The organism is Plantactinospora sp. BC1 (assembly GCF_003030345.1).
Taxonomy (GTDB): domain Bacteria; phylum Actinomycetota; class Actinomycetes; order Mycobacteriales; family Micromonosporaceae; genus Plantactinospora.
Window position 1 is genome coordinate 1,208,677 of sequence record NZ_CP028158.1, and the last position, 57,671, is coordinate 1,266,347.

37 protein-coding genes (1 of these 37 running past the window's edge) are annotated in these 57,671 nt (G+C 72.7%); 23 read left to right on the forward strand and 14 right to left on the reverse strand.

Features of this window, described 5'->3' with window-relative positions:
* Positions 1-250 precede the first annotated feature (250 nt).
* From C6361_RS05025 to C6361_RS05040, 4 genes are read left to right on the forward strand one after another with little or no spacing between them, the layout of a single operon-like run.
* Positions 251-1,609: an extracellular solute-binding protein gene (locus C6361_RS05025; protein WP_107266922.1), complete on the forward strand. Its 1,359-nt coding sequence runs from the start codon at positions 251-253 to the stop codon at positions 1,607-1,609.
* 25 nt (positions 1,610-1,634) lie between these two features.
* Positions 1,635-2,579 (forward strand): carbohydrate ABC transporter permease, encoded by a 945-nt coding sequence (locus C6361_RS05030; protein ID WP_234359329.1) that lies wholly within the window; start codon positions 1,635-1,637, stop codon positions 2,577-2,579.
* A 2-nt stretch (positions 2,580-2,581) separates the two neighbouring features.
* Entirely contained in the window at positions 2,582-3,481 is a 900-nt protein-coding gene (locus C6361_RS05035; protein ID WP_107256012.1) for a carbohydrate ABC transporter permease, read from the forward strand.
* Between the two features lie 34 nt (positions 3,482-3,515).
* Positions 3,516-5,036 (forward strand): alpha-N-arabinofuranosidase, encoded by a 1,521-nt coding sequence (locus C6361_RS05040; RefSeq protein ID WP_107266923.1) that lies wholly within the window; start codon positions 3,516-3,518, stop codon positions 5,034-5,036.
* Positions 5,037-5,484: 448 nt separating this feature from the next.
* On the opposite strand, the gene C6361_RS05045 is transcribed toward C6361_RS05040, so the two are convergent.
* From C6361_RS05045 to C6361_RS05055, 3 genes are all read right to left on the reverse strand, one after another.
* Positions 5,485-5,727: an MbtH family protein gene (locus C6361_RS05045; protein WP_107266924.1), complete on the reverse strand. Its 243-nt coding sequence runs from the start codon at positions 5,725-5,727 to the stop codon at positions 5,485-5,487.
* Positions 5,724-23,006, reverse strand: a complete 17,283-nt coding sequence (locus C6361_RS05050) for a non-ribosomal peptide synthetase (protein ID WP_107266925.1) — start codon at positions 23,004-23,006, stop codon at positions 5,724-5,726. Before C6361_RS05050 ends, C6361_RS05045 begins: the two co-directional genes overlap by 4 nt.
* Before the next feature lie 72 nt (positions 23,007-23,078).
* Complete coding sequence (locus C6361_RS05055) at positions 23,079-24,104, reverse strand: iron-siderophore ABC transporter substrate-binding protein (RefSeq protein WP_107256015.1); 1,026 nt, start codon at positions 24,102-24,104, stop codon at positions 23,079-23,081.
* A 290-nt stretch (positions 24,105-24,394) separates the two neighbouring features.
* Here C6361_RS05055 and C6361_RS05060 point away from each other — a divergent pair, with 290 nt between their 5' ends.
* Genes C6361_RS05060 through C6361_RS05070 form a run of 3 tightly spaced genes read left to right on the forward strand, consistent with a single transcriptional unit; the run spans position 24,395 to position 27,417 of the window.
* On the forward strand, positions 24,395-25,465 hold the full coding sequence (locus tag C6361_RS05060) for a FecCD family ABC transporter permease (protein ID WP_369931313.1): 1,071 nt from the start codon (positions 24,395-24,397) through the stop codon (positions 25,463-25,465).
* 4 nt (positions 25,466-25,469) lie between these two features.
* Positions 25,470-26,534: an iron chelate uptake ABC transporter family permease subunit gene (locus tag C6361_RS05065; protein ID WP_107266926.1), complete on the forward strand. Its 1,065-nt coding sequence runs from the start codon at positions 25,470-25,472 to the stop codon at positions 26,532-26,534.
* Positions 26,535-26,553: 19 nt separating this feature from the next.
* Positions 26,554-27,417 (forward strand): ABC transporter ATP-binding protein, encoded by an 864-nt coding sequence (locus C6361_RS05070; RefSeq protein ID WP_369931407.1) that lies wholly within the window; start codon positions 26,554-26,556, stop codon positions 27,415-27,417.
* Positions 27,418-27,487: 70 nt separating this feature from the next.
* On the opposite strand, the gene C6361_RS05075 is transcribed toward C6361_RS05070, so the two are convergent.
* The 4 genes from C6361_RS05075 to C6361_RS05090 all read right to left on the reverse strand — a co-directional run bounded on the left by C6361_RS05075 (position 27,488) and on the right by C6361_RS05090 (position 32,818).
* Positions 27,488-29,659 (reverse strand): hypothetical protein, encoded by a 2,172-nt coding sequence (locus C6361_RS05075; protein ID WP_107266927.1) that lies wholly within the window; start codon positions 29,657-29,659, stop codon positions 27,488-27,490.
* Positions 29,656-30,945, reverse strand: coding sequence for an ABC transporter substrate-binding protein (locus tag C6361_RS05080; protein WP_107266928.1), 1,290 nt, complete (start codon positions 30,943-30,945; stop codon positions 29,656-29,658). Before C6361_RS05080 ends, C6361_RS05075 begins: the two co-directional genes overlap by 4 nt.
* Before the next feature lie 84 nt (positions 30,946-31,029).
* Positions 31,030-31,905 carry a carbohydrate ABC transporter permease gene (locus C6361_RS05085; RefSeq protein ID WP_234359330.1) on the reverse strand — a complete coding sequence of 292 codons (876 nt, stop codon included), beginning with the start codon at positions 31,903-31,905 and terminating at the stop codon, positions 31,030-31,032.
* Positions 31,898-32,818: a carbohydrate ABC transporter permease gene (locus tag C6361_RS05090; protein WP_107266929.1), complete on the reverse strand. Its 921-nt coding sequence runs from the start codon at positions 32,816-32,818 to the stop codon at positions 31,898-31,900. The genes C6361_RS05085 and C6361_RS05090 overlap by 8 nt, the downstream gene beginning before the upstream one ends.
* Before the next feature lie 334 nt (positions 32,819-33,152).
* On the opposite strand from C6361_RS05090, the gene C6361_RS05095 reads away from it, so the two are divergent.
* Complete coding sequence (locus C6361_RS05095) at positions 33,153-34,247, forward strand: LacI family DNA-binding transcriptional regulator (protein ID WP_107266930.1); 1,095 nt, start codon at positions 33,153-33,155, stop codon at positions 34,245-34,247.
* 11 nt (positions 34,248-34,258) lie between these two features.
* The gene (locus C6361_RS05100; protein ID WP_107266931.1) at positions 34,259-35,653 is read left to right on the forward strand and encodes a glycoside hydrolase family 5 protein; all 1,395 of its coding nucleotides are present in this window, start codon (positions 34,259-34,261) and stop codon (positions 35,651-35,653) included.
* Positions 35,654-35,681: 28 nt separating this feature from the next.
* On the opposite strand, the gene C6361_RS05105 is transcribed toward C6361_RS05100, so the two are convergent.
* Both C6361_RS05105 and C6361_RS05110 read right to left on the reverse strand, forming a co-directional pair.
* Positions 35,682-36,446 carry a restriction endonuclease gene (locus tag C6361_RS05105; RefSeq protein WP_107266932.1) on the reverse strand — a complete coding sequence of 255 codons (765 nt, stop codon included), beginning with the start codon at positions 36,444-36,446 and terminating at the stop codon, positions 35,682-35,684.
* Between the two features lie 73 nt (positions 36,447-36,519).
* The gene (locus C6361_RS05110) at positions 36,520-36,627 is read right to left on the reverse strand and encodes a DivIVA domain-containing protein (protein WP_107266933.1); all 108 of its coding nucleotides are present in this window, start codon (positions 36,625-36,627) and stop codon (positions 36,520-36,522) included.
* 191 nt (positions 36,628-36,818) lie between these two features.
* On the opposite strand from C6361_RS05110, the gene C6361_RS05115 reads away from it, so the two are divergent.
* Positions 36,819-37,238, forward strand: a complete 420-nt coding sequence (locus tag C6361_RS05115; protein WP_107266934.1) for a CU044_2847 family protein — start codon at positions 36,819-36,821, stop codon at positions 37,236-37,238.
* A gap of 73 nt (positions 37,239-37,311) precedes the next feature.
* Here C6361_RS05115 and mptB read toward each other — a convergent pair whose 3' ends face one another.
* Together mptB and C6361_RS05125 are read right to left on the reverse strand one after the other, a co-directional pair.
* A complete protein-coding gene (mptB, locus tag C6361_RS05120; RefSeq protein WP_107266935.1) occupies positions 37,312-39,003 on the reverse strand; it encodes a polyprenol phosphomannose-dependent alpha 1,6 mannosyltransferase MptB in 1,692 nt (563 codons plus the stop codon).
* A 160-nt stretch (positions 39,004-39,163) separates the two neighbouring features.
* Positions 39,164-40,516, reverse strand: coding sequence for a lysine N(6)-hydroxylase/L-ornithine N(5)-oxygenase family protein (locus tag C6361_RS05125; protein WP_107266936.1), 1,353 nt, complete (start codon positions 40,514-40,516; stop codon positions 39,164-39,166).
* A gap of 198 nt (positions 40,517-40,714) precedes the next feature.
* Here C6361_RS05125 and C6361_RS05130 point away from each other — a divergent pair, with 198 nt between their 5' ends.
* Positions 40,715-41,674, forward strand: coding sequence for a methionyl-tRNA formyltransferase (locus C6361_RS05130; protein WP_107256029.1), 960 nt, complete (start codon positions 40,715-40,717; stop codon positions 41,672-41,674).
* Positions 41,675-42,001: 327 nt separating this feature from the next.
* On the opposite strand, the gene C6361_RS05140 is transcribed toward C6361_RS05130, so the two are convergent.
* Positions 42,002-43,795 carry a thiamine pyrophosphate-requiring protein gene (locus C6361_RS05140; RefSeq protein ID WP_107256030.1) on the reverse strand — a complete coding sequence of 598 codons (1,794 nt, stop codon included), beginning with the start codon at positions 43,793-43,795 and terminating at the stop codon, positions 42,002-42,004.
* Positions 43,796-43,935: 140 nt separating this feature from the next.
* Between C6361_RS05140 and C6361_RS05145 the strand changes: the two genes are divergently transcribed.
* The 4 genes from C6361_RS05145 (at position 43,936) to C6361_RS05160 (ending at position 48,310) form a co-directional block, all read left to right on the forward strand.
* The gene (locus tag C6361_RS05145) at positions 43,936-44,343 is read left to right on the forward strand and encodes a hypothetical protein (protein ID WP_107266937.1); all 408 of its coding nucleotides are present in this window, start codon (positions 43,936-43,938) and stop codon (positions 44,341-44,343) included.
* An 83-nt stretch (positions 44,344-44,426) separates the two neighbouring features.
* Positions 44,427-45,101, forward strand: coding sequence for a DUF6766 family protein (locus C6361_RS05150; protein WP_107256032.1), 675 nt, complete (start codon positions 44,427-44,429; stop codon positions 45,099-45,101).
* Between the two features lie 187 nt (positions 45,102-45,288).
* Complete coding sequence (locus C6361_RS05155; protein WP_234359331.1) at positions 45,289-47,448, forward strand: glycogen debranching N-terminal domain-containing protein; 2,160 nt, start codon at positions 45,289-45,291, stop codon at positions 47,446-47,448.
* A gap of 73 nt (positions 47,449-47,521) precedes the next feature.
* Complete coding sequence (locus tag C6361_RS05160) at positions 47,522-48,310, forward strand: SDR family NAD(P)-dependent oxidoreductase (protein ID WP_107266939.1); 789 nt, start codon at positions 47,522-47,524, stop codon at positions 48,308-48,310.
* A 15-nt stretch (positions 48,311-48,325) separates the two neighbouring features.
* On the opposite strand, the gene C6361_RS05165 is transcribed toward C6361_RS05160, so the two are convergent.
* Complete coding sequence (locus C6361_RS05165; RefSeq protein ID WP_159079185.1) at positions 48,326-48,805, reverse strand: hypothetical protein; 480 nt, start codon at positions 48,803-48,805, stop codon at positions 48,326-48,328.
* Positions 48,806-49,112: 307 nt separating this feature from the next.
* Between C6361_RS05165 and C6361_RS05170 the strand changes: the two genes are divergently transcribed.
* From C6361_RS05170 to C6361_RS05185, 4 genes are all read left to right on the forward strand, one after another.
* Complete coding sequence (locus C6361_RS05170; RefSeq protein WP_107266940.1) at positions 49,113-50,780, forward strand: metallophosphoesterase family protein; 1,668 nt, start codon at positions 49,113-49,115, stop codon at positions 50,778-50,780.
* Positions 50,781-50,848: 68 nt separating this feature from the next.
* Positions 50,849-51,523 carry a hypothetical protein gene (locus C6361_RS05175; protein ID WP_107266941.1) on the forward strand — a complete coding sequence of 225 codons (675 nt, stop codon included), beginning with the start codon at positions 50,849-50,851 and terminating at the stop codon, positions 51,521-51,523.
* Positions 51,520-52,368, forward strand: coding sequence for a nickel/cobalt transporter (locus C6361_RS05180; RefSeq protein WP_107266942.1), 849 nt, complete (start codon positions 51,520-51,522; stop codon positions 52,366-52,368). Before C6361_RS05175 ends, C6361_RS05180 begins: the two co-directional genes overlap by 4 nt.
* Before the next feature lie 170 nt (positions 52,369-52,538).
* Positions 52,539-52,913: a hypothetical protein gene (locus tag C6361_RS05185; RefSeq protein ID WP_199853250.1), complete on the forward strand. Its 375-nt coding sequence runs from the start codon at positions 52,539-52,541 to the stop codon at positions 52,911-52,913.
* Positions 52,914-53,044: 131 nt separating this feature from the next.
* Here C6361_RS05185 and C6361_RS38820 read toward each other — a convergent pair whose 3' ends face one another.
* Positions 53,045-53,179: a hypothetical protein gene (locus C6361_RS38820; protein WP_255416213.1), complete on the reverse strand. Its 135-nt coding sequence runs from the start codon at positions 53,177-53,179 to the stop codon at positions 53,045-53,047.
* 211 nt (positions 53,180-53,390) lie between these two features.
* On the opposite strand from C6361_RS38820, the gene C6361_RS05190 reads away from it, so the two are divergent.
* The 4 genes from C6361_RS05190 to C6361_RS05205 all read left to right on the forward strand — a co-directional run.
* Complete coding sequence (locus C6361_RS05190) at positions 53,391-54,260, forward strand: NAD(P)-dependent oxidoreductase (protein ID WP_159079186.1); 870 nt, start codon at positions 53,391-53,393, stop codon at positions 54,258-54,260.
* A gap of 207 nt (positions 54,261-54,467) precedes the next feature.
* Positions 54,468-55,376 carry a sugar ABC transporter permease gene (locus tag C6361_RS05195; protein WP_234359332.1) on the forward strand — a complete coding sequence of 303 codons (909 nt, stop codon included), beginning with the start codon at positions 54,468-54,470 and terminating at the stop codon, positions 55,374-55,376.
* Positions 55,373-56,269, forward strand: coding sequence for a carbohydrate ABC transporter permease (locus tag C6361_RS05200; protein WP_107266944.1), 897 nt, complete (start codon positions 55,373-55,375; stop codon positions 56,267-56,269). The genes C6361_RS05195 and C6361_RS05200 overlap by 4 nt, the downstream gene beginning before the upstream one ends.
* 50 nt (positions 56,270-56,319) lie before the next feature.
* A protein-coding gene (locus C6361_RS05205) for an extracellular solute-binding protein (protein ID WP_159079187.1) crosses the window boundary here: on the forward strand, positions 56,320-57,671 show its 5' portion. It continues 310 nt past the right edge of the window; only the first 1,352 of its 1,662 coding nucleotides appear in the window; the start codon lies at positions 56,320-56,322; its stop codon lies beyond the right edge, outside the window.

Below are 57,671 nucleotides of genomic sequence, written 5' to 3' on the forward strand. Positions count from 1 at the left end.
TCACGCGCCCCGGCCCGGGACCGTCCGGCCGGCTGGGCACCGAGGACCGACCGCGCCGGTTTGGGCAGGAAAACGGCGAGCAACGATTGACGACACTCCACACGACCGGCAACAATCTGCACCAGTGTGATCGCTAACATCGGCCGCTCCGGTAGGCGACCACCGGTGCTGCGTCGTGTCGCCGTACCCACCGGAGCCCGGGATTGGTGCCTGAAACGGTTCATCGACTACTCCGGTCAGGAGGGGAACCATGCACGGTCCGCCACCCGCCCCCCGACCCCCGGGACCGGCGCTGAGCCGTCGCGGCGTACTGCTCGGCGCGCTCGCCGGTGCCGGCGCCGCCACCCTCGCCGGCTGCGCCAGCCCGGTCGGCGCCGGACTGCTCAAGACCGACGCGGCGCCCGGCGCCATCGAGTACTGGAACCTCTTCGGTGGCGGGGACGGCGTCCGGATGCAGCAGATCCAGGACGCCTTCCGCCGGGCAAACCCCGACATCCCGCTCAAGGCCATCACGCTGGCCTGGGGCGACCCGTACTACACCAAGCTCTCCCTGGCCACCGTCGGGGAGGAGCCGCCGGACGTGGCCATCTCGCACCTCACCCGGATGAAGACCCTGGTCGACGCGGGACTGCTCCAAGAACTGCGCCCCGAGGACCTGGCCCGGCACGGCATGGCGCCGGAGAAGTTCAACCAGCGGGCCTGGCAGGCCGGGCTGGTCGACGGACGGGCGTACGCGGTCCCGCTGGACACCCACCCGTTCGTGCTCTTCTACAACACCGACATCTGCCAGCAGGCCGGACTGCTCGACTCCGACGGTCAACTCAAGCCGATCGTCGGCGAGACGGCGTTCGTCGACGCGCTCGCCCGGGTCAAGCAGGTGACCGGCGGGTACGCCGCCACGCACGGCATCAACTCCGACCCGGCGTCGCCGTTCCGGTTCTTCCAGACCCTCTACTCCCAGCTCGAAGGCGAGATCCTGGCCGACGACGGCGCGCGCGTGGTGCTCGACGACGCCAAGGCGGGCCGGGTGCTCGACTACCTGCGCGCCCTCACCGTCGAAGAGGGGCTGATCCCGGGCGGCGCCGACTACCCGGGCGCGATCGCGATGTTCGCCACCGGGCAGGTCGGCTTCCACCTGAACGGCGAGTGGGAGATCAGCACCTTCCAGACCGCCAAGATGCCGTTCGGGATGACGCTGGTGCCGAACATCTTCGGCGGACCGCACGCCGTGCAGGCCGACTCGCACACCCTCATCCTGCCGGCCCGCCCCGACGCCGACCGGGCCCGGCTGGACCGGGCGCTGCACTTCGTCCGCTTCGTTCTCGACCAGAGCCTCACCTGGGCGGAGGGCGGACACGTCCCGACCTGGCTGCCGTTCGCCGAGAGCGACGCCTACCGCCGGCTCAATCCACAGTCGAGCTACGCGGCGGCGGCGGACACCGCCGTCTACGACCCGCCCGCCTGGTACTCCGGCTCCGCCTCCAACTTCGAGAACGTGATCGGCTCGGCGGTCGGCGCGGTGGAGGCCGGGCAGCTCAGCCCCCAGGCCGCGATCGCGCAGATCCGTACGCAGCTCTCCGTCCTCGCCCAGACCCCGTCACCGGTGTGACCTGACCTCATCGAGGAGGTATGCCGTGGCCACCACCACCCACTCCCCCGACCGGACGGACACCGGATCCGGCTCGCCGTCGCCGACCGCCGAGCAGCGGCCCGGGCACGGCCGGCCGGCGCTGCTCTTCCTGGCCCCGTTCCTCGCGCTCTACCTGCTCTTCATCATCGGCCCCGCGCTCTACGGGCTGGTGATGAGCTTCTTCCACACCAGCCTGGTCCGACCCGGGCTCGGCGACTTCGCCGGCCTGGACAACTACGCCGAGGCGCTGGGCAGTCCCGACTTCTGGTGGGCACTCTGGCACACCGCCTGGTTCACCCTGCTGACCACTCCGCCGCTGGTCCTGCTGGCGCTGGTCTTCGCGCTGCTGGCCGAGCGCGCCCGCCGGGGACGCTGGTTCTTCCGGCTGGCCTTCTTCCTGCCGTACGTGCTGCCCTCCGCCGTGGTGGCGTTGATCTGGCTGTGGATGTACACGCCGGAACTCGGCCTGTTCAGCCGGACCGTCGACGCGCTCGGCCTCACCGCGCCGAACTGGCTCGGCGACCCGTCCTGGGCGATGGTCTCGCTGGCGATCGCCACCGTCTGGTGGACGCTCGGCTTCAACTTCGTGCTCTACCTCGCCGGCCTCCAGGACGTACCCCGGGACCTCTACGAGGCGTCCGCGATCGACGGCGCCGGGCCGTGGCAGCAGATCCGCCGGATCACCCTGCCACTGCTGGCCCGCACCACCACGCTGGTGGTGGTACTCCAGGTGATCGCCTCGCTGAAGGTCTTCGACCAGATGTACCTGATGACCAGCGGCGGCCCGAACTTCAGCACCCGCTCGGCGCTCCAGTACATCTACGAGGTGGGCTTCACCGACTACCGGACCGGCTACGCCGCCGCCGCGTCCACCCTGTTCTTCCTGCTCGTACTGGCGGTCTCCACGGTCTGGCTGGTCATGACCCGCCGCCAGGAATCGGGGGTGTGAGGATGGCACTACTCGAATCGACCCGCGACACCGACCGGGACCGCCGCACCGAGGCCGGTAGCGCGGCGCTGGCACACTCGGTCGACCGACGACTCCGGCTCTTCAACCGCTGCTGCATCGGGATCCTGGTCGCGTTCGCGCTGCTCTGGCTCGTGCCGCTGGCCTGGGCGGTGGACACCTCGCTGAAGCCGAACGCGGAGACCACCGACCCGACCTGGTGGATCGAGAATCCGACGCTGGGCGCCTACCACACGGTGCTGACCCAGAGCGACATGCTCAGCTGGTATCTCTCCAGCTTCGTCACCTCGACGCTGGCCGCCGCCGGTACGGTACTCACCGCGAGCATGGCCGCGTACGCGCTGTCCCGGCTGCGGTTCCGCTACCGCCGGCTGGTCTACTGGTTCGTGCTCTGCGGCCTGCTCATCCCGAGTCAGGTGCTGATCGTGCCGCAGTTCCGGGAACTCGGCAGTGTGCATCTGCTGAACACCTGGTGGGCGGTGTTCCTGCCGCAGGTCCCGACCGCCATCGCGATCTTCATCTTCAAGCAGTTCTTCGACGGGATCCCCCGGGACCTCGACGAGGCCGCCCGGATGGACGGCGCCGGCTTCTTCCGGACGTACCGTCGGGTCGTCATGCCGCTCTCCCGGCCCGCGGTCTCCGCCGTGACGATCTTCACCTTCGTCTGGAGCTGGAACAACCTGCTCTGGCCGCTGCTCGCGGTCACCGACCCGGAGTTGATGACCATCCCGGTCGGTCTCGCCGCCATCCAGGGCACCTACGGCATCCGCTACGCCGACACGATGGCGTCGGCGGTCCTCGGCGCGCTGCCGCTGGTCCTGGTCTTCCTGCTCTTCCAGCGGCGGATCGTCGAGGGCATCGCCGGCACCGGGCTGAAAGGCTGACCCACCGCACCGAAGATCGACCGTTGGAGGTTTTGTGCACCAGGCCGCGTTGACCATCGATCCCGCCTTCCGGATCGCCGAGGTCGACCCGAGGATCTACGGCTCGTTCGTGGAACACCTCGGGCGCTGCGTCTACACCGGGATCTACGAGCCGGGACATCCGACCGCCGACGAGCACGGGTTCCGCCGGGACGTGGCGGAGCTGGTCCGCCAGCTCGGCGTGCCCGTACTGCGCTATCCGGGCGGCAACTTCGTCTCCGGGTACAACTGGGAGGACGGCATCGGCCCGCGCGAGTCCCGGCCCCGCCGGCTCGACCTGGCCTGGCGCTCCATCGAGACCAACGAGGTCGGTGTCGACGAGTTCGTCGGCTGGACCCGCCGGGTCGGCAGTGAGCCGATGATGGCGGTCAACCTCGGCACCCGGGGGGTGGACGCCGCCCGCACCCTGCTGGAATACACCAACCATCCGGGCGGGACGTACTGGTCCGACCTGCGGCGCAAGCACGGCAGCCCCGAGCCGTACGACATCAAGCTGTGGTGCCTCGGCAACGAGATGGACGGCCCGTGGCAGACCGGCTTCGCCACGGCCCGGGAGTACGGCCGGCTGGCCGCACAGACCGCGCAGGCGATGCGCCGGGTCGACCCCTCGATCGAACTCGTCGCCTGCGGCAGCTCCGGCAGCGGGATGCCGACCTTCGGCAGTTGGGAGGCGACCGTACTGGAGGAGACCTACGACCTGGTCGACTACGTCTCGGTGCACAGCTACTACCAGGAGCACGACGGCGACCGGGACAGCTTCCTGGCCAGCGCGGTCGACCTGGACCAGTTCATGGAGTCGGTGGTCGCCACCTGCGACCACGTCCGGGCGGTCGGCAAGCACCGCAAGCGGATCAACCTCTCGGTCGACGAGTGGAACGTCTGGTATCAGAGCCGGTTCGTCGGGGAGGAGAAGCTCGACTGGGCGGAGGCGCCCCGGCTGATCGAGGACGTCTACTCGGTGGTCGACGCGGTGGTCGTCGGCGATCTGCTGATCTCGCTGCTCCGGCAGGCCGACCGGGTCAAGATCGCTTGTCTGGCGCAGCTCGTCAACGTCATCGCGCCGATCCGCAGCGAACCGGGCGGGCCGGCCTGGGTGCAGCCGACGTACCACCCGTTCGCGCTCACCTCCCGGCACGGTCGCGGCACCGTGTTGCGGGTCGAGCCGACCGGGCCGTCGCACGACACCGCCCGGCACGGCGAGGTGCCGACGGTCACCGCGACCGCCGTCCGGGACGACGAGTCCGGCGCGGTCACCCTCTTCGCGGTCAACCGGGACCAGCGGGAACCGCTCGCCCTCGACGTCGACCTGCGGGCCTGCGCCGGGCTCGTCGCCGGGGAGCACGTCGTGCTGACCGACTCGGACCCGGAGGCGACGAACAGCGCGGAGGCGCCCGAGCGGGTGAGGCCGAGCCGGCTCGCCGACCTCAAGGTCGAGGGCGGACGGCTCAGCGTGGTCCTGCCGGCGCTCTCCTGGAACATGATCCGGCTGACCACCGCCGACGCCACCCAGAGCTGAAGACCAAACACCGTCCCTCGACGGCCGAGCCGGGGATACCTGCCAGGCGCACTGTAGAGCTGGGTGCACAGGCGGGGCACGGAGGACAAGGGTGCCCCGACTGCGCGTTGCCGAGCCTGCGCACAGCGCTGCGGGTCGACTCGGCCCGGCCGACTCGGGTCGCCCGGGCCGGGTCGGCCGCCCCAGCCCAGGCCGGGGCGCTCGGGAGACCGGGTGCACAGGCGGGGCAGCTCGACAGTCCCACGGGCAACAACCACCCCGCCCCCGGAAGGGCGGGTGCGCATGCGAGGCAGCTCGACAGTCCCTCGCGCGCAACCACCCCCGCCCCCGGGGCGAGCGGGGGGCGCAAGCGGGGCAGCTCGACAGTCTCTCGGGCAACCCACCCCGACCCGGGAGGTACCCGGAACCGACCGCCGCGCCACTTGGCAGCGTCAGCAGTGACTGGGGGTCAGCTACCCGGCTCGGCCGTGGCAGCGGCCATCCGCTCCCGCAGGCTGCGGGGACGCAGATCCGTCCAGTTCTCCTCCACGTACGCCAGGCAGGCGTCCCGGGACTGCGGGCCGTCCGCGCCGAACACCACCGTCCAGCCGGCCGGTACGTCCACGAAGGACGGCCAGAGCGAGTGCTGCCCCTCGTCGTTGACGAGCACGAGGTACTGCCCGTCCGGGTCCTCGAACGGATTGGTGGTCATGAGTCGATCCTCTCAGGACGTCCGGCGGTGACGCCGTCGGACTGGGTGGGCGAGGGTGGCGCCTGGTCGGCGGCGTCGGGCCCGAGCGCCGGGAACGCGCCGGATCCGAGCGCCGAGGGCGCGCCGGATCCGAGCGCCGAGAGTGGCAGTCCGGGCCGGGCGAGGGCCGAGGTGAGCAGCCCGAGCAGCTCGTCGGTGAGCCGGCGCGCGGTCGCCGGGTCGAAGAGCTCGACCGCATAGTCCAGCTCGCCGTGCACCGGGCCGTCGCCGAGCGGCTCGTAGAAGCTGACCGTCAGCTCGGCCCGGGTCGTGCCGGTCGGCACCGGCTCGAACCGCAGCGCCGCAGCACCGTCCGGACCGTCCAGCCCGGCCTCCTCGTGGTGCACCAGCAGCACCTGCGGCAGCGCCACGCCGGCCGGCAGGACGCGACGGACCGCGTCGAACGGGACGTCCTGGCGGTCGAAGGCGCTCAGGTCCGCCTCGCGGATCCGGCCGAGCAGTTCGGTGAAGGTCGGATCGCCGCCGGTGTCGGTACGCAGCACCAGCGGGTTGACGAAGCAGCCGACCAGGTCGCCGAGGGCCGCCTCGGTCCGACCGGCGACCAGGGTGCCGATCGGGACGTCCGGACCCGCGCCGATCCGGTGCATCAGCGCGGCCAGGGCGGCCTGGAATACCATGAACATGCTGGTTCCGGTCTGCCGGGCCAGCTCGTCGACGGCCCGGTGCGACGCCGCGTCGAGCACGAACTCGACCCGGCCGCCGCGCCCGGAGAGCGCCGTCGGTCGCGGCCGGTCGGTCGGCAGCGCCAGCCGATCGGGTACGCCGGACAGCGCTCCCCGCCACCATTCGAGTTGCCGGGCGTGCCGGCTGCCGGGGTCGGCCGGATCGCCGAGCAGGGTACCCGCCCAGCGGGCATAGTCCGGATAGCCGACCGGCAGCGGCGGCCACTCCGGCGCTCGACCGGCGACCCGGGCCGCGTACGCGGTGCCGAGGTCCCGGGCCAGCGGCACCACCGACCACTCGTCCACGCCGAGATAGTGCATGGTCAGCAGCAGTACCCGATCGCCACCCGGACCGGTCAGCAACCGGGCCCGCAGCGGCGGCTCCCGGGTCGGGTCCACCCCGTCGCCGACCAGCTCGGTGATCAGGTCGTCGAGCGGCACCCCGCTCTCCGGCAGCACCTCCAGCAGTGCGCGGTCGGCCACCGGCACCGGCACCGGCTCGCCGGCCGCGCCCGCCGTCAGCGCGGTACGCAGCGGCTCGTGCCGTCGCACCAGGTCGGCCAGCGCCGCCTCCAGTGCCGGTACGTCCAGCCGCGCCGCGTCGCCCGCCGCGTCGCCCGCTGCGTCAGCCGCCGCGTGCCCCGGTCCGCTGCCCGCGCGGACCACCAGGGCGAGGTCCCAGCCCGTCCGGCCGGACGCCTGCCGCTCGGCTCCCGCCCGGTGCAGGTCCCACCAGATCCGTTGCACCGGAGCCGCGACCGGCGTGGCCGTGCCCTCTGCCCGGCGCAGCGCCGGACGTTGCGCCACCGCCCCGGCGAGCCGGTCCGCCAGCCCGGCCACCGTCGGCGCCTCGAAGATGTCCCGGACCGCCAGGTCGACGCCGAGCGCCGCGCGGATCCGGCCGAGCAGCCGCATCGCCGCCATCGAGTGCCCGCCGAGGGCGAAGAAGTTGTCCGAGATCCCGACCCTCGGCAGCCGGAGTACCTCGGCGACCAGTTCGGCGACGGTCTGCTCTGCCGGGCTGACCGGCGCGTCGTCGCCGGTCAGCGCCGCCCAGTCCGGCGCCGGCAGGGCACGCCGGTCCAGTTTGCCGTTGGCGGTCAGCGGCAGCGGACCGTCGAGGACCAGTACGGCGGACGGCACCATGTAGTCGGGGAGCGCTTCGGCGGCGTGTGCGCGTACCTCGGCGGGGTCGAGCGGGCCGGCGGCCGGCACGACGTACCCGGCGAGGCGGGTCAGGTCGGCGTCGCGGTGCACCACCACCGCCGCCTGGCGTACCCCCGGGTGTCGGGCGAGTACCGCCTCGACCTCGCCCAGCTCGATCCGGAATCCCCGGATCTTCACCTGGTCGTCGACCCGGCCGAGGAAGTCCAGGATGCCGTCGGCCCGCCAGCGCGCCCGGTCACCGGTGCGGTACATCCTGGCCCCGGCCGGGCCGTACGGGTCGGCGACGAAGCGCTCGGACGTCAGCCCGGGACGGCCCAGGTAGCCCCGGGCCAGCCCTCGGCCGCCGACGTACAGCTCGCCGGCCACTCCGGGCGGTACCGGGCGGAGCCGCTCGTCCAGCACGTACGCCCGGGTGTTCGGGTCGGGCTGGCCGATCGGTACCGCGGCGGACCAGTCCGGCTCGGCCCGCCAGAGGGTGGAGTTGACCGTCGCCTCGGTCAGTCCGTACGCGGCGAAGAGCCGCAGTCGCCGTGCCCACCGCCCGATCACGTCCGGTGGCACCGTCTCGGTACCGACCAGCACGACCAGTCCGGCCGGCAGTTGGCAGTCCGGCGGCAGTGCGGAGACCAGGGACGGCGGCAGGATCGCGTGGCTGACCCGCTCCCGTTCCAGCAGGTCGACCAGGGGTCGGCCGGGCGCCCGGGTCTCGTCCGGGGCGATCACCAGCCGGCCACCGACCCCGAGCGCCATGGCCAGCTCGAAGACGAAGACGTCGAAGCCGGTCGAGGCGAACTGGAGTACCCGGGAGGAGTCGTCCACCCCCATCCGGTCGACGGCGGTCGCGACCAGGCTGCCGAGCCCCTCGTGCGACACCACCACGCCCTTGGGCCGGCCGGTGCTGCCCGAGGTGTAGATGACGTACGCGCAGTGGTCCAGTCCGGCCGGCACCACCGGCCCGGTCCCGGCCGGGTCGACGGGCGTCGCCGGTACCGGCTCCGGCTGGAGCGGCTCGACCAGCAGCCGGTGCACCCCGGGCAGCTCCGGCAGCCGCTCGGCGGCCTCCGGCGTCGTCACCACGATCCGTGCGCCGGAGTCCTCGACCATGTATCCCAGCCGCTCGGCCGGGTGGCCGAGGTCCAGCGGCAGGAACGCGGCGCCGAGCCGGAGCACCCCGAGCACCACCGCCACGGTCTCCGTCGAGCGGGGTACCGCCACTCCGACCACGGTCTCCGGGCCGACCCCGTACCCGGCGAGCAGTCGGGCCATCCGGGCCGCCTCGGCGTCCAGTTGGGCGTACGACAGGGTCCGCTGCCGGTCGACCACGGCGACCGCCTCCGGGGTCTGCGCCACCCGCCCGGCGAACATGGCCGGCAGGGTCTCCTCCGGCACGGTCCGGCCGGTGGCGTTGAAGTCGCGCAGCACCCGGTCCCGCTCGTCGCCGACGAAGACGTCGATCCGGCCCAGCGGCGCGTCGGGGTCGGCGACGACCGCCCGGGCCAGCCGGAGCAGCCGCTCGCCGAGCAGCGCCACCGTCTCCCGGTCGAACAGGTCGGTGCGGTACTTCAGCAGGCAGCTCAGCGCCCCGTCACCGACGCCGTCCCGCTCGTCGACGGGCCCGGCGCCGCCCGGCTCGCCGACGGCCTCGGCGAAGTCGAAGACCAGGTCGAACTTTGCCGCCGGGGTGTCGACCGGCTCGTCGGTGACGGTCAGTCCGGCGAGACCGCTCCACTCGGCGCTCCGGTTGCGGTGCACCACCATCACCTGGAAGAGCGGGTTCCGGGAGACCGAACGGGCCGGGTTGACCGCCTCGACCACGGCCTCGAACGGCACGTCCTGGGCGGAGAAGGCGGCCAGGTCGGTCTGGCGTACCCGGGCCAGCAGCTCGGTGAAGGTCGGCTCGCCGGAGAGATCGGTCCGGAGTACCAGGGTGTTGACGAAGAAGCCGACCAGGTCGTCGAGGGCGGCGTCGTCCCGCCCCGCGATCGGCGCGCCGAGCGGGATGTCGGTGCCGGCACCGAGCCGGTGCAGCAGGGCGGCGACCAGCGCGTGCGCCACCATGAAGAGGCTGGTGCCGGTGCCGGAGGCGAGCCGGCGCAGCCCCGCGCCGACCTCGGCGGGCAGCGGCACGGAGAGTTCGGCCCCGGCCGGGTCCGGGCGTCCCGAGCGGGCCCGGTCGGTGGGCAGCACCAGCTCCTCCGGCGCGCCGGCCAACGCGGTACGCCAGTGGTCGAGCTGCCGGGCGGCCAGGCTTCCCGGGTCCGCCGGGTCGCCGAGGAGCCGGCGCTGCCACAGGGTGTAGTCGGCGTACTGGACCGGCAGCGGTGCCCAGTCCGGCGCCCGTCCCGCCCGCCGGGCCGCGTACGCGGTGCCGAGGTCGCGCAGGAACGGCCCGTCCGACCACTCGTCGGTGGCGACGTGGTGCAACACCAGCACCAGGACGTGCTCGGGTGCCCCACCCGGGGAGGGGTCGACCGCGACGAGGGTGGCGCGCAGCGGCGGTTCGGTGGTCAGGTCGAAGGGGCGGCGTACCGCCTCCCGGACGATCCCGGCCACCTCGGCCGGAGTGGCGTCGACCGTCTCCAGCACCGGCCGGGCGTCGTCCGCCGGCAACACCCGCTGGTACGGCCGGCCGTCCCGTTCGCCGAGCAGGGTACGCAGCGTCTCGTGCCGGCCGGTCAGGTCGGCCAGCGCGGCACGCAGCGCCGCGACGTCGAGCGCCCCGCGCAGCCGTACCGCGATCGGGAAGTTGTAGGCCGCCGACTCCGGGGCGAGCTGCTGGATCATCCAGAGCCGCTGCTGCGCGAAGGAGAGCGGCAGCACGGCGGGGCGCTCGGCCGGGAGCAGCGGGATCCGGCCGGCGCCGGGCTCGGCGGCGTCGGTCCGGGCCGCGTCGTCGCGGGCCGCCGTGTCGATCCGGGCGGCCAGTTCGGCGACGGTCGGCGCCTCGAAGAGGTCCCGGATCGCCAGCTCGGCCCCGAGTACCACCCGGGCCCGGCTGACCAGCCGGATCGCCAGCAGGGAGTGGCCGCCGAGGTCGAAGAAGTTCTCTTCGACGCCGATCCGCGGCACCCCGAGCAGGTCGGCGAAGAGGTCCCGCAGCGCCTCCTCGGTGGGGGTGGCCGGCGGACGGGAGGCCGCACCGGCCCGGACCGTCGGAGCGGGCAACGCCGCCACGTCGAGCTTGCCGTTCACGGTCAGCGGCAGCCGGTCCAGCGGTACCAGCGCGGCCGGCACCATGTAGTCCGGCAGCCGCCGCTTCAGCTCCGCCCGGACGTCGGCCAGTACGGTGTCGTCGTCCGACTCCGCCCACGCGGCGGCCCGGACGAGATAGCCGGCGAGCCGGCGTACCCCGGGATCGGTGCCGGCGTCGACCACCACGGCGGCGTGCGCGACCAGCGGATGTTCGGCGAGCGCGCTCTCGACCTCGCCCAGCTCGATCCGGTACCCCCGGATCTTCACCTGGTCGTCGGTGCGCCCGAGGAAGTCCAGGTTCCCGTCCGGCCGGCGCCGGACCAGGTCACCGGTGCGGTACATCCGCTCCCCCGGCGCGCCGTACGGGTCGGCGACGAACCGCTGCGCGGTCAGTCCGAGCCGCCGGTGGTAGCCCCGGGCCAGCCCGATCCCGCCGATGTACAGCTCACCGGGGGCACCGGGCGGGACGAGCCGCAGGTACGCGTCGAGCACGTACGCCCGGGTGTTCCAGATCGCCCGCCCGACGGTCGGGGTGGCGCTCTCCCCGGTCCCGCCGCCCAGGGTGTTGATGGTGTACTCGGTCGGCCCGTAGAGGTTGTAGCCGGCGGTACCCTCGGTGTCCCGCAACCGGTTCCAGACCGCCTCGGAGACCGCCTCGCCGCCGAGCAGCACCAGCACCGGCCGGTGCCGCGCGATCCCCTCGGCCGGCTCGGACCGGTCGAGCAGCCCCTCCTCGATCAGGTGGTGGGCGTAGCTCGGGGTGACGTTGACGACGTCGATCCGGTGCCGGTCACAGTAGGCGACCAGTGCCTGGGCGTCCCGGCGCAGCTCCTCGTCGCAGACGTGCACCTCGTGCCCCTCGACCAGCCAGAGCAACTCCTCCCAGGACATGTCGAAGGCGAACGAGACGGTGTGCGCGATCCGCAGCCGCCGGCCACCGGCCGCCGCCACCGTCGGGTCGAAGATCGCCTCCCGGTGGTTGAGCTGCATGTTCGTCAATCCCCGGTACGGCGTCACCACCCCCTTCGGCCGCCCGGTGGAGCCGGAGGTGTAGATCAGGTACGCCGGGTGCTCCAGCCGGGCCGGATCGGTCCGGGCGAATCCGGCCGGGAGTTCGGCGTCGGTGAGCGCGGCACCGGAGAGTTCGGCCAGCTCGGCCAGTACCGCCGGGTCGTCCAGCGGCACCGTCGGGGTGTCGGTCGCCGGCAGCCCGGACCGGACCGGGGTGACGGTCAGCAGGCACATCGGTGCGGTGTCGGCGAGCACGAAGGCGAGTCGTTCGGCCGGATGGTCCAGCTCCAGCGGCAGGTACGCGGCTCCGCTGCGCAGTACCGCGAAGAGCGCGACCACCATCTCGATCGAGCGGGGCAGCGCCAGCGCGACCACCCGCTCGGGGCCGGCGCCCCGGGCGACCAGCAGCCGGGCCAGCCGGTTGACCCGGGCGTCGAACTCGGCGTACGTCAGGGTGCGGCCGGCGAAGACGAGCGCGACCTCGTCCGGGGTCCGGGCGGCCTGCTCGGCGAGCAGGTCGGCGACGGACTCGGTGCCGATCGGGTGCCGGGTGGCGGTCCACTCCTCGGCCAGTTCGGCCCGTTCCGCCCCGGTGAGCAGGTCGAGTCGGCCGAGCGGCAGCTCCGGCTCGGCGACCAGCCGGGCCAGCAGCGCGACGAACCGGTCCAGCAGGCTCCGGGCCACCGGGCCGGGTACGACGTCCGGGCGGTGGTCCAGGGCCACCCGGAGCCGCTGCGCCGGGGTGACCACCAGGGTCAGCGGATAGTGCGTGGCGTCCACCCCGTCGACGGCGGCGATTCCGTGCCGGTCCCGCAGCCGGGCCGACTCGCCCTCGTCGACGAAGTTCTGCAACACGTAGAGCGTGTCGAAGAGCCGGGCGTGCCCGCTGGCCCGCTGCACCGCGCCGAGCCCGAGGTGGTCGTGCGGCATCAGTTCGATCCGCTGCTCCCCCAGCCGACGCAGCAGGCGCAGTACCGGTTCGCCGGGTTCGGCGGTGACGCGTACCGGCACGGTGTTCAGGAAGAGTCCGATGACGTTCTCCACGTGCGGTACGTCCGCGTGCCGGCCGGCGACGGTCATCCCGAAGACCACGTCGGTGCGGCCGAGGTGACCGCCGAGGACCAGTCCCCAGGCGGCGGTGAGCACGGTGTTCAGGGTCAGCCCGTGCCGGCGGGCCAGCCCGCGCAGCCGGTCGCCGAGCGCGGTCGGCAGTTCGGCCCGGACCCGGTCCGGGACGACCGGGGTCAGGCTCGCCTCCGGGGCGACCAGGGTCGGCTCGGCGAGCCCGGTGAGCGCGTCCCGCCAGGCTTGAGCGGCCAGCTCGGTGTCCTGGCCGGCCAGCCATTCCAGGTGGTCGCGGTAGGTGCCGGCCGGCGGCAGGTCCCGGTCGTCGCCGTCGCGCTCGTAGAGGGTGAAGAGCTGTTCGACGAAGAGTTCCTCGGACCAGCCGTCCCAGAGCACCAGGTGGTGGCTGACGACCAGCCGGTCCCGGTCGTCGCCGAGCCGGAGCAGCAGCAGCCGGCACAGCGGCGGCCGGGTCAGGTCGAAGCGGGTACGCCGGTCCTCGGCCATCAGCTCGGCCATCCGGGCCCGCTGGGTCTGCGGGTCGAGGTCGGTCAGGTCCACCTCGGTCACCGGCAGTTCGGGGGCCACCGCGACGAACTGCACCGGCTGGCTCAGCCCGACGCTCGCGAACCCGGCCCGCATCCCGGGGTTGCGGGCCAGCAGCGCGGCGCCGGCCCGGCGCAACCGGTCCAGGTCCAGCCGGTACCCGAGGTCGAAGGCGTCCTGTGCGGTGTAGACGTCCAGCGCCGAGGTGTCGTAACTGGCGTGGAAGTAGAGGCCCTCCTGCAACGGCGAGAGCGGCCAGATCTCCGCCACCGGTACCGGGCTGCTCCGGACGACCCGGTCGATCTCGTCGGGGCCGAGCGACAGCCCGGCCGCGATCACGGGCCGCTGCTGCGTCGGGTCCGGACGAGTGCCGGCGGGCGGCTGGGCCACGGTGCTGGCGGCCGGCTGGGCCACGGCGTCGGTGAGGGTGCGCAGCGCGTCGAGCCACTCGGCGGCCAACGCGGTCACCTCGGGTTCGTCGAGCACGCCGTCCGGCCAGGTCCAGGTCGCGGTCAGCACCGGCCCGGCCGGGGTCTCGGTGGCGACCGCGTCGACCTGGAGCAGGTGGGACAGGCCCAGCCCGCCGTTGACCACGGCGATCGCGTCGGACTCGGCGGCCGGCGTCCAGGGCAGGTCGGTGCCGCCGGGGAACCGGCCGTAGTAGTGGAAGAGCAGCTGGGCCGAGGAGAGGCCGGCCAGGATCGGCGCCGCCTGCGCGTTCAGGTACCGCAGCAGCCCGTGGCCGAGTCCGCCGTCCGGTACGGCCCGGATCCGCTCGCCGACCGTACGCAGCAGCTCGACCGGGTCGGTGCCGGCCGGCAGGCGTACCGGCTGGACGCTGGTGAGCCAGCCGACCGTGCGGGAGAGGTCGAGGTCCGGCTCGATCTCCTCCCGGCCGTGCCGTTCGAGGTCGACCAGCAGGTCGGCTCCGCCGTCACGGCCGTGACGGTGCTGCCACCGGGTCACCGCGAGCCGCAGCGCCGCGAGCAGTACGCCGGTGACCTCGCCGCCGACCGCCGCCGGTACGGCGGTGAGCAGCGGCAGCGTCTGCGCCGGGTCGAGGCGTACGACGTGCTGGCGGGCCGGTCCCGCCGTCGGCCGGGGCTGTCCCGGCAGCAGTTCCGCGCCCGGGGCGAGCGTCTCGACCCAGTGCGGCAGTTCGGCCAGCCGCTCGGGGCGGCCCGCGTGCTCGCCGAGCACCCGGGCGTAGCGCCGCAGCGAGGTGCCGACCGGGGCGAGCCGGGGCGGCTGCCCGGCCCGGACCGAGGCCCAGGCGGCGGCGAGGTCCGCCAGGAGGATCCGCCAGGAGACGCCGTCGACCACCAGGTGGTGGGCGGCCAGCAGCAGCCGGCCGGGCCGGTCGCCGGAGTCGAACCAGACCGCCTGGAGCATGCTCCCCTCGTCCGGGGCGAGCCGGTCGGTGGCGGCGGCGGACTCGGCGGCCAGCACGGCGCGCAGCCCGGCCTCGTCCAGCCCGGCGACGTCGACCCGGCGTACCAGGTCGGCCGCCCGGACGTTGCCGACCGGAGTCGTCTGGAGCGACCAGAGCACCGAGGCGATCCGGCGCAGCCGCAACCGCAGGCCGGCGTGCCGGTCCAGCACCGCCTGGAGTACGGCGGCCAGCGATCCGAGGTCCAGTTCGGCCGGTACCACCAGCAGGGTGCTCAGGGTGAACCGGTCGATCGGCAGGCCGGTCTCCCGGAGCCAGTGCACGATCGGCAGCAGCGGTACCTCACCCAACTCGTCCGGGTCCACATCGGTTCCGGCGGTGGCGGCGGCCGGAGCCGGGACCGTCGCCGTCGGGGTGTCGGCCGGGGCGAGGGCGGCGTCGCCACCGCCCGCCTCGGCCAGCGCCCGTGGGGTCCGGTGCCGGAAGACGTCGCGCGGAGCGACCGCCAGCCCGTGCCGGCGGGCCCGGCTGGAGACCGCGATGGAGAGGATGCTGTCACCGCCGAGGGCGAAGAAGTCCCCGTCGGCGCCGACCTCGGGCAGGCCGAGCACCTCGGCGAAGACCTCCCGGAGCAGCCGTTCGGCCGTACCGCCGCCGGCCGGCGTTGCCGAGACATCCACAAGGGACGCGCCGACCGGCGCCGGTGCGGTGGCGGGGGCCGGCGGGCCGGTGTCCTGCGGTGCGGGCAGGGCGGCCCGGTCGAGCTTGCCGCTGGGGGTCAGCGGCAGCGTGTCGAGCAGCACGAACCGGCCCGGCACCATCGACTCGGGCAGCCCGGCCCGGGCCGCCGCGCGGACCGTCTCGACGTCGAGCCGGCGCCCGGCGACCGGCACCAGGTAGCCGACCAGACCGGTCCGGCCCCGACCGTCGACCCGGGCGGCGGCGACCGCCTGCGCCACCCCCGGCGCGGCCCGGAGCACCGTCTCCACCTCGCCGAGGTCGACCCGGTGCCCCCGGATCTTGACCTGGTCGTCACTCCGGCCGACGTATTCGAGTACGCCGTCGGTACGCCACCGCACCAGGTCACCGGTGCGGTACATCCGCTGCCCCGCCGGCCCGTACGGGTCGGCGACGAAACGCTGGGCGGTCAGCCCGTACCGGGCGTGGTAGCCGTACCCGAGCTGCGTTCCGGCGACGTACAGCTCGCCGGGTACGCCGGCCGGCACCGGCCGGAGGCAGTCGTCGAGCACGTACAGCCGGGTGTTGGCCACCGGGCGGCCGATCGGCACCGTCCGCTCCGCGCCGCCGTCATTGGCCCACCAGGTGACCTGCACCGCCGTCTCGGTAGGCCCGTAGAAGTTGTCCAGCGCCGTGCCGGTGAGCGCCTGCCAGCGGCGGGCCAGCTCCGGGGCGAGTGCCTCGCCGCCGCAGGAGACCCAGCGCAGGCTGGCCGCCCAGCCGGGATCGGCGGTCAGCTCGTCGGCGAGCAGGAACGCCTCGACCAGCGAGGGTACGAAGGTGACCGCGGTGACCCGGTGCCGGCGGACCAGCCCGGCCAGCCGGCTCGGGTCACCGGCCTCGTCCTCGCCGGGCAGCACCACGGCGGCACCGGCCGAGAGCGGCCAGAAGATCTCCCAGACCGAGGTGTCGAAGCCGGCCGGGGCGAGTTGCAGCATCCGGTCGTCGGTGCCGAGCCCGAACCGCCGCTGTGACCAGGCGAGCTGGCTGACGATCGCCCGGTGGCCGACGAGTACTCCCTTGGGGCGGCCCGTCGAACCCGACGTGTAGATCAGGTACGCCGGTGCCTCCGGGTCGCCGCCGTCGCCGGCCGGGACGACCACGTTGGACGGTCCCTCCGGTTCCACCGTCGCGGAGACCAGCAGCTGCGGCACGTCGGCCGGCCGGGGCAGCCGGGCCAGCACCCTCACAGTGGATACGACGGCCCGGGCGCCGGAGTCGGCGAGGACCACGGAGAGCCGTTCCCGGGGATGCGTCACGTCCAGCGGCAGGTACGCGGCACCCGCCTTCAGCACGCCGAGCAGCGCCACCACCAGCTCGGCCGACCGGGGTACCGCCACCGCGACGATGTCGCCGGCCCGGATGCCCCGGGCGACCAGCCGCCGGGCCAGCGCGTCGGCCCGACGGTCCAGCTCGGCGTAGTCGATCCGCCGTTCGCCGTCGATCAGCGCCACCGCGTCCGGTCTCCGGTGCGCCTGCGCGGCGACCAGGCTGTGCAGGGTCTCCGGCGGCACCGGGAGGACCGGGCCGGCGAGCCGGGTCAGCGCGGTGTCGCGGTCGGCCGGCGGCAGCAGGTCGATCCGCCCGACCGGTCGGTCCGGCTCGGCGACGAACGCGCCGAGCACCTCGGCCAGCCCGGTACGGAGCTGGCGTACGGTAGCGGCGTCGATCCGGTCCGGGTCGTACTCCACGGTCAACTCCGGCGACCCGCCGGCCGACGAGACCAGCAGGGTGACCGGATAGTGGGTCGCCTCCCGGAACTCGACCCCGGCCAACTCCAGCCCGACGGGGTGGCGCGGGATCGCGTCGACCGGATAGTTCTCCAGCACCACCAGGGTGTCGAAGAGTTCGCCGCCGCCGGCCAGCCGCTGGATCGCCGGCAGCCCGAGGTGCTGCGCGTCGAGGAGTTCGGCCTGCTCCCGCTGGAGCCGGCCGGCCAGCTCGGCCAGCGGTTCCGCCGGAGTCCAGCGCAGCCGCACCGGCAGGGTGTTGATGAAGAGTCCGACCATCGCCTCGACGCCGTCGAGTTCGGCCGGCCGGCCGGAGACGGTACTGCCGAAGACGACGTCGCGCCGGCCGAGGCGCCGGCCGAGCAGCACCGCCCAGGCGGCGTGCAGCACACTGCCCAGGGTCAGCCCGGCCACCCGGAGCCGTCCGGCGAGCGCGCCGGCCACCTCCGGCGGCAGCGCCACCCGGACCCGTTCCGGGTGGAACATCCCGTCGAAGCCCTCGTCGGCCTCGGCAGCGAGCCGGGTCGGACCGTCCAGTCCGGAGAGTGCGGCCCGCCAGGCGTGCTCGGCCGCCACCCGGTCCCGACCGGCCAGCCACTCCAGGTACCGGCGGTACGGGGTGACCGGGGTCAGCCGCTCCGGCTCGCCACCGGGTGCGTACCGGGCGAGCAGGTCCCGCAGGGTCACCCCGGCCGACCAGCCGTCGGTGACGATGTGGTGGTGGGTGAGCAGCAGGCTGTGCCGCTGTTCCGTCCACCGGACCAGTACGCAGCGCAGCAGCGGCGGGCGGGTCAGGTCGAACGGGGCGGCCCGCTCTGCCTCGGCCAGCGCCTCGAACTCGGCCGCCCGCTCCGGTTCGGGGTACCCGGTCAGGTCGACCTCGCGCCACGGCAGCGCGACGCCCTCCGCGACGAGCTGCACCGGCCGTCCGTCGGCGAGCTGCGGGAACGCGGCCCGCAGCGGGGCGTGCCGGTCGAGCACGTCCTGCCCGGCCCGGCGCAGCGCGGTGGCGTCCAGCGGTCCGCGCAGCTCGATCACCTGCTGCACCCGGTACGGGTCCCGCTCCGGGCCGGCGGCGACCGCGTGGAAGTAGAAGCCCTCCTGCAACGGAGTCAGCGGCAGCACGTCGGCGACCGCCGGTACGGCGGCGGCGAGGGCGTCCACCTCCTCCTGCCGCAGGGTCAACAGCGGGAAGTCGGACGGGCTCGGCCCGCCGGCTCCCGGCCGGGCGGCGTGCCGGACCAGCGCCTCCAGCGCGGCGAACCAGCCCTGCGCCAGCTCGGCAACGTCCTCTTCGGACAGCAGTGCCGCCGGCCAGGCCCAGGTCACGCCGAGCCCGGGCCCGTCCGGCCGATCCTCGGTGAAGGCGTTCACCTCCAGCGTGTACGGCGCCACCGGCATGGCCGCGTCGAAGCCACCGGCGAGCAGGCCGAGCCCGGGCAGCGCGATCCAGCAGCCGTCCGGCGACGACTCCACGCCGAACCGGCCGAGGTAGTTGAAGCTGATCTGCGGTTGCGGCAGCCCGGCGAGTACGGCGGCGGTCTCGGGGTTGAGGTGCCGCAGCAGCCCGTACCCGAGGCCGTGGTCGGGGATGGCCCGCAATCCCTCCTTGATCCGCTTCAGGGCCCGGCCGGCGTCGTCGCCGCCGGCCAGCGCCTCGTCGAGGTCGATCGGTCCGGTGTCGAGCCGGACCGGGAAGATGCTGGTGAACCAGCCGAGGGTGCGGGACAGGTCGACGCCGTCGGCGAGCTGCTCCTCCCGGCCGTGCCCCTCCAGCGCCACCAGCGCCGGTCCGGGTGCACCGGTCCCCCGGCGTCGGCGCCAGTCGGCGAGCGCCAGGGCGAGCGCGGTGAGGAGTACGTCGTTGACCCCGGCGGAGAAGGCCGCCGGAATGCTGGTGAGCAGCGGTGCGGTCTGTTCGGCGGGCAGCCGCAGGGTGAGCCGGCGGACGCTGGCGAGGTCGCCGACCGGGTCCAGCGGGCGGTCGGCCAGCGCCGGGTCGTCGCCACGGAGCAGCTCCGTCCAGAGTGGAAGCTCGGCGGTCCGCCGTGCCGACTCGGCGTCGGCGTGCACCAGTTCGGCCCAGCGGCGCAGCGGGGTGCCGACCGGCTCCAGCCGGGGCGGCCGGTCGGCCAGCACGTCGGTCCAGGCGGCGGCGAGGTCGGGCAGCAGGATCCGCCAGGAGACGCCGTCGACCACCGCGTGGTGCACCACCACGACCAGCCGGCCGGCCCGGTCCGGGCCGGCGTCCAGCCAGACCGCCTGCACCATCACGCCGGCCTGCGGGTCCAGCCGTGCGCCCGCCTCGTCGGCGGCAATGGTGATCCGGTCCCGCAGCGCCTCGTCGGTCAGCCCGGCGACGTCGACCCGGTGCAGCCGGTCCGCCGCCGGCACCGTGCCGGGCGCCGGCACCACCAGCCGACCCGGACGCTCCGGGGTGGCCCGCACCAGCCGGGACCGGAGTACGTCGTGCCGGTCCAGCACCGCCTGGAGCGCGGCGGCCAGCCGCTCGACGGTCGCCCCGGCCGGTACCCGGACCGCCAGCCACTGTGCGAACGCGTCGACCGGCCCGCCGCACTCGTCCAGCCAGCGCATGATCGGGGTGAGCGGGAACTCGCCGACCCCGGCCTCGGGGTCGTCCTCGACCTCCCGGGAGAGCGACTCCACCACCGGTGCCAGCTCGGCGACGGTACGGCGCTGGAAGACCTGGCGCGGCGTCACCACCAGCCCCGCCTGGCGGGCCCGGATCACGAGCTGGATCGAGACGATGCTGTCCCCGCCGAGGGCGAAGAAGTCGTCCTCCACCCCCACCTCCGGCAACCCGAGCACCTCGGCGTAGAGGGCGCAGAGCACCTCCTCGCGGGCGTCCCGGGGCCGGGCCCCGGTGCTCGCCGCCGCGAAGTCCGGCGCCGGCAGGGCTGCCCGGTCCAGCTTGCCGCTGGGCAGCACCGGCAGCTCGTGCAGCGGGACGAAGGCGGCCGGCACCATGTGGTCGGGCAGCCAACTGCGGGCGTACGTGCGCAGCTCGGCGAGGAGCGCCGTGACGTCCCGGAACGGCGCCGGCCGGTTGGCATACCGCTGTGGCGGGGCCGGCTCCGCCGGCAGCACGGGCCGGTACGCCGGTCCGGCGGATGGCGCGTCCGGGCGGGTGAAGAGCAGGTCGAGGCGGCCCTCGTCACCGGTACCGGACCAGGTGACCTCGACCCGGTAGCCGTGCCGTCGCGCCAGCTCGTAGACCGCCTCGGGGTCGACGGTCGACCCGGTCCCGCCGGCCGGCCCGGTCTCACCGGTCAGCTCCCGGTACGCCGCGAGGTCGGTGTCCAGCCGGGCGTTCGGCACCGCAGTCACCCGCAGTACGGCCGGGCGCGCCGAGTCGAGCCGCTCGGCCAGCCCGATCAGCCCGCCGGGGATGTCGTCCCAGGACAGCTCGACGGAACCGTCCACCGTGGACTGCTTTGCGCTGGCGGCGGTGCGCAGCACGACGTCGTACCGGTAGCGGGTGAGTTCGTTGTGCGCGCGGCCGCGCCTGACCCAGAGGTCCGCGCGGGCGATCGCCGGCACCTGCCGGGCCAGCGCCGGGAAGAGGTCGGGGTCGAGCAGCAGCTCGCCCTCCCAGCGCAGGGCCTGCTCGACGGCGGTGAGCGCGGCCCGCCGGCCGTCGGGGTCCGGCCGGCGGCGGCCCGCCTCGATGGCCGCGCGCAGGGTGCGGTGCAGCCGCAGGTTGCGCACGTCGCCGACGAAGACGTTGCCGCCGGGGGCGAGCAGCGCGACGGCCCGGCGGAGCACGTCGACCAGGTAGTCGACGCTCGGGAAATACTGCACCACGGAGTTCAGCACGACGGTGTCGAAGAAGCCGGTCGGCAGCCCGTCGGTGACGTCGGCCGGCTGGGCGCGCAGCTCGACCCGACCGGCCAGCGCCGGCACCGCCGCCACCTGGTCGCGCAGCGCCTCGATCGCCGCCGGGGAGAGGTCGGTGCCACAGTACGACTCCACCTCCGGCGCCACCTTCGCCAGCAACAGCCCGCTGCCGACACCGATCTCCAGCACCCGGCGCGGGCGCAGCGCGAGGATCCGTTCCACCGTCCGGTCCCGCCACTGGCGCATCTCGGGCAGCGGGATCGGCAACCCGTCGTAGCTGCTGTTCCAGCCGGTGAAGTTCTCCCCGAACCGCTCTACCCGGCCGGCGGTGTAGAGCAGCTCGTGCAGCCGCTGCCAGTCGTCCACCCGGGCCGACTCGACCTCGGCGTCCGCCGGCCGGTCCAGCGCCGGTACGACGTACGCGGCGAGCCGCTGCTGACCGTCGCGCCCCGGCCGGGCCAGTACGGCGACCTGGCCGACCGCCGGATGCTGGGCGAGTACCGACTCGATCTCGCCCGGCTCGATCCGGTAGCCGCGGATCTTCACCTGGTCGTCGGCGCGGCCGAGGAACTCCAGCCGCCCGTCCGGCAGCCAGCGCACCAGGTCACCGGTGCGGTAGAGCCGCCCGCCGGCCGGCCCGTACGGGTCGGCGACGAAGCGTTGCGCGGTCAGCCCCGGCTGGCCGAGATAGCCCCGGGCCAGCCCGGTGCCGCCGAGGTAGAGCTCGCCGGTGGCGCCGACCGGCACCGGCTGGAGGGCGGCGTCCAGCACGTAGCAGCGGGTGCCGGGGTCGGGGCGGCCGATCGGCACCACGCCGCCGGGCGGGGTGGCCGGGTCGCACTCCCCCAGTGTCGAGTTGACCGTCGCCTCGGTCGGCCCGTACGCGTTGAACATCGGCCGGTCCCGCGCCCACCGGGCGACCAGTTCCGGCGAGACCCGCTCGGTACCGGCCAGCAGGGTCGCCCCGGCCGGCAGGGTCAGTTCCCGGGGCATCGCGGCGAGCAGCGCGGGCGGCAGGATCATGAACGTCACGCCGTGCCGGTGGGCGTACTCGGTCAGCGCCGGTCCGGGCACCCGGCGCTCGGCCGGTACCACCACCAGCCGGCCGCCGGAGAGCAGCCCGAGGCAGAGGTCCCAGAACGCCACGTCGAAGCTGGGCGAGGCGAACTGGAGTACCCGACTCTGCGGCCCGACGCCGAGCCGGGCGCTCTGGGTGGCGACGAGTTTGGCCACCCCGGCGTGCGAGACGACGACCCCCTTGGGCCGGCCGGTCGACCCGGAGGTGTAGATGACGTAGGCGGCGTTCTCCGGGGCCAGCGCCGGCATCGCCTCGGTCGGGCCGACGTCGACCTGATCGGTCCCGGTCAGCTCGTCGAGCAGCAGCCTCGGCAGTCCCGGGGTCTCCGGCAGCTCGCCGACCAGCTCGGTCGTACTGACCAGGCAGACCGGCCGGGCGTCGGCGAGCATGAAGCCGATCCGCTCGGCCGGGTAGTCCTGGTCCACCGGCAGGTAGGCGCCGCCGGCCTTGAGCACCGCCACCTCGGCCACGATCATGTCCACCGAGCGGGGCAGGCAGAGCGCGACCACCCGCTCCGGCCCGACTCCCCGGGCCCGCAGCGCCCGGGCCAGCCGGTCGGCCCGGGCGTCGAGTTCGGCGTACGTCAGCTCGACGTCCTCGCAGACCACCGCGACCGCGTCGGGTGCCCGGCGTACCTGGCCGGCGAAGAGTTCCGGCCAGGTCGCCGGGGGTGCCGGCCGGACCGTGGCGTTCCACTCGACGAGAATCCGGTGCCGTTCCGGCGCCGTCGGGCCCACCGTCGTCGGCCCGGCCTCGGCACGGTTCAGGTCACTTGTGGGCACGACGAGGTACCGCCTCTCGCGAGCGGGTGGGAACGGTCCGGAACGAAGGTGGTGTCGGGGATCGGCCGGCGGTCAGCCGTCGCCGAGCAGCGGCAGCATCTGGTCCAGCGCGTACGGGACGCTGAGTACGGTGCTGAAGGAGAGCGCGCCACCGATCGGCGGGTTCTCGTACGGCAGGAAGACCGCCCGGTTCTGCTTCGCCACGTCGAGGGTGGCGTAGACCTTGTCCGCCTTGACCCGGGGTTCGGCGCTGGCGTCCGAGGTGAGGAAGAGCAGCTTGTCGACGTCGACCAGGTCGAGCCGCTCGGAGCCGATCTCGGCGGCGTACTCCTTGCCGGCCGCCTGCACGATGCTCTCCGGCACCGTGAAGCCGAGCTGGGTCATGAAGACCACCTTCGGGTCGCTCGGCGCGAAGACCGCGTACTTGCCGGCCTCGTACGGGTCGACCACCGCGACGGTCTTGCCGGCGAAACCGGGGTGCTCCTGCCGGGCCTTGGCGAACCGGGCGTCGACGTCGGCGATCAGCTTGTCGGCCTGCTCGGGCTTGCCGAGCGCGCGACCGGCCTGCCGGGTCATCTCCTGCCAGGGTGCGGCGTAGTCGGCGAAGCCCTTCGGCTGGGCGACGGTCGGGGCGAGCTGGGAGAGCTTCTGGTACTGCTCCTGGGTCATCCCGGAGTAGAGCCCGATGATCAGATCCGGTCGCAGTGCCGCGATCTTTTCGAGGTTGTAGTCGTCCCGCTCACCGACGATCTCCGGCGGGGTGCTGCCCCAGAGCGGCTGCGCCCACGGCCACTTGCCGTACGGCCGCTCCAGGAACCAGTCGATCGCACCGACCGGCACGACGCCGAGGGCGAGCACCGGGTCCTGGTCGCTGAGGCCGAGCGTGACCACCCGGGTGGGCGCCTTGGTGATCTCGGTGCTGCCGTACTTGTGCTCGACCGTCACCGGGAAGGTGCCGCCGGCGCTCGCGGACGGCGCCGGGTCGGCACCGTCGTCGCCACCACCGCAACCGGCCAGGCCGACCACGAGGACGGCCAGCGCCGCCGTGAGTCGGGCTACCGGCCGTGGACGCTTCGTGCGGGCAGGTGTGGTGGACATCGGCTCCTCTTCGGTCTCTGTCGGGTCCCGTCGCGCCGTGGGGCGGCCGGGTGGAAGTCGGTCTCGGCGCGGGATCGGGAATGGGGTCGCGCGACGCCGGGCGACCTGTTGCCTGACCTCGGGCACGGCACCGTTGGCCGGTTCCGATGACCGTGATAGTAAGGTAAACCTTACCTAACCTCAAGGCTCGCCGGAACGACCTCCCCATCCATCGAAGCCGTGAACTAAGGTATACCTACCCTAAGAAGCGAAGCCCCCGACACATTCGGCGGAAGAAACCCGAGGACCGCGTGACAACCGACCAGGCAACACCGGTTAGCCGACCCGCGCCCGCCCGGGCGACGGGTCACCGATCCAGACGTCCGGTCGGGCTCTTCCTGGTCGCCACGACCGTCCTGATCGTCCTCTCCCTGCTCTCCGTCGCGGTGGGCAGCCGGCAGATCCCGCTGGACCAGGTGGTGCAGACGCTGCTCGACCGGGCCGGCGCGCGCACCGCCGACCCGCAGATCGAGGCGATCGTCTGGGGCGTACGCCTGCCGCGCACCGTGCTCGGCCTGCTGGTCGGGATGGCACTCGGTCTCTCCGGTGCCCTGATGCAGGGGCTGACCCGCAACCCGCTCGCCGATCCCGGCCTGCTCGGCGTCACCGCCGGTGCCGCGCTCGGCATCGTCCTCGCGATCGCCTGGTTCGGCATCGCCACGCTCTACGGCTACATCTGGTTCGCCTTCGCCGGTGCCCTGCTGGCCAGCGTGGTGGTCTACCTGCTCGGCGGGCTCGGCCGGGGCGGTTCCACCCCGGTCAAGGTGGCGCTGGCCGGCGTGGCCATCACCTTCCTGCTCAACTCGTTGACCAGCGCCGTCGTGCTGCGCGACCCGGACGCGCTCAACCGCTACCGGTTCTGGGCGGCCGGCTCGCTCTCCGGGCCGGACTTCGGCACCATCGGTCAACTGCTGCCGTTCCTGGCCCTCGGCACCGTACTCGCGCTGGCCTCCGCCCCGGCGCTGAACAGCCTCGCCCTCGGCGACGACGTCGCGGCCGCGCTCGGCCGCCGGGTCGGACTGGTACGCCTACAGGGCACCCTCGCGGTGACCCTGCTCGCCGGAGCCGCGGTCGCGGTCGCCGGCTCGATCGTCTTCGTCGGCCTGGTGGTGCCGCACGTGGCCCGGCTGATCACCGGCCCGAACCACCGCTGGCTGCTGCCGTTCACCATGGTGCTCGCGCCGAGCCTGCTGCTGCTGGCCGACATCATCGGTCGGGTCATCGCCCGGCCGAGCGAGGTCGGCGTCGGCATCATCGCCGCCTTCATCGGCGGCCCGTTCTTCATCATGCTGGTCCGGCGCCGCCGGCTCGCGGAGCTCTGACCCGATGACCCTCCTCGACCTGCGCCGCACCGGCGGCCGTACCCCGTTCCGGATCAGCCGGCCACCGGTCTCCGGCGTACTCCGGTGGCGGGTGCTGATCTGCTGCCTCGGGCTCGCCGCCCTGGCGTTCGTGGTCTTCTGCGTCGGCATCGCCACCGGCGACTACCCGGTCAGCCCGCTGCGGGTGGTCCCCGCACTCTGGGGTTCCGGCGACCCGGGTCAGGTCTTCATCGTCCGGGAGCTGCGGCTGCCCCGGGCGCTGACCGCCGTACTCGCCGGTGCCGCGTTCGCCGTCTCCGGGGCGATCTTCCAGACCATCACCCGCAACCCGCTGGCCAGCCCGGACATGATCGGCATCAACGCCGGTGCCACCACCGCCGTCGTCGCCGCCATCGTGCTCGGCGGCGCCGGGCTGAGCCTACCGGCGCTGGGCCTGGTCGGCGGGCTGATCACCGCCGCGCTGATCTACCTGCTCGCCTGGCGGCGGGGCGCCACCGGCTACCGCATCGTGCTGGTCGGCATCGCCGTCTCCTGGATGGCCGCCAGCGCCACCGACTACCTGCTGACCCGGGCCCAGCTGGCCGAGGCGCAGGCGGCGCTCGGCTGGCTGGTCGGCAACCTCAGCGGTCGCGGCTGGGAGACGGTCGGCCCGCTCTCCGTCGCCGTACTGGTGCTGCTCCCCGCCGGGATGCTGCTCGGGCGGTGGACCCGGACCCTGCACCTCGGCGACGAGGTGGCCCAGGGGCTGGGTACGCCCGTGCAACTGGCCCGGCTCCTCCTGGTGGTCGTCGGCGTCGCGATGGTCGCGTTCGCCACCGCCTCCACCGGGCCGGTGCTCTTCGTGGCACTGGCCGCACCACAGATCGCCCAGCGACTGGCGGGGCTCTCCGCGCCGCCACTGCTGGTGTCCGCGCTGACCGGGGCGTTGATGGTCTCGGCCAGCGACCTGGTGGCCCGCTGGATCATCCCGGACGTCGACCTGCCGGTCGGCGTGGTCACCGGGGCGGTCGGCGCGGCGTTCCTGCTCTGGCTGCTCGTCCGGGCCAACCGCGCCGGTTCTGGAGGCTGACGTGACCGTGGATCTGACCATCACCGACACCGTGCTCGACGCCCCGCCGGGCCGCGCCGCCGACCAGCCCGAACTGCGGGCCGAACGGCTGCGCCTGGCGTACGGCGAACGGGTGGTCGTCGACGACCTCGACCTGGTGATACCGGCGGGCCGGATCAGTGTGATCGTCGGCGCCAACGCCTGCGGCAAGTCCACCCTGCTGCGGGCGCTGGCCCGGCTGCTCAACCCGACGGCCGGCAGCGTCCAGCTCGACGGTCGGGCGATCCACTCCCTGCCCACCCGGCAGGTGGCCCGGCAGGTGGGGATCCTGCCGCAGGCGCCGGTCGCGCCGGACGGCCTGACCGTGCTCGACCTGGTGGGCCGGGGCCGCTCGCCGCACCAGACCTGGTGGCGGCAGTGGTCGCCCGAGGACGAGCGGGCGGTGACCGAGGCGCTCGCCGCGACCGGCGTCACCGAGCTGGCCGACCGGCCGGTGGACGAACTCTCCGGCGGGCAGCGGCAACGGGCCTGGATCGCGATGGCGGTGGCCCAGCAGACCCCGGTGCTGCTGCTGGACGAGCCGACCACCTTCCTCGACCTGTCGCACCAGATCGACGTCCTCGACCTGGTGGTGGATCTGAACCGGCGGGACGGCCGGACCGTGGTGATGGTCCTGCACGACCTCAACCAGGCGTGCCGGTACGCCGATCACGTGATCGCGATGAAGGGTGGCCGGGTCGTCGCCCAGGGTGCCCCGTCGAGTGTGGTCACCGCCGAGGTGGTCGACGAGGTCTTCGACGTGCGGTGTGAGGTGAGCCTCGACCCGCTGACCGGCACCCCGCTGGTGATCCCGACCAGCCGGCACCACCCCCGTCCGCTGGTACCGGTGGCCGCCGGCGCCTGAGGCGGTCCTCGGTCGACCGGCGACGGGCCTCCGGCGGCCACCCGCCCGGGTCGGTCGCCGGGCGAGCCGGTCAGGGCATGGGGTGCAGCCCCTCGTGCCGGACCGTCCAGCCTCCGTCGTCCGGGAAGCCGGGTGTCGGCCGGCCGTCGTCCGCGTCCGAGCCCCGGGCCATCAGCGCGACGGCGGCGAGCAGCCCACCGTTGCCGGGCAGATAGACCGGCAGCGCGGCGGTCTGCCGGTTGTGCCCGTTCGGCAGGTAGCCGTTCTTCGCCTCGGGGCGCAGCAACGCCTCGACGGCGGTACCCGGCTCGCCCAGCCGGGTCGCGGTCATCGCGATGGCCGGATAGTCCCAGCCCCAGGTCGACGCCCAGTCCCAGTCGGCGAGTACCCCGTGCAGGGTGGCCCGCATGACCTCCGGGTCGACCAGTTCGGTGGGCGGGACGAGGCCGAGCGCGTACAGCATCGAGGGATGGTCGTCCCGCACCGTGTACGGCGGCACGTCGACGGCGGCGTAGACCCCGTCCCGGACGTGTGGCCGGACCAGGTTGGCGGCGACCCGCTCCCAGGACGGCTCCGGCGACAGCCCGAGCCGGGCCCGCCAGCGCTGCGCGATCCGCAGCCCCCAGCACCAGTACGCCAGCTCGAAGGTGGGGTTCGTCAGGCTCTCCCGCAGGTCGGCGTACGACTCCTGGGCCGGCACCAGCGGCGGGCCGAGCTGGTAGCCGCGCTCGCCCCGGACCGGGTGGTCGGCCATGAACGCCGCCGTGTCGAGGACGACGTCGGCGTACCGGCGCAGCGCGGCCTCCGGGTCGGCGGTGGTCCGCCGGACCAGCTCGGCGAGGAAGATCGGATGCGGCTGCTGCCAGAGCAGGAACGGCCCGATCGGGCTCGGACTCTCCCGCCCGTCCGGGCCGACCTGCTTGGGCCAGCGGGCACCGGCACAGCCCTGCCGGCGGGCGGTCTCCCGGGCCCGCGGCAGGATGCCGGCGTACCAGCCGAGGCTGCGTTCCAGCAGGCCGGGCCGGCCCCAGAGCGGGAAGTGCGCCCCGTGCCACCAGTGCATCTCCAGGTGGAACCGGCCGCGCCAGGAGTTCACCATCAGGCCGGTCTCCTGCGGCGGGAGCGTTCCGGCGCAGTGCACCGCCGTCAGGTACTGGGAGAGCACCACCCGCCGTTCCAGTTCGACCGCCCGACCGTCGCGGCTGTCGGCGAGTTCGACCGCGCCGCCGCCGCGCCAGAACTCCGGCCAGTGCCGGGCGGCCGCGGCGGCCACCTCGGGATAGGACGGCAGCGCGGCGCCGGCCGCCGACCCGGCGCCGGGGGCGAACGCGACGACCAGCTCGACGGCGGGCAGCCCGGCGGCGACGACCAGGAACTCGTGCCGGCCGACGTGCAGGATCCGGGCGCCGTCCGGCAGCCCGATCCCGACCGAGTACGCGGTGTCGTCGAGTACCCGGCGCAGCAGCGCCCCGTCCGGCGTCGGGCGCAGGACCGACGAGTGTGCCTCCGGTCGGGACCAGTCCGCGGCGTTGCTCCACTGCGTCGAGCCGTACGGGAAGGCGATCCGGATCGCGAGGCCCTCGGCGAGCAGCGCCGAGGCGACGCGTACGGCGAGGACGTCGCGCTCCGGGTGGCAGACCGTGTCGACCGCCACCGGGGTGCCGTCCAGGCGGAACCGACTGGTGATGGTGCCGGTCCAGAGGTCGAGCCGCTGGTGCGGGTCGGTCAACTCGGCCGGCTCCGGCGCCCGGGCGCTGATCCCGGTGCCGGCCGGGCGGGTGGTCCGGACCAGCCCGATCCGGCCCAGGTCGAGCCGGTGCGGATTGCCGCGCAGCCACGACTCGGCGGGCGACTGCGGGGCTTCGGCGGTGCCGGAGAGGGTGCCGCACATGTCGACGTACTCGATCGGGCCGCGCGGCGTCGGGTAGGCCCGGCGGGTCTCCGCCAGGTCGTACGCCCGCCCGGCCGGCAGGCTGTGCCAGCCCCACTGTGCCTGGGTGCCGAGCAGCGTGCCGGGCGTGCCGCTGCCGCCGGGGTTGCCCACCGGGTAGTGCTCCGGGAAGGTCTGCAACCCGGTGACGTCGACGGTGTAGCAGAACTCGCCGTTGCCGACCGAGAGCGGGGACTCCGGCAGGATGCCGGTCACCTCGACCGCGTGCCGGTCGACGAGGGCCCGCCGGTCGATCCCCGGCCCGTCCCGCTCCGCCCGCCGGCCGTCGTCCCCGCCCCGGTCGGCCGTCACTTGCCGATCGCCGCCTCGACCTGCTTGACGAACTCGTCCGCCGCGTCGGCCGGGGACTTCCGGTCGAAGAGCACCTCGGCGTTGAGCCGTTGCAGGATCAGCCGGGTGTCGGTCGAGCCGGTCGGCCCGATCACCAGCGGCGGGCCCACCTGCGGGGTGACCTTCTCGATGAACTTGGCCTGCGCGGACTGGTCGGCGTTGAGCGCCGGCAGCACCGCCGTCAGCACCTCGGAGTTCGCCGGGATGCCCCGGTCGGTCAGGATGATCTTCCCGGCCTCGGGGCTGTTCACCAGGAAGTCGACGAACTTCGCCGCCTCCTTCGGGTGCTCGGTCCGGGCGTTGACGGTGTAGATCTGCGAGGCCTGCAACCACATCCCGGCCCGGCCGCTCTCCCCCGGTGCCCGCAGCAGCTCCAGCGGCTGCCCGGAGGCCTTGCGCAGCGCGCCGAGCTGGTTGCTCCAGTCGAACTGCATCCCGGCCAGGCCCCGGCCCATCAGCGTCTGCTCCGGGGCCGGCTGGCCCTCCAGTTCGGTGGTGACCGAGGCCGGCGGGGTGGCTCCGGCGTCGCGCAGCCCGGTGGTCATCGTCCACCACTCGGTGATGGTGTTCCGGCTGATCGCGACCTTGCCGTCCGGGGTGTAGAGCCCTTCGCCGCGCTGCCGGGAGTAGAGGTCGAACATGTCGGCGGTGCTCGGGTCGGCCACCCCGTAGGTGCCCTTCGGCGACTTCGCCGAGATCTCCCGGGCGATCCGGGCGAAGTCGTCCCAGCTCCAGCTGCTGTCGTCGGGCAGCGGCACGCCCGCCTTGGCGAAGAGCGCCGGGTTGACCACCAGCGCGAAGGTGTTGACCCCGGTCGGTACGCCGTACTGCTTCTCCTCGAACCGCCCGTTGCCGAGCGCGGCGGCGTCGATCTTGTCGGTCTTCAGTTCGTTCTTCACCCGGGCCAGGTCGAGCAGTGCGCCCCGGTCGCCGTACTCCCGGGGGTAGGCGCCGCCCAGCGTGATGACGTCCGGCGCGTCGCCGGCCGCGACCTCGGTGGCGAGCTTGTCGAAGTACGCGTTGAAGTCGGACGACGAACCGGTGACCTTGATGTCCGGGTTCTTCGCCTGGAAGGCGTCGATCACCTTCTGGGTGGCCTGGGCCCGGTCGTTGTTCCCCCACCAGGAGAACCGTAACTCCACGGGCCCGCCGTCGCCGCCGGAGTCGCCGCAGGCGGCGACCGAGAGCAGCAGGGCGGCGGAGACGACGGCGGTGCCCAGGCGGGTCCGGATGGATCTGACTCTCATCGGAACTCCTTCGCGAACGGTGGGTGTGACGCGACGGGTGCTTCGGTTTCCGGCGACGGTGCCGGGGCTAGGGGTTGGAACGGTTCACTTGAGGCCGGTCGTAGCCAGCCCCTGCGTCAGGTAACGCTGCCCGGCGAGGAAAAAGCCGAAGATCGGCGCCAGTCCGACGATGGACATGGCGAAGAGCTGACCCCAGGCGGTCTCGCCCTGACCGTCCATGAAGGACCGCAGCGCCACCGGCACCGTGTAGAGGTCGGGGTTGGTCAGGAAGATGAGCTGGCTGAAGAAGTCGTTCCAGGTCCAGATGAAGGTGAACAGCGCCGAGGTGGCCAGCGCCGGTACGGAGAGCGGCATGATGATCCGCCAGTAGATCCGTACGTGCCCGCAGCCGTCCATCCGGGCCGCCTCGTCGAGTTCACGGGGCAGCGAGCGGATGAACTGCACCATCAGGAAGATGAAGAAGGCGTCCGTGGCGAGGAACTTCGGCACGATCAGCGGCAGCGTCGTGTTGATCCAGTCGAGCTGCGAGAAGAGGACGTACTGCGGCACGATCAGCACGTGGATCGGCAGCATCATCGTGGCGAGCATCGCGGCGAAGAGGATCCGCCGGCCCCGGAACTCCAGCCGGGCGAAGGCGTACGCCGCCAGCGAGCAGGAGAGCAGGTTGCCGACGATCGAGGCGACCGCGATCACCGCCGAGTTCCACAGGTAGTGCTGGAACGGGTGCTCCAGCGCGGTCCAGCCGCCGGTGTAGTTGCCGAGGTCGAACTCGCGCGGCCAGATCGACGGGTCCCGGAAGATGAGTTCGGTCGGCTTGACCGAGCTGGAGACCATCCAGAGCAGCGGATAGACCATCACCACGCCGAAGACGATCAGCAGGGTGTGTTTGGTGATCCGCCGGGCCGGCGGGTCGGCCCGGTCACTCGGGCGCACCGGGGTGCTGGTCGTCAGGTCAGTCACCGTAGAACACCCATCGCTTGGCGAAGAGGAAGTTGAGGCCGGTCAGTACGGCGATGATCACCAGCAGCGTCCAGGCCAGCGCCGACGCGTAGCCCATCTCGAACGAGCCGAAGCCGCGCTCGTAGAGGTAGAGCGTGTAGAGCAGGGTGGAGTCGGCCGGGCCGCCGCTGCCGCCGCTGACCACGAACGCCTGGGTGAAGCTCTGGAAGGCACCGATCATCTGGAGGATCAGGTTGAAGAAGATGATCGGGGTGAGCAGCGGGATGGTGATCCGGAAGAACTGCGAGACGGCGCCGGCACCGTCGACCGAGGCCGCCTCGTAGTACATGCTCGGGATCTGGCGCAGCCCGGCCAGGAAGATCACCATCGGCGCGCCGAACGTCCAGGCGTTCAGCACGACCAGGGTGCCGAGCGCGTAGTCCGGGTGCGACACCCAGCTCACGCCCTCGATGCCGACCTTCGCCAGCAACTGGTTGACCAGCCCCTCGCTGCCGAAGATCTGCCGCCAGAGGATCGCGATGGAGACGCTTCCGGCCAGCAGCGACGGCAGGTAGTAGACCGAGCGGTAGATGGGCAGCCCGCGTACGCCCCGGTTGAGCAGCATGGCCAGGCCGAGGGCGAGGGCGAGCTGCACCGGTACGGAGACGAAGACGTACTGGAAGGTGACCAGCAGCGACCTGTGCAGCCGGGAGTCCTCCAGCATCCGCCGGTAGTTCTCCAGCCCCAGCCACTCGGGCGGGCTGAGCAGGGTGTAGTCGGTGAAGGAGAGGTAGAGCGAGGCCAGGATCGGCCCGATGGTGAAGACGACCATCCCGACGATCCACGGCGTGAGGAAGCCGTACGCCACCCGGGTTTCCCGGCGACGCGGCCCGGACCGTGCGGTGGCGGCGGGTCTGCCCGTGCGATCGCTCATCGGAGCACCCTTCGGCGGAGATACGTCGCGGGTGGAGCCTCGGTGCCTACCCGTCCTGCCGTCACGCCCACCATGCCCGCGGGGCCCCGGATCCGGGCTGAGTAACCAGTTTCTAACAAAGCCAACATCAACTGTCAACGCATCGAACTCTCCCTAACTAGCTGTGCGAACGTGGTGGCACGGATCGGCGACAGATCGAAGAAACCGGTTGCTATCAAGATCGAGCAACCGGTATCTTCGGCCCACCGGATGGCCACCCGGGCGTCGGCGGACGACCCGGCGCGATGTCCTGGATGGACGGCCGCCAACAGCGGCCACCCTTGGGAGATTCGAGATGAGCCTGACCGGAGACCGCCGCGCCGGGCAGCCGGCCGACGAGCCGACCGGCGCGGCGCGACCGGGTCGGCGCAGGTCCGCCCGCTCCGACCGGCCCGCCGCCACGATCGGCCGGGTCGCCGAGGCCGCCGGAGTCTCCCGGGCCACCGTCTCCCGGGTGATGAACGGCAGCCCGACCGTGGCGGCCGACCTCGCCGCCCGGGTCCGCGCCGCCGCCGCCGAACTGAACTACGAGCCGAGCCTGGTCGCCCGCAGCCTGGCGCTGGGACGCACCAGCACGGTGTCGCTGATCGTCCCCGACCTCTCCAACCCGATGTTCCAGGACGTGCTGCGCGGGCTCAGCCACGCCGCCGCCGGCCGGGGGTACCGGCTGCTGGTCGCCGAGTCCAACGAGAACGTCGCCGAGGAGGCGATCCTGGCGGTGGAGGCGCGCCGCCGCTCCGACGGACTCGTCCTCGCCTCGCCCCGGGTGCCGGAGGCCGAACTGCGCGCCCTCAGCGACCGGCTCGCCCCGCTCGTCCTGCTCAACCGGGAGCTGCCGGGCAGCAGCGTCCCGTCGCTCTCGGTCGACTACGCGGCGGGGATCACCGCGATCGTGGGCCACCTGCGGGCCCTCGGCCACCGCCGGATCGTCTACCTGGCCGGACCGGCGGCCAGCACCTCCGACCGGGAACGCCGGGCCGCGCTGCGGGCAGGCTGCGCCGCCGAACCGGTCTGCGCGCTGACCGAACTGAACTGCGGCGCCACCTTCGACGACGGGCACGGCGCGGCCCGCGCGGTGTTGCGCAGCGGTGCGACCGCGGTGGTGGCCTTCAACGACATGGTGGCGTTCGGCGCGCTCAGCGGCCTGCACGAACTCGGCATCGGAGTACCCAGGGACGTGTCGGTGGCCGGCTTCGACGACATCCCGTTCGCCCGCTACACCACCCCGCCGCTGACCACCGCCTCGATCCCGCGCAACGAACTCGGCCGGCAGGCCTGGGACCGGCTCTGGTCACTGCTGGGTGGCGGTCCGGCCGGACACGACGTGCACTTCCAACCCCGACTGCTGGTCCGGGACAGCACCGGCCCGGTACCGGCCGGACGAGCGTAGGGGCGGTGGGGATGACCGGACCGGGCTGGATCAGCGTGCACGGCGACCGGCTGGTCGACCCGACCGGGCGGACGGTCCGGCTCGCCGGGGTCGGCCTGGGCGGCTGGCTGAACATGGAAAACTTCATCACCGGCTATCCCGGTACCGAGTCGCAGCAGCGCAAGGCCCTGCGCCGCGTACTCGGCCCGGAGGGCTACCACCGGTTCTTCGAACGGTTCCTCACCGACTTCTTCGCCGCCGAGGACGCCCGCTACCTGGCCTCGCTCGGGCTCAACTCGGTGCGCGTACCGTTCGGTTACCGGCACTTCGAGGACGACGACCGGCCGTTCGTACTCAAGCCGGAGGGCTTCCGCTGGCTGGACCGGGTCGTCCGGCTCTGCGCCGACGCCGGACTGCACGTCATCCTCGACCTGCACGCCGTACCCGGCTACCAGAACCAGAACTGGCACAGCGACAACCCCACGCACTGGGCACACTTCTGGACCCACCGGCACTTCCAGGACCGGGTCGTGCACCTGTGGCAGGCGATCGCCGACCGCTACCGCGACGAACCGACGGTCGCCGGCTACAACCCGGTGAACGAGCCGGCCGACGCCTCCGGCGAGGTGATCGGGCCCTTCTACGACCGGCTCGTCCGGGCCGTCCGGGAGGTCGACGACCGGCACGTCCTCTTCCTCGACGGCAACCGCTACTCCACCGACTTCTCGACCTTCACCGAGCCGTACCCGAACACCGTCTACACGGCACACGACTACGCGCTGCCCGGTATCGCCGCCGGGAGCGAGTACCCCGGCACCACCCGGGGCGAGTACTTCGACCGGGCCGCCGTGGAGCGGACCTTCCTGCGCCGCACCGAATTCATGCGCCGCACCGGGACCCCGATCTGGATCGGCGAGTTCGGCCCGGTCTACACCGGCGAACCGGAACGGGACGCCTCCCGGCTGCGGCTGCTCGCCGACCAGCTCGACATCTACCGGCAGCATGGCGCGAGCTGGGCGCTCTGGACCTACAAGGACATCGGGTTGCAGGGCCTGGTGTACGCGGCCGAGCAGAGCCCGTACCGGCAGCGGATCGCACCCGTGGTGGCGAAGAAGGCCCGGCTCGGCTCCGACTCGTGGGGCGGGGTCGACCGGGAGGTCCGGCACATCCTCGACCCGATCGAGGAGCTCTTCGACCGGGAGTTCCCGGACTTCGACCCGTACCCGTGGGGTCGCCGGGCCTGGATCAACCTGCTGGTCCGGAACATCCTGCTCGCCGAGCCGCTGGTCGGGGAGTTCGGCCGCTGCTTCGAGGGCGTGGACCCGGACGGGGCCGAACGGCTGGCCGCGTCCTTCGCCTTCGACGCCTGCGTACGCCGGGAGCCGCTGGCCGAGACGCTGCGCGCCCATCTACCGCCCCAGACCTGATCGGAGGGTCGGCAAGATTCTTGGCGACTTATGGTCTCCTGCGAACCACAGATCTCCAAGAATCTTGGGGATGCCTCACCGCCAGCCACGCGGGTGGCAGGCCGGCGTAGGCCCAGTCGCCCAGCGCCGACCGGTCGACCAGGCCGATTCCCAGCTCGCGAGCCAGCCGCAGCCCGTCACCGGCGGCGAAGAAGCCGTTGGTGACGATCACGCAGATCTCGCCCCGGTGGATGCTCCGACAGGTGCCGGCGAAGCGCTGGATCGCCGCGCTGCCGACCCGGTTCGTCGGGCTGTGCCGCTTGCACTGCACGACCACCCGCCGACCGTCCGGGGAGATGGCGGTGATGTCCGCGCCCCGGTCGGCGGCACCACCGCAGACCGTCACCCGGGAGAAGCCCGAGCGGCTCAGCAGGGCGGCCACCCAGCGCTCGAACTCGGCCCCGGTCATCGTGTCGGTCGCCTCGACGTGCCGGGCGCGTACCGCCGACCCGTTCGCGTCGCGCAGTCGCGCCCGGATCAGCAGGGTCAGCACTCCGGCGCCGACCGCCGCCAGGCCCACGGCGATGACGACCGCCCAGACCGGGTGCCGCTGGGCGAAGTCGACGACCACCCAGGCCAGCACCAGCGCGCCGACCACCGCGCCGAGCCACCAGCCCGGCCGGTCCGGCCCCGAACTGCCGCCGCGACGTCGGCGCGGATAGGAGCGCCGGGGGCGCGAACGCCGGGTACGGGAACGGTAGTGCCCCCGGACCCGGGTGCCGTCCCGGCGGGTGTACGAGTGCACTCGCGGCATCAGCTCTCCCGGCCAGGGCGCAACGACCGCCGCCGCGTCACGCGGGGAGTTAACTGGCGAGTCACGCGCGGACTCAACTTCGGAACAGCTCGTCGACGTCCTGCTCGTCGTACCCGCGTCGACCGAGGGTCGGCTTCCGGAGGGACACGTTGCGGATATCCGACGGAGTCAGCTGGGACATCGACCGGCCTCCTGATGGGGAGCTGGAACACTGCTGGACTGGACCGTTCCGTCTGGACCTTCGAGGGTATCGACGTCGGACAAGGTCGCCCGGTCGACGGCACCCGCCCGCGGCCCCTGCGGCGCTCCGGAATGGCCACGGTTCGCCACTAGACTGGGTCGGCCGCAGTTCGTCGACGGGTGAGGACGGCAATGACCTACTACGTGGAGATCCCGGTCGACGACGAGAGCACCGTGCTCGTCGAGGTGACCCACCAGGTCACCGGGGTCGCCCCGGCCGGTCGTTCCCGGGCGGTGGTGACCCGGCTGTCGGAGACGTTCGGCGAGGCCTTCGACCGGTTCCACCGGCTGGCCCAGAGCGCGGCCGCGCAGGCCCGCGACGCGGGCGGGGCCGACCGGGTGGCGATCGAGTTCGGTCTCAAGGTGGCGGCGAAAGGTGGTTTCGTGGTCGCCGAGACCACCGGTGAGGCCCACATGAAGGTCACCTTCGAGTGGAACCGGGGCACGCCGACCGCGACCGCCGCCGAAGCCGACCAGGGCCCGGCCGAGGAACGGAACGCCGAGCCGGATTCGGCGTCGACGGACCCGACCGGACCGGGCAGCGCCGACTGATCGACCGCCGGGTCGACATCCGCTCCCGCTCGCCCGCCGAATCGCCTGCGGCAGGCGGTCGGAGACTCCCCCGCTACACCGGCGACCGTCGCCGCCCGAGGAGCGCACGGATCCGGCGCCGCCCGAGGAGGGCACGGATTTGGCGCCGCCCGAGGAGGGCACGGATTTGGCGCCGTCGCCACGCGTCGACCCGGCCGAGCACCGTCCGCGAACGCCCGGCCAACTCCGGGGAGCGTCCGAGCACCAGCCGTGGGCGCCGCACCAGCATCCGGAAACGCCCGGGCGCGCTGGCTGGAGATCCGTCGACGCGACCACCTGCCCGCGACCCCCTGCCGGCCGACTCCCCCGAGCGACCGGCCGGCGGTCGGGCGGGCCGGCCAGGGCGGGCCGGCCTCCGCCCCGCCCGGCGGGCCAGCAGCCAGCCGGTCAGGACCAGGTCGAGCAGCGCGCCCGGGAGCTTGGTCCTGGTGACCAGGCCGAGGCTGTCCGGCAGGGTGAGGAAGACCAGCCCGGCGGAGCCGGCGTCGAGCAGGACACCCAACCGTCCCCGGGGTGCGGCGGTCGCGGCCAGCACCGCGATCCCGGCGAGGGCGTACCAGGCGTAGAAGACCGGGCCGAGCAGCGCGGTGGCGAGCAGCGCGACCCCGGCGGCGGGCACGGCGACCGCGACGCCGCCGCGCAGCGCCCGACGCCAGGCGAGCAGGAGTACGCCGCCGAGCACCGCCAGCCCCAGCAGCCGGGCCACCTCGACCGCGCTGCCGAACGCCTCCGGCCGACCCGCCGCGCGCAGCCCGTAGCCGACCGCCATGCCGATGCCGGTCGGGATCGACGACCACTGCACGCTGCCGGCGGTCGCCGGCCAGCTCCGGACGAAACCGAGGCCGTGCCCGGTCACGCCGGCCAGCAGCAGGAAGCTGCCGAGGGTCGCCCCGGCCAGTACCACCCCGGCCGCGATCCGGCGCCGACCGGTGCGGGCCCACGGCACGACCGCGAGCGCGAACGGCACCACCACCAGCGCGGTGGCCTTGACCGAGGCGGCGGCCCCGAACGCGACCCCGGCGACGGCCAGCCGGGCGGGCACGGTACGCAATTCGACGGCGGCCAGCAGTCCGAGTACGACCAGCCCGGCGAGCAGCGCGTCGTTGTGCGCTCCCGAGACGACGTGTACCAGCGGCAGCGGGCCGATCGCGCCGAGCCAGACCACCCGGGCCGGGTCACCGGCACAGTGCCGGGCCAGCCGGGCACCGGCTGCGGTGGCCAGCAGGGTGCCGCCGATCGCCACCAGCCGCAGCACGGTCACCGCAAGCGGCAGGTGGCCGCCCGACACCCTCGCGGCGAACTCCTCGACGAGCAGCCAGAGGGAGCCGTACGGTGCGGGTGTCTCCCGCCAGCTCGGCGCGACCCGGTCCAGCCACCGGCAGGGCAGCGCGTCCGGTCCGACGGCGTACGGGTCGAGCCCGGCGGCGGCGATCTCGCCCTGGCAGGCGTACGCGTAGATGTCGGTGCTGCCCAGCGGCGGTGCCAGCAGCAGCGGCACCGCCCAGAGCGCCCCGGTGGCCAGCAGCCAGCCCGGCGCGGTGACGGCGCGCAGCCGCCACCAGACGGCGACCAGCCCACCGGCGCCGAGCAGCCACAACCCGACGCCGACCGCCCAGCCCGGCCCCCGGTCGGTGGCCGAGCCGGCGAGGTGGGCGCTGGCCGCCGTCAGCGCGCTGCCGAGCAGTCCCAGCCAGCGCAGTCGGGCCGGTGAGAGGCTCTCCCGCATCCGGGCAGGGTCGCCGGGGCAGGTGAACCTCCGCCCCGCTCCCGGCTACCTGCCGGCGAACATCCGCAGACCGTCCGCCGACCGTCCACCGACCGTCCGCAGACCGCAGCAGCGCCGACGACCGGAACGGCTGACGAGAACGAGTGGCCCGTCGGCAGAGTCAGGCCGGGCCGGGCGCGCCGACGTATTCGGGTTCGCGGTCGAGGGCCGGGTCGGCGGCGCGGGCGCGGATCGAGCCGAGGATCTCGGCGGCCCGGACGGCGGTGTTGGAGAGCAGCGAGGACGAGATGCCGTGGCTGTGTTCGGTGCCGCCCTGGAGGTAGATGCCGGCCCGGACCTCCGGGTCGGTCCGCAGCCGGTAGTCGCGGTCGACCAGGGCCCGCCCGGCGTCGTCCCGCAGGCACACCTGCGCCGCCTCACCGAGCAGGTCGAACGGGTCGACCGGGCGGTATCCGGTGGCGAAGACCACCACGTCGGCGTCGAGCACGGTCTTCTCGTTGCTGACCAGCGACTCCACCACCATCCGCACCCCGTCGGGGGTACGGACCGTCTCGACCGGCCGGGTCAGGTTGAGGATCCGGAGCCGCTCGACGCCGCGTACCTTCTCCTGGTAGACCCGCCGGTAGAGTTCGTCGATGAGTTCGGAGTCGACAACCGAGTAGTTGGTGTTGCCGTGGTAGGCGAGCATCATCTGCTTCACCTCCGGCGGCGCCGTGAAGTATTCGTGCACGGCCCCCGGGTCGAAGATCCGGTTGGCGAAGGAGCTGTCGTCGGCCGGGCTGTAGCCGTACCGGGAGAAGACCGCGCAGACCTCGGCGGCCGGGAACTCGCGGTGCAGGTGGTCGACGGCCTCGGCCGCGCTCTGCCCGGCACCGACCACGACGAACCGGGTCGGCTCCGACGGCACCAGGTTACGCAGGTTGGGCAGCAGGTCGCGGCTGTGCCAGACCCGGGTGTCCAGGGTGATCCCGGCCGGCAGGTACGGCCGCAGCCCCACCCCCAGCACCAGGTTGCGGGCCCGGTAGCTGACCGGGGCGGCGGAGCAGGGGCCGGCCTGGGCCAGCACCTCGAAGTGGTCGAGTTCGCCGTCCCGCCAGACCGGGCGTACGTCGACCACGTCGTGCCCGTACCGGACCATGTCGTCGACCTGTGCCGCCGCCCACTCCAGGTAGTCGTGGAACTCGACCCGGGACGGGAAGAGGTTCTTGTGGTTGATGAAGTCGATCAGCCGGTCCCGACTCTGCAGATAGCAGAGGAAGCTGAATCCGCTGGCCGGGTTGCGCAGCGTCACCAGGTCCTTCAGGAACGACACCTGCATGGTGGCGTCGTCGAGCAGCATTCCCCGGTGCCAGCCGAAGCTGGGCTGACGCTCCAGGAAGACGGCGCTGCCGATCCCGCCGGGGCCGGCGCTGGCCTCGCGGACGGCGATGGCCAGGGCGAGGTTCGACGGACCGAAGCCGATGCCGAGGAGATCGTGCACCTGGGAGTCGTCGCTGCGATTGGTTCGTGACATACCTGTCCCATCAGTCTGCCGGCCAATCGGCGGCGTGGTGGAGGACTGGATCCCGTGCGGACCCGGTGCGGCTGGCGCGGACGGTCGACCATCCGTGGCATTTAGGTTAGGCTAACCTACACCAAGGTCAAGAACAATATGGACCACCTGACCGGTACGACCGGGGCGAGACGAACCGAGGCGAAGAGGAGACCGTCGATGCGGGTTGTGATGTTCGGCTACCAGACCTGGGGGCATCGCACCCTACAGGCGCTGCTGGACTCCGAGCACGAGGTGACCCTGGTCGTCACGCATCCGAAGAGTGAACACGCGTACGAGAAGATCTGGGACGACTCCGTCGCCGAGTTGGCCGAGAAGCACGAGGTACCGGTGCTGCTGCGCAAGCGCCCCGGCGACCCCGAGCTGATGGAGCGGCTCCGGCAGGCCGCGCCCGACGTGATCGTGGCGACCAACTGGCGTACCTGGATCCCGCCGGAGATCTTCAACCTGCCGCCGTACGGGACGCTGAACGTGCACGACTCGCTGCTGCCCGCGTACGCCGGGTTCAGCCCGCTGATCTGGGCGCTGCTCAACGGCGAGCAGGAGGTCGGGGTCACCGCGCACCTGATGGACGAGACGCTCGACGCCGGCGACATCGTGCTGCAACGCGCTATACCGGTCGGCCCGACCGACACCACCACCGACCTGTTCCACCGCACGCTGGAGCTGTTCGGCCCGATCACCGTGGACGGACTGGCGCTGATCGCCTCCGGCCGCACCGACTGGACCCCGCAGGACCGGTCGAAGGCGAGCTTCTTCCACAAGCGCTCGATCGAGGAGAGCCGGATCGACTGGAACTGGCCGGCCGACGAGATCGAGCGGCTGGTCCGGGCGCAGTCCGACCCGTACCCGAACGCCTTCACCCACCACGACGGCGCGCGCCTGCGGATCCTGGCCGCCCGGGTCTCCGAGGGCCGCTACGGCGGCACGCCCGGCCGGATCTTCTACCGGGAGGGCGACGGCGTGGTCATCGTGGCCGGCGCCGACGCGCGCCGTGGGCACCGCCCCGGCCTGGCGATCACGCGGGTACGCACCGACGACGGCCGGGAACACGCCGCCGGCGACTACTTCCGGACCATGGGTGGCTATCTGACCCGCTACCCGGACGGCCGGCTCTAGAAAGCCGAGCCGCAGACCCCACCGCCGGTGGTGGTCGTCCTCGCGAGGCTGGTGCCCTCCGGCGAGGACGGCCACCACCGGGCCGGCGGAGGTGGCTACCGCACGCCCGCCTCGACGGTCAGGGTCCCGGCGGCGGCGTCGATGGTCGCCCGGGCACCCAGCGGGATGGTGAGCTGTCCGTCGCCGTGCCCGAGGCGGAGCCCGCCCAGCACCCATGCACCGATGCTATTGATCGTCCACAAGCGATCCCTGCACGTCGCCCCGCCACCCGCACCCGGGTTGCTTCACCGGCGACTCACCTGGACGCGGGACGACGACCCGTCCAGGTCAGTGCGGGTCGTCGAAGCCCTCGGTCGCCCGTTCGCGGCGCAGGTGTGCCAGCGCCCGCCGGCTCAGCTCGGTCTCCTCCCGCCTGAGCGCCTGGTACATGGTCGCGACCTTCTCGTACGGCTGGGCGGGCGGCAGCAGCGGAATCGCCGGATCCACGACCGCCTCGATCAGCGTCGGCCGGTCCGCCGACAGGGCCCGGTCCCAGGCGGCGTCGACCTCGGCCGGTGTGGTGACCCGGACGCCGTGCAGGCCCAGCAACTCGGCCCAGCCGGCGTACGGGGCGTCGGGCAGGCGTTGGGAGTCGACGAAGCGGGGATCACCCTCCATCTCCCGCTGCTCCCAGCTCACCTCCGCCAGGTCGCGGTTGTGCAGCACCAGCACCACGAACCGTGGGTCGGCCCAGTCCCGCCACCGGTGCGCGACGGTGAGCAGCTCGGCGAGCCCGTTCATCTGCATCGCCCCGTCCCCGGCGAGGGCCACCACCGGGCGGTGCGGGGCGGCGAGCTTCGCGGCCAGCCCGTACGGCAGCGCCGAACCCATCGAGGCCAGCGTGCTGGACAGGTGCGCGTCGACCCCGACGGGCAGTCGCAGGTGCCGGGCGTACCAATAGGTCACCGAGCCGACGTCCACCGACACCTGCGAGTCCCCGGGCAGCCGGTCGGTCAACGCGTGCAGGACGTACTGCGGGTTGAGCGGCTCGGCCTCGGCGGTGGCCCGGCGCCGGGCGATGTCCCGCCAGCGGACCACCTCGTCCTCGATCCGCTGCCGCCAGCTCCGGTCGGACCGCGACGTGAGCAGCGGCAGCAGGGCCCGGATGGTCTCGGCGGCGTCGCCGAGCAGCGGCACCTCCACCGGGTACCGTACGCCCAGGCGCCGGCCGTCGATGTCGATCTGCACCGCGCGGGCCTGCCCCGGTGCCGGATAGAACTCCGACCACGGGTCGTTGCTGCCGACGATCAGCAACGTGTCGCACTCGCGCATCAGCACACTGCTGGCGGTGCTGCCCAGGTGGCCCATCACCCCGGTGTGCACCGGCAGCGCCTCGTCCAGCACCGGCTTGCCCAGCAGCGACGCCGTCACGCCCGCCCCGAGCGCCTCGGCCAGCTCCACCACCTCGGCCGCGGCGGCGCGGGCGCCCTGCCCGACCAGGATCGCCACCCGCTCGCCGGCATCGAGCAGCTCCGCGGCGGCCCGCAGGTCGTCGGCCCGGGGGCGCAGCTCGGGCACCGGCAGCCCGGGGCTGGTCACCATGACCCCGTGCTGGTGGGCTTGCAGGCTGGGAGCCGGGGCTGTCTGCACGTCGTGGGGCAGGATCACGCAGGTCGGGCTGCGGGTCGCCAGCGCCGTGCGGATCGCCCGGTCCAACAGCATGGGCAGCTGTTCGGGCGTGTACGCGGTCTGCACGAACTGGGCGCACACGTCCCCGTAGAGGCGCACCAGGTCGATCTCCTGCTGGTAGCCGCTGCCGAGTACCGACGTCACCTGCTGACCGACCAGCGCGAGCACCGGCTGGGAGTCCAGCCGGGCGTCGTAGAGGCCGTTGAGCAGATGCACCGCACCCGGCCCCTGCGTGGAGAGGCACACGCCCAGCCCGCCGGTGTACTTGGCGTGCCCGCACGCCATGAACGCGGCCGTCTCCTCGTGCCGGGCCTGCACGAACTCCGGCCGACCGGCGCGCCGCAGCGCGCCCATCACCCCGTCGATGCCGTCCCCGGAATAGCCGAAGACCCGGTCCACACCCCAGTCCGCCAACCGGGACACCACCAGATCCGACACCGTCGCGTCCGCCACCGCCGCCTCCTCGTCTCGACCCTCCCACCCTGCGCCTTACCCCCAGGCGCCTGGTCGAACCGGGCGGATCGCACCGCTCCGATACGAATCGGTGACACGATCCCGGTTGGGGAGCGTCACGCGCGGGGATGTAGCCCCGCATGAGGTTCGCAGGTGTGGCGGTGGGCAGTGCGGCCCTGACCGTACTGACCGTGGCAGGGTGCGGTTCGGTGACCGACCGCGGCGACGCGGCGGCTGCCGTCGCGGTACGCACGCTGACCGCCGTCACCGCCGAGGACGGGGCTGCCGCCTGCGCTCTGCTGGCACCCGACACCGCCGCTGAGCTGGAGCAGTCCGCCGACAAGCCGTGCGCGGAGGCGATCCTGGCCGAGGACCTGCCCGAACCGGGGGTGGTGGTCGCCAGTGACGTGTACGGCCAGCGGGCACAGGTGCGACTCAGCGGAGACACCGTCTTCCTCGCCGTCCTCCCCGGCGGTTGGCGCGTGGTCGCCGCGGGGTGCACCGCGCGGGGTGACGAGCCCTACGACTGTGTGCTCCAGGGAGGTTGAACCATGCGACTCCAGTTCGTTCTACTGCTGCTCGTGGTCGCCGCCGGTCTGATCTATTTCTCCGTGTTGGGGGTGCTGCACCGGTGAGGCGCTTCCTGCGCGAGAACTCCCTCGGTCTGGTCTTCGGTCTGCTGTTCCTCGGTGCCCTGGTCGGTCAGGCGTTCGCCGGGCATGCCGACTTCAACCAGCGGCAGCTCAGCGAGGGCCTTCCACCGGTGTCGCTCGGCCGGTACGTCACGTCGGCGAGCTTCGGTGTCGACGTCACGGAGAACTGGCAGTCGGAGTACCTGCAATTCTTCCTCTACATCTTCCTGACCGTCTGGCTGCTCCAGAAGGGCTCACCGGAGTCCAAGGAACTCGACAAGGCCGGCCCGGAATCGGACGAGGACCAGATGGTCGGCGCGCACGCCGCCGACACGTCGCCGGCCTGGGCCCGCGTCGGCGGCCTGCGGCGGGCCCTGTTCTCCCACTCGCTGGGCCTGGTCATGGGCGCGATCTTCCTGCTGTCGTGGCTGGCCCAGTCCATCAGCGGGGTCGCCGCCTACAACGAGGAGCAACTCGGCAACCTCCAGGACCCGGTGTCCTGGGGCCAGTATCTGGGGCAACCCGACTTCTGGAACCGCACCCTACAGAACTGGCAGTCGGAACTGCTCGCGGTCACCTCGATGGTGGTCCTCTCCATCTATCTGCGACAGCGCGGATCGTCACAGTCCAAGCCCGTCGGCGCCGCGCACACCGCCACCGGCGTGGAAGGCTGAGCAGCGACGCCGGCCATCGCCGCATGATCTCGGGCCTGCTCGGCCGAGCCGTCGAATCCCCCTTCCGGTACCGGACCGGACAGGTCGAGGAGCGGGTTCCCGCGTTCGGCACCGGTGCCGCCCCGGCGCTGCCTAGGCTGGCGTCGACAGGATGGCCGCGCTTCTCGTGCCGGCGAAGGGGGCTGCCGTGACGAATGTTGTCCGGCGTCCCACCCCGGCCGACCCGACCCCCGGGGTGGTGACGAGCGCCAACGCCCCGAGTTCGGTGGTGCGTACCCAGCCGCCGGAGTTGGGGCCGGACGCGGTCGCGGTGGTGGAGGGCCGGTCGTTCATGGTGAGCAACGCCGCCGGGGACGTACCGGTCGGCACCATCGGCGGGCTGGTGCACGACGACACCCGGCTGCTCAGCCAGTGGGAGCTGACCCTGGGCGGGGCGCCGCTGCTGATCCTCAGCTCGGGGCTGGTCGACGACGACTCGGCGGCCTTCTTCCTGACCAACTCGGACCTGCCGCACGTGCCGACCAACAGCGTCGGGGTCCGCCGGCAGCGGTTCATCAGCGACGCGATGGAGGAACGGATCGAGCTGGAGTGCTTCGCCAACGAGGTGCAGTCGGTGCAGCTCCGGCTCCGGGTCGGCACCGACTTCGCGGACCTCTTCGAGATCAAGCAACGGGTACGGGACCGCTCGGCGAGCATCACCCGGGACTACTCGACCGACGGTTCCCGGCTCTGCTTCACCTACCGCAACGCGGACTTCACCGCCGTCACCGACATCCAGGTGTCGCCGCCGGCCGACCGGGTGGAGGAGAACGACCTGATCTGGGACCTGCGCCTGGAACCGGGACTCAAGTGGCAGGCCGAGGTGTCGGTGGCACTGCCCCGCCGGCCGACCGAGATGCCCTCGCTGCACCGCCGGTTCGGCCAGGGCTTCGACCTGGTCGGCGAGGATCCCACGCACACCTGGCGGGAGGAGTGTCCCACCCAGGATCTCGACTCCGACCTGCTGAGCCGGGTGATGGACAAGTCCAAGATGGACCTGGTGGCGCTGCGGATCGAGCAGACCATCGGCGACGAGACGATCGTGCTGCCGGCCGCCGGCCTGCCCTGGTTCCTCACCGTCTTCGGCCGCGACTCGCTGGTCACGGCGTACCAGTCGCTGTCGTTCGGGCCACGGCTCGCCCGGGGCACCATCCGGTCGCTCGCCAACTACCAGGGCACCAGGCTGGACGACTTCCGGGACGAGGAGCCGGGGAAGATCCTGCACGAGGTACGCAGCGGCGAGCTGACCCGGACCGGCGAGAAGCCGCACAACCCCTACTACGGGACCTCGGACGCGACCCAGCTCTGGCTGATCCTGCTCTCCGAGTACTGGCGCTGGACGTTGGACGAGGACTTCGTCCGGCGCTTCCGGGACAACGTGCACGCCGCACTGGGCTGGATCGACCGCTACGGGGACCTCGACGCGGACGGGTACGTCGAGTACGCCACCCGCTCGCCGCAGGGGCTGGGCAACCACTCCTGGCGGGACTCCCCCGACGGCATCGCCTACTCCGACGGCTCGATCCCGGTACTGCCGATCGCGACCTGTGAGATCCAGGGCTACACCTACGACGCGAAGCTCCGGATCGCCGAACTCGCCGACGGCCCGCTGCGGGATCCGGAACTGGCCGAGCGGCTGCGCGCCGAGGCGTACCAGCTCCGGGAGCGGTTCAACCGGGACTTCTGGATCGACGACCGGGGCGGTTACTACGCCGTCGGTCTGGACGGGGACAAGCGGCCGATCGACTCGATGACCTCGAACATGGGGCAACTGCTCTGGAGCGGCATCGTGCCGCCGGAGCGGGCCAGGGTGATCGCCGGCCAGCTCCTCTCCCCGCACATGTTCTCCGGCTGGGGCATCCGGACCACCTCCACCACCGACAGGTGCTACAACCCGATCGGCTACCACAGCGGCACGGTCTGGCCGCACGACAACTCGCTGATCGCGCACGGGCTGGCCCGGTACGGGTACCGCGACGAGGCGGCCCGGGTCATCGTGGCGATGCTGGAGGCGGCGGACTTCTCCGCCCACCGGCTGCCGGAGGCGTTCGCCGGCTACGACCGCTCGTACGGGCGCAAGCCGGTCCCGTACCCGACCGCGTGCACCCCGCAGGCCTGGGCCAGCGCGGCGCCGCTGCTCTTCGTCCGTACCCTGCTCGGCCTGGACGCCCGCGACGGTCAGTTGCTGATCGACCCGCACCTGCCGACGGACTTCGGCCGGATCAGGTTCGGCCGGCTGCAGGCCTTCGGCAAGCGCTGGGACCTGGAGGCGGCCGGCGACCAGGGCCACGTCCACCTCTCCCGGTGACCCGGGCGCGACCGGAACGAGCAGATGCGGAGCGTACCTGCGGATCACCGTTCCGTGATGAGAGAGTGACCTCATGACCGGAACCAACGCCCCGGGCGGCAGAGTCGGCCTGCTCGGCGACAAGGTCGCGCTGCTGATGGGCGCGGGTCGCGGCATCGGCGCCGCCGCTGCCCGGCTCTTCGCCCGCGAGGGTGCCACCGTGGTGCTGGCCGCCCGGACCGAGTCCGAACTCGCCGAGGTGGCCGGGGAGATCCGCGACGCGGGCGGTACCGCCGACTACGTGATCGCCGACCTGACCGACGGGGCCAGCGTCCAGGCGGCGGTGGAGAGCGTGATCCGGCTGCACGCCCGGCTGGACGTGGCGTTCAACAACGGTGGCATCTCGATCCCGCACACCCCGATGGTGAACGCCACGGAGCGGGACTTCGACCTGGTCACCTCCGTCAACTACCGGGGGCTGTTCCTCGCGATGACCGCGGAGATCCGGGCCATCCGGGCCACCGCCGGCTCGGGGGCGATCGTCAACGTCAGCAGTGTCGGCAGCCTGCGCGGCGCACCGGGACTGGGCCCGTACGCGGCGACGAAGCGGGCCGTGAACAGCCTCACCGAGACCGCCGCCGTCGAGTACGGCCCGGAGGGCATCCGGGTGAACGCCATCGCCCCGGGCACCACGATGACCGGGGTGATCCGGCAGTGGGCCGACGACGAGCCGGCCGCCGTCGAGCGGCTCAACGAACTCACCCCGCTGCGCCGGGCCGCCGAGCCGGACGAGATCGCCCAGGCGGCCGCCTGGCTGCTCAGCGACCGTGCCTCCTTCGTCACCGGCGTCTGCCTGCCGGTCGACGGCGGTCTCCGCGCCTGACCGCGCACCCCCGGCTCAACGCAGCGGCAGCACCGAGTCGGTGAGCCGGCCGCGCGGCCGGTAGACCACGCACATCACGGTACGGTCGCCGTCCGCCCAGGTCTGCTCGGTCGGCAGGACCGGATAGAAGTCGAGGGTGCCGCCGTTGCCGTCCGGCCAGCGCCGGTCGAAGTACCCCCGGCAACCCCGCCAGGCGAAGTCGGCCAGTCCGGCGCGGTCCCACGGCCCGTCACCGGCGCGCAGGAAGCCGTACGACTGGTTGTCGGCGCCGGACTCGCACGGCTCGTACCGGACGACCACCTCGGCGGCCTCCCGGGAGTACACCGGGTCGGAGAAGCACTCGCCGCCCTCGATGTTGAGCAGGCCACCGGTCTGGGCGGTGACGAAGCTGTCCCCCTTGACGATCGGCGGCCCGACCGTCGGTTCGATCGCGGCGAGCGCCGCCAGGGTGCCGACGGTGGCGACCACCGCCCAGCGGCGGGACGGCAGTTTCATCGTGCTCCGTACGGTCGACGGTCGGGCGGGCTGCCGGCAGGCGACGACCCGGGCCGACCTGCCGCCGGCATGGTAGGTGGACCGGGGTTAACGGCCGGTTCCCCGCCGATGGCCGGAGGGTCTCCGCAGGATGAAGCCCGGCACCGGACACGGTCTGTTGATCATGAATTAATCCGCTGGTCAGGCCCGTTCACCCGGCGGCCAGTCGACGGTCGACCGCCCGTCGCCCACCTCTGGATGAATGCCCTTGGCCACCGGCTGCGGGCCGGCGGCAGTACCCGCTTTCACCCGAAAGGTGATCCCTGTAGTGACTGACGTCAAGAGACCCTGGATTCCGGGCTCCCGGCGGGCCAGGCTTGCCGCCATCGGCGCCGCCGCCATGCTCGTCGGCGGCTTCGCGGTCAGCCCGGTGGCGTTCGGTGACGCCGCACCCGGCAAGTACCCGGCCGCCGAGATCCACCGGCCGTCCCCGATGCCCGACCGCATCATCCTCACCCCGACCACCGCCCCGGCCACCTCCCAGCGGGTGACCTGGCGGGCCGAGACGACCCCCGAGTGGGCCCAGGCCGAGATCCTGGAGGCGCCCGCCGCGCTCGGCCAGGTGACGCCCGCCGCCGGCACGGTCTCGGTCGTCAAGGCGATGTCGACCAGGTCGGTCAACACCTCCCTCGGGTACGCCTCGACCTACCACACCGTGGAGTTCGCCGGCCTCAAGCCGGGCACCCGGTACACCTACCGGGTCGGCGACGGCACCAACTGGAGCGCCTGGACCGACTTCACCACGGCGACCGCCGACGCCAAGCCGTTCTCGTTCATCTACTACGGCGACGCGCAGAACTACCTCGACTCGGCACTGCCCCGGGTGTTCCGGCAGGCGTTCGCGGACCGTCCGCAGGCCAGGCTGATCGTCAACGCCGGTGACCTCATCGACTCCGCGAACAGCGAGGAGCAGTGGGGGCAGTGGTACCAGGCCGGCGGCTTCATCGACAGCCAGATCAACAACATCTCGATCCCCGGTAACCACGAGTACAGCGGCAGCGCGCTCTCGTCGTTCTGGACGCCGCAGTTCCCGTACCCGGACAACGGGCCGGCGGGCTGGCCGGCGGAGCTGGCCAAGACCGCGTACACGGTCGACTACCAGGGTGTCCGGTTCATCGGCCTGAACACCAACGTGCAGGGCATCCCGGACGTGATGGCCGCGCAGACGGCGTGGCTGGAGGGGCTGCTCAAGAACAACCCGAACAAGTGGACGGTGGTGACCTTCCACCACCCGGTCTACTCGACCGCGGAGGGCCGGAACAACCCGGTGGTCCGCGCCCAGTGGGGCCCGCTCTTCGAGAAGTACGGCGTCGACCTGGTGCTCCAGGGCCACGACCACACGTACGGCCGGGGCAGCGTGACCTCGTCGCGCCGGTCGCTGACCGTGCACGACAGCACCGTCTACGCGGTGTCGGTCTCCGGCGGCAAGATGTACGACGTCGACGGTTCGGTCTGGACCGACAACAACGCCGACATCATGAGCCAGGCGGAGGACAAGCAGCTCTACCAGCTCATCGACGTCACCGGCGACAGCATCCGCTACGAGGCGCGGTACGCCAACGGCCAGCACCACGACGGCGTCGTGATCCGGAAGAACGCCGCCGGTGAGCGCACCGTCAACGAGCTGCGTACCCCGGAGAACACCGTCGGCGAGCAGGCCAGGGTCAACAAGACCATCATCGAGGCCAAGGGCAGGGTCAGGGTCGACGCCTACGGCTACGACCCCGGCGAGGAGGTCACCGTCTACCTGCGCAACGCCAAGGACGGCGCGGGCAGGAAGGGTGTCTTCATCGGCTACAAGAAGGCCGACGAGCTGGGCCGGCTCGAGTACAGCTTCGCGCTGCCGCCCTCGGCGAAGAAGAACACCAGCCACGTGGTCTACCTGGAGAGCGAGAACCAGCAGATCACCACTCCGGCCATCACCGTGACGAAGTAGTTCCCACCCGGCCCGGACCGTCGCCTCGGGGCGGTGGTCCGGGTCCGGTTCGTACGTCAGGAGACTCCTTGATCGCCCGCTTCCCGTCCCCGGCCGTCGCGCTCGGCCTGGCCGGCCTCGCCGCGCTCGCCGCGCTCGCCGTCCCGGCCGCCCCGGCCGCCGCGCACCCGTTCGGCCCGCCCTCCACCGCCCGGATCAGCGTGCACGGCTCCCGGGTCGACCTCGCCTGGCTCGCCGCCGAGGACGACTGGGTGGCGCTCGGCCAGTCCCTCGGCGCCTTCGAGGACCCGGCGCTCGGCGCGGTCGCGACCGACCTGACCGGGGAGCAGAAGCTCCAGCGCTCGCCCCGGGTGCACGACTACCTGCTGGAACGGATCGCGGTGCGGCAGGGCGGCACCCCGTGCCCGGGCCGGCTCGACACCCTCGACCGGCTGCTCGACGAGGGTGCCCGGCTCGTCTTCGACTGCCCGGCGGAGGTGGTCGACCTCGACGTCACCGTCGGCGCGCTGACCGACCTGAACGAGGCGTACCGGACGATGCTCACCAGCCAGACCCCGGCCGCACCGGACCGCACGCTCTTCACCGCCGCCGAGCAGACCCATCGGGTCCGTTTCACGCCCGGCGCGGGCGGGCTGCCGGGCAGCACCGTAGCCACCCTGGCCGGCGTCGGCGCCGCCCTGCTCGTCGGGGTCGCCGCACTGGTCACGGTACGGCTGCGTCGGCGCTCCCGGAGCCGGTCGTGACCGGTTTCGAGGGCCGGCTGGTCGCCCTCTTCGACGGCCGGGGAGTCTTCTGGCTCGCCCTGGTGGTGGCGCTCGGGGTCGGCGCCGCGCACGCGGTCGCCCCGGGCCACGGCAAGAGCGTGACGGCGGCGTACCTGGTCGGCACCAGAGGACGCTATCGGGACGCGGTCCGGCTCGGCGTGATCGTGGCGGCGATGCACACCCTCTCCGTCCTGGTGCTGGCGCTCGCCTGGGTCGGACTCAGCGGCGCCGCGAGCCTCGGCACCAGGACGCTGACGGCGTGGATGCAGGTGGCGGCCGGGCTGCTGGTGATCGGGGTCGGCGCACACCTGAGCTGGCGACAGCTGCGCGGCGCCGGTTCCCACCCGCACACCCACACCCACACCCACCCGCACACCCACAGCCACACCCACGACCACGGCCGCGTCCTGGTCGGGCACGGGCACGGGGCCGTACCGGTACCCGATCATGCGGAGGCGCACGGGCATCGGCACGACGTACCCGCGCCGACCGATCCGTGGTCCCGGCGTGGGCTGACCCTGCTGGCCCTCTCCGGCGGGCTGCTGCCCTCGCCCTCCGCGTTCCTGGTGCTGGTCAGCGGCCTGCTGACCGGCCGGGCCCTGGACGCACTCGTCCTGGTGCTCGCCTTCGGCATCGGGATGGCCGGCACGCTGACCGGGGTCGGGGTGCTCACCATCCGCGGCGTCGCGCTGCTGACCGGTACGGTTCGACGCTGGCCGGCGGCGGCGACCGCCGCGGCCTGGCTGCCGGCGGTCGCCGGGATCGCGGTGTGTCTCGGCGGCTGCCTCTACCTGGTCGCCGCGCTCTCGGTGCTGACCGGCTGAGCTGAGTAGTATTCGCCGACCGGTCGGCCGGGAGGCGACCCTGCACCGCGAGGCGGTCGCTTGGGGGCTCCCGCGCCGTCCGGAAGGATCGGGACGTGACCTGTGACGTCTGTGGCCACCAGATGCGACGGATGCCGATAGCGGAACCGCGAAGGAGGTCGGACCTGCCGGTGCGGGAGCGGTGGTTCTGCTCCTGGTGCTACGCCTGGACCGAGCTGGGACACCACCCGCAGGAGGTCTCACGGCCGCAGTACCGGCCCATGCACCGGCGCTGGGAACGGGCAGAAGCAGTGGAGCTGCCCGAGGGCGTCGGCCACGCCTACGACGAGGCGTCCAGCCCCGAGGAGTACGGCACCACCCTGTGCGGCATTCGGCACGACGGCCTGCGCGCCTCTGCGTACCCGTGGGTGCCGGATTGGCCCGATGCCTGCCGGGCCTGTAGGGAGGCCGCGGCCGTCATCGACCAGCGCTGGCCGCCGGGGATGCGCGGCGAGAAGCGGGTGCACCCCACGCCGCCTCCCGGTTCGCACTGGCCGCCCTTCTAGGGCTGCCGATGCACGGCTGACCCGCCCCCGTCGGATCAGAATCCGGGAATGCGTCGTGCATGTCGTCACGGTTCTCGGACGGGCTGGGGCGCCGCGCGTCGCAGGCGCCCCCAGCGGGCCGTCGTAGGTGGTTACGAGTCGCCGGAGGGGCCGGCGATGGTGGTGCCGGTGCGGACCGGTACGCCGGGGTTCGGGGTGCCATCGGAGTTCCAGCCGATCTTCTGGGTGTGTTGCAGGAGCTGGCCGAGTAGGTCAGGAAGGTGCACTATCGGTCACGACATGGCTGCACCGGTCGTCGCCTCCGTAATTGTGATCGCTCACATCGTCCTCCGATCCCCCGACCGGAGGCTCTGTCCCCCGCCGGACTGCCGGAGAGCCGTGCCGGCGGCAGAACGAGTCGACTCGATTTCGGGTCGGCGGCGCCGTCCGGTCACCTACGCTGCCGGACGGGGGCAGTCGCAACGGGGGGAAGCACCGATGGCGCAGACGCAGCGGGTGGCCGTACTCGGGCTGGGCGGCATGGGTCAGCCGATGGCGGCCAACCTCATCCGGGCCGGCCTGCCGACCGTCGTCTGGAACCGCCGCCCGGGACCGGCCCGGCTCCTCGGCGAGCAGGGGGCCGAGGTCGCCGACAGCCCGGCCGACGCGGTACGCGGGGCCGACGTGGTGATCACGATGGTGACGAACGGGGACGCGGTCCGATCCATCGCGATCGACCAGGGCATGCTGGCCGCGATGGCCGAGGGCGCGATCTGGGCCCAGATGAGCACCATCGGGGTCTCCGACACCGGGCGGATCGCCGGACTGGCCCGCGAGCAGCGTCCGGACGTGATCCTGCTGGACGCCCCGGTGGCGGGCAGCCGTGGCCCGGCCGAGCGGCGTCAACTGGTGGTGCTCGCCTCCGGCCCGGAGCAGGCCCGGGGCCGGATCGCCCCGGTCTTCGACGCGCTCGGGCAGCGGACCGTCTGGGCCGGCCCGGTCGGCGCCGGTTCCCGGCTCAAGCTGGTCAACAACATGCTGCTCGCCTTCCTGGCCGAGGGGATCGCCGAAGCGATGGCGCTCGGGCACTCCCTCGGCCTGGACCGGGCGACGGTGCTCGGCGCGTTGCAGGGCAGCCCGCTGGTCTCCCCCTGGGCGGCGGAGAAGCTGGAGCGGATCGGCCGGGACGAGTACTCGGCGCAGTACTCGCTCTCCCTCGGGCTCAAGGACGTCAACCTGGCGCTCTACGAGGTCGACATCGACCGGTTCCCGGTGGCGAACAGCCTGGCCGCGCAGTGGCAGCGGGCCGTCGAGCACGGGCTCGGCGACGAGGACGTCACGGTACTGGCCCGGGCACTCCAGCACTGAGCAGCCGCGACGATCCGCTGCCGGGCACCGCCCCGGACGGGTTCACCCGCGCGGCTCGGCAGGTGGTGCCGACGGCATCGATTCGTGTCTTGACGCTCTTCAGGGGTGACTCTAGGTTTACCCGGATGTAACAGCCGACTTCCGGAACTGTCGCGATCCATCGTGTTCACGCGTCGCATCCGGCGGTACTGAATGGGGTGGGCCGGTTTGTCGTGGTGGGAACGGATACGGCGGGACCGCATCCTGCTGCTCGCCGCACTTCCCGGGGTCGCGCTCCTGCTGACGTTCCACTATCTACCGTGGCTCGGCAACGTCATCGCGTTCAAGGACTACCAGCCGTACGTCGGAATTCTCGACAGTCCGTGGACCGGGCTGGCGAACTTCCGGATCATCGTCAACGGTGACCCGGCATTTCTGAACGCGCTGACCAACACCCTGATCATCACCCTGCTCCAGGTGCTGGTCGTCTTCCCCGCCCCGATCGCCCTCGCGCTGCTGCTGGACAGCCTGATGTCCGAGCGGCTCAAGCGGACCGTGCAGAGCGTCCTCTATCTGCCGCACTTCCTCTCCTGGGTCATCGTGGTGGCGATCTTCATGCAGTTGCTCGGCGACGGCGGCCTGCTCAACAACTTCCTCCGGGACCACGACCTCGGCACGGTCAGCATCGTCAGCAATCCGGACGCCTTCTTCGCCCTGGTCACCGGGCAGGTGCTCTGGAAGGACGCCGGCTGGGCGACGATCCTCTTCCTGGCCGCGCTCTCCCGGATCGACGGCACGCTCTACGAGGCGTCCGCAGTGGACGGTGCGACCCGCTGGCGGCAACTCTGGCACATCACCCTGCCCGGGCTGCGCGGCCTGATCGTGCTGCTGCTGATCCTGCGGCTCGGTGACGCGCTCACCGTCGGCTTCGAGCAGATCGTGCTCCAGCAGGCGGCGGTCGGGGCGGACGCCAGCGAGGTGCTCGACACGTACGTCTACAACAACGGCATCCTCGCCGGTGACTGGGGGGTCAGTGCCGCCGTCGGGCTGGTCAAGGGCCTGGTGGGGCTGCTCCTGGTGCTCGGCGCCAACCGGCTCGCGCACCGCTTCGGAGAGCAGGGGGTCTACCAGCGATGAGCAACCGGGCCACCATCGCGGGTGTCCCCGCCGCGTCCCGACCGGTACGCGCGCTCAAGGGTGTCGTGCTGGCGGTCTGCTGTGCGGCGGTGGTCGTACCCTTCCTCGGGATCGTCTCGACGAGCCTCGCCACGCACGAGCAGATCACCCGGGACGGCGGCTTCGTGCTCGTCCCGGACGAGGTCAGCTTCGCCGCGTACTCCGCGATCCTCTCCGGTGGCGTGGTGACCCGGGCGACCCTGGTCAGCATCTTCGTCACCGTCGCCGGTACGGCGCTGAGCATGGCCACCACCATCCTGCTGGCGTACGGTCTCAGCCGTCCCCGGTCGGTGGCGCACCGGCCGCTGCTGATGGTCGTGCTCTTCGCCCTGCTCTTCGCCCCGGGCATCATCCCGAGCTACCTGGTGGTGAAGAGCCTCGGGCTGCTGGACAGCTACTGGGCGCTGATCCTGCCGGTGGCGGTCAACGCGTTCAACGTGATCATCCTGCGGGCGTTCTTCATGGACCTGCCCCGGGAGGTGATCGACAGTGCCCGGATGGACGGTGCCGGTGACGCCGCCATCCTGTTCCGGATCGTCCTGCCGCTGAGCAAGGCCGTACTGGCGGTGATCGGCCTCTTCTACGCGGTGGCGTACTGGAACGCGTTCTTCAGCGCCCTGCTCTACCTGAACGACACCGCGAAGTGGCCGTTGCAGCTCGTGCTGCGGACGTACGTGGTCAACCAGACCCAGCTCGGCGTCGACCAGCTCGGCTCGGCCGGCGCGGCACTGCCGCCCCAGGAGGCGATCCAGATGGCCATCCTGGTGCTCTCCATCGTCCCTGTCCTCGTCGTCTATCCCTTCGTACAGCGGCATTTCACGAAGGGCGTGCTGATCGGCGCGGTCAAGGGCTGAAACCGCTCCTCCTCCCCCGATTCCCGCAGGCGTTACGCCAAGGAGCAACGATGACCAGTCAACCGGCGATTGGACGCCGACAATTTCTCACCGGCGCGCTCGGTACCGCCGCCATGGTCGCCACCCCCGGCCTGCTCGCCGGCTGCGGCGAGGGCGGCACCGCCACCGGCGGCGACCGCAACAGGGCCAGCGGCTCGGCCCGGCTGCCGAACTACATTCCGTACACCGGGGTCACTCCGGACCTGAAGGGCAACCGGCAGGGTCTGCTGGACGCCTTCCTGAAGTATCCGGAGCCGCCGGTGAAGGCGACCGACGGTCCGCCCGGCGACGGCGGCGAGTTCTCCGCCTTCGTCCTGACCAACTCGCCGGTGCCGCCCGCGGTCGGGCAGAACCCGTTCTGGCAGGAGATGAACCGGCGGCTCGGCGTCGACCTGCGGTTGACCATCGTGCCGAACCCGGACATGCCGACCAAGTTCGCCACCCTGGTCGCCGGGGACGACCTGCCGGACGTCATCGTGCCGGCGCTGTTCACCCCGAACGGGCTGCCCGCCGGTACCGCCAACCTGCCGGCCTGGCTCGCCGCCAAGTGCCAGGACCTCAGCCCGTACCTCTCCGGCAACGCGGTGCAGGAGTATCCGTTCCTGGCCAACCTGCCCACCGAGGCGTGGCGGGACTGCCGTTACAACGGCGGCATCTACGGCCTGCCGGTGCCCCGGGGCATCGGCGGCACCCTGATGATGCGCCGGGACGACCTCTTCAAGCAGCTCGGCGCCGACCTCCAGCCGGGCAGCTTCGCCGAGTTCCGGGACGTCTGTCGCAAGGTCACCGACGCCCGGGCGAACCGCTGGGCGCTGGCCCAGGCGCCGCTCGACTTCGTCCGGCAGATGCTCGGCAACCCGTGGCGGTGGAAGCTGGAGGGCGGCGGGCTGGTCAGCGCGTACGAGAGCGAGGAGTTCACCCAGGCGCTCGCCGACACCGCCCGGCTGGTCAAGGACGGCGTGGTGCATCCGGACAGCTTCAGCAACAACGCGCCGACGAAGAAGTGGTTCAACGCGGGCAGCGCGTTGATGATCACTGACCGGTACACCGCCTGGCCGCAGTTCTACGCGGAGAACATCGCCGGCCCGGACTTCGACATCGGCGGGATGCGGCCGCCCCTGCACGGCGGCGGCGGGTTCGCGGCCACCTGGCAGGCCGCGGCGACCAACAACTTCACCGCGTTCAAGAAGGCCGACGAGGGGCGGATCCGGGCGCTGTTGAAGGTCTGCAACTGGCTGGCCGCGCCGTTCGGCACCGAGGAGTGGCTGCTGCGCCGGTACGGCGTCGCCGGGGTGCACTACCGGATGACCGGCGGCGGGCCGGAGCTGACCCAGGCCGGGGTGAGCCAGACGGTACTCGGGAT

Coding starts and splice junctions, on each gene's coding strand:
- C6361_RS05130 (WP_107256029.1), top strand. CDS start 40,715: ATGCGGGTTGTGATGTTCGGCTACCAGACCTGGGGGCATCGCACCCTA.
- C6361_RS05045 (WP_107266924.1), bottom strand. CDS start 5,727: ATGACCACCAATCCGTTCGAGGACCCGGACGGGCAGTACCTCGTGCTC.
- C6361_RS05145 (WP_107266937.1), top strand. CDS start 43,936: ATGAGGTTCGCAGGTGTGGCGGTGGGCAGTGCGGCCCTGACCGTACTG.
- C6361_RS05055 (WP_107256015.1), bottom strand. CDS start 24,104: ATGTCCACCACACCTGCCCGCACGAAGCGTCCACGGCCGGTAGCCCGA.
- C6361_RS05100 (WP_107266931.1), top strand. CDS start 34,259: ATGACCGGACCGGGCTGGATCAGCGTGCACGGCGACCGGCTGGTCGAC.
- C6361_RS05080 (WP_107266928.1), bottom strand. CDS start 30,945: ATGAGAGTCAGATCCATCCGGACCCGCCTGGGCACCGCCGTCGTCTCC.
- C6361_RS05115 (WP_107266934.1), top strand. CDS start 36,819: ATGACCTACTACGTGGAGATCCCGGTCGACGACGAGAGCACCGTGCTC.
- mptB (WP_107266935.1), bottom strand. CDS start 39,003: ATGCGGGAGAGCCTCTCACCGGCCCGACTGCGCTGGCTGGGACTGCTC.
- C6361_RS05065 (WP_107266926.1), top strand. CDS start 25,470: ATGACCCTCCTCGACCTGCGCCGCACCGGCGGCCGTACCCCGTTCCGG.
- C6361_RS05125 (WP_107266936.1), bottom strand. CDS start 40,516: ATGTCACGAACCAATCGCAGCGACGACTCCCAGGTGCACGATCTCCTC.
- C6361_RS05110 (WP_107266933.1), bottom strand. CDS start 36,627: ATGTCCCAGCTGACTCCGTCGGATATCCGCAACGTGTCCCTCCGGAAG.
- C6361_RS05160 (WP_107266939.1), top strand. CDS start 47,522: ATGACCGGAACCAACGCCCCGGGCGGCAGAGTCGGCCTGCTCGGCGAC.
- C6361_RS05035 (WP_107256012.1), top strand. CDS start 2,582: ATGGCACTACTCGAATCGACCCGCGACACCGACCGGGACCGCCGCACC.
- C6361_RS05200 (WP_107266944.1), top strand. CDS start 55,373: ATGAGCAACCGGGCCACCATCGCGGGTGTCCCCGCCGCGTCCCGACCG.
- C6361_RS05090 (WP_107266929.1), bottom strand. CDS start 32,818: ATGAGCGATCGCACGGGCAGACCCGCCGCCACCGCACGGTCCGGGCCG.
- C6361_RS05105 (WP_107266932.1), bottom strand. CDS start 36,446: ATGCCGCGAGTGCACTCGTACACCCGCCGGGACGGCACCCGGGTCCGG.
- C6361_RS05190 (WP_159079186.1), top strand. CDS start 53,391: ATGGCGCAGACGCAGCGGGTGGCCGTACTCGGGCTGGGCGGCATGGGT.
- C6361_RS05025 (WP_107266922.1), top strand. CDS start 251: ATGCACGGTCCGCCACCCGCCCCCCGACCCCCGGGACCGGCGCTGAGC.
- C6361_RS05165 (WP_159079185.1), bottom strand. CDS start 48,805: ATGAAACTGCCGTCCCGCCGCTGGGCGGTGGTCGCCACCGTCGGCACC.
- C6361_RS05095 (WP_107266930.1), top strand. CDS start 33,153: ATGAGCCTGACCGGAGACCGCCGCGCCGGGCAGCCGGCCGACGAGCCG.